This is a genomic window from Marinobacterium iners (assembly GCF_017310015.1).
Classification (GTDB): domain Bacteria; phylum Pseudomonadota; class Gammaproteobacteria; order Pseudomonadales; family Balneatricaceae; genus Marinobacterium; species Marinobacterium iners.
Genome location: NZ_CP022297.1, coordinates 3,902,600 through 3,958,453, shown reverse-complemented (window position 1 = coordinate 3,958,453; position 55,854 = coordinate 3,902,600). Strand labels below are relative to the sequence as shown.

Here is a 55,854-nt window from a genome sequence, read left to right as displayed (position 1 = left end):
GCCTGTTCACACACCGCTTCGGCAGCCTGTCGAGGACGTTCAACTTCCGCGGCCTGATCATCCACGGCAGCGAAGACGAGGTATTGCCACTGAGTTACTCCCAACGGGTACAGGAATGGCTAAAACAGCCATTTGAACTGATCAATGTGGAAGGGGAGGGGCATATGTTGCCCTGGGACAATCCGAATCGCCTGACGCAACTGATTACTGACTGGCTGCAGCACTGAGTGGCTGTCATTAAAGCTTCACCTTGATGTAACTGCACTTTCACCGCTCTGAACGAAAAATGATCACCTGAGTGCCAACAAGGGGTGGTCGCCATGAACCGTTTGCAGAAGCTTAACGCCTTCGATACCCGCGCCTTCTTCTGGTGCAACGGCTACGGTCAGCATGCACCGGTGATGGCGGGCAGCCGATGGGTCTCTCGGCTTGGGGATGGCGGCCTCTATCTCATACTGGGCCTGACGCTGGCTGTGTGGGAGCCTGAAGATGGCCAGGCCTTTCTGCTGGTCGGGCTTTTGGCCTACGGCATTGAGTTGCCGCTCTACCTGCTGCTGAAAAACACCATCCGGCGTGACCGGCCCTGCCATCGTCTGCAGGGGTTTCGAGCGGCCATCGAGCCATCGGACAAATTCAGCTTCCCGTCCGGACATACCGCAGCCGCCTTCGTATTTGCCATGCTGCTGGCGCAATTTTATCCTTCACTAATGCTGCCTGGTTTTATTCTGGCACTGTTGATCGGTAGCTCCCGAGTGCTGCTTGGTGTTCACTACCCGACTGATATTGCCGCAGGTGCTTTGCTTGGCATCATTTCGACCCTGCTGGCGCTGGGCGTCTGGGAGTGGATCTGATGCGTATTCTGTATGGCGTGCAGGCAACCGGGAATGGACATATCACCCGGGCTCGGGTGCTGCTGCCTGCGCTGCAGGCGGCAGGCGTTGAGGTTGATGTGCTGCTGAGTGGACGGGCGCCTGAACAACTGTTCAATATGGAGTGCTTTGGTCGGTTTGAAACCCGGCGTGGTTTTACCTTTGTCACCTCTGCAGGGCGGGTGGGCTGGCTGAAAACTTTTAGGCAAAGTCGGCCAGTGCAGTTCTGGCGCGATTACCGCCAGCTGGATCTGAGCCGCTACGATCTGGTGCTGAGTGACTTTGAACCTGTCACGGCCTGGGCAGCATGGCATCAGGGCGTACCCTCACTCGGTATTGCTCACCAGTATGCTTTCCATCACCCCATTCCTGGGACCGGATTCAAACCCTGGTTGAAACCGTCACTCAAACTGTTCGCACCTGTAGATGATGCGGTGGGTGTGCACTGGTACCACTTCGATGCTCCCATTTTGCCACCCTTGGTAGCCCCTCCGCCCTATCCGTTGACTGAGGAACCGGACAAAATTCTGGTGTATCTGCCGTTTGAGTCCATGGATGAGGTTATCTACTGGCTGAGTGCCTTTCCGAAGTATCGCTTTCGCGTTTATTGCAATATTGCAACACCTGAGCAACGCGGGCCTTTGGAACTGCAACCCTTCTCGCGTGACGGTTTTCAGCGTGACTTGTGCAGCTGTGCCGGCGTGATCAGCAATGCCGGTTTTGGTTTGTGCAGCGAGGCGATTCAGGCGGGAAAAAAACTGCTGGTCAAACCGCTGCACAGTCAGGTGGAACAGCGCTCCAACGCCGCTGTATTGAAACAGATGGGGCTGGCCAATACCATGTCGGAGCTGGCGCTGGAGTCGGTAGAGGCATGGTTGGCACAGTCGTCTCCAAGTCCGTCGCCCTGGCCGGATGTGGCAACTGCACTGGCGCAGTGGATTGCCTCGGGTCGTCAACAGTCGCTGGATGCACTGGGGTGCGAGCTTTGGCAGCAGGAATATGTCCGTCAGTTTTCACCCTCTCATGCTAGGTTGCGCCAACCCCTGCTATAGTTATCTGCACTCGTCTGAAATGCCCGTTTAGTGACGTTATGAAGGAGAGAGCAGATGCGCGTATTGATTACCGGTGCCGGCAGTGGCATAGGCAAGGGGCTTGCGCTGGCGCTGGCGACCGAGGGCCATACCATTCTGGTGACGAATCTCAGGCAACAGGCTGCAGACGACGTGGCCAGAGAAATTCAGGCGTCAGGCGGAGAAGCCCGGGCGCTGGCACTGGATGTGTCGGATCACGGCAGTATTGAGGCTCTGAATGGCGAGCCTGTTGATGTGTTGATCAACAATGCAGGGCTGCAGCATGTAGCTCCGCTGGAAGACTTTCCGCCGGAAAAGTTCGATCAGCTGATACAGGTGATGCTCACCGGGGCCGCCATGTTGACTCGTGCGCTGCTGTCCGGCATGCGCCAGCAGGGATTTGGGCGCATCATCAATGTCGGTTCCATACACGCACTGGTCGCATCACCGTATAAAAGCGCCTATGTGGCGGCCAAGCATGGCCTGCTGGGCTTTTCAAAGGTTGTAGCGCTGGAAACGGCCGATACCGACATTACCATCAATACGGTCTGCCCATCCTATGTGCTGACACCGTTGGTTGAGCAGCAGATCGCGGCACAAGCCAGGGCCAACGGAATTTCGGAGCAGGATGTGATCGACGAGATTATGCTCAAGCCGATGCCCAAGGGCGCGTTCATCAGTATAGAGGAGTTGGCGGGCGTGTGTCAGTTTCTGATCAGCCCGGCGGCGCGCAACATGACCGGTCAGACCATCACGCTTGATGGGGGGTGGACGGCACGCTGAACAGCTGTCCATAGAGGCTTTTGCAAATCCCATAAAAAGCGAAAGGAGCCGATGATCCATCATCAGGCTCCTCTCTCTGGCATCCGTATCCCTGCAGTTGTAAAAAGCGGCTTCTCGCCTGTGCACTCCGTGCGTCCTGAACTGCTGCGTGGCCGTCCTTGTATTCGTTCCCTGAACAGGAGATCCACAAGACCCATTATGCCGGGTCCAAAAATTATGGATATAAGAATTTTTCCTAATTTTGCGGGTCAAACCATTTTGATCACTTCATCCACAAGGCGATTGATTCCAGAAGCGGCTTCGTTGATTGAGCCTGCCAGCATATAGGCTGGGGTAGTCACGACCCGGTTGTCGGTATCGACCACGATTTGATCCACCGGGCAGTTTTCATGGATGCCACCCATGCTGTTGATCGCCCCGGCAGCGCCCTCGTCACTGCCAATAGTGCAGCGGATACCGGTACCGAGCAGCTTCGGCGTCATGGCTGGCGCAATGCAGATCAAGCCTACGGGCTTGCCGGCGTCATGGATGGCACGGGCAAATGTGACCAGCTGTGGGTTGACCGTGCAGTCGGCGCCCTTGACGGCAAAATCACTCAGGTTCTTGGCGGCCCCAAAGCCACCGGGGATGATCAGCGCATCAAACTCGTTCGGATTGGCCTCGGCCAGATCCTTGATTTCACTGCGCGCCAGACGCGCCGCTTCAACCAGTACGTTGCGGCTTTCACCTTCGGCCACTTCACCGGTCAGGTGGTTGATCACGTGCATCTGCTCCACATTGGGGGCAAAACACTGATACGCCACGCCGTTATGCTCAAGGCGCAGGAAGGTAAGGACCGATTCGTAGATTTCGGAGCCATCAAATACACCACTTCCGGACAGGATCACCGCGATCTTTTTCATGGGCTGAACTCCTTTTGGCTGTAACCATCGATGCAATTGAGTGTTTTCCGTACTCGCCCCACAGGGGTCGTGTCGCACTGGTCACAGATTACGTTAAGATGAGACCAATACCAAACAGGTGATGTGCCGTGAAACGGGCCGTTGTCACCTGTATGTCATCTTTTTGTCGTCCAATGCACCTGAAAAAGGAATCGAGCCGTGGCTTTTACCAACAGTCAGCGTTTCTACCCTGAAACCCGCATGCGCCGAATGCGCGCCGACGAATTTTCGCGTCGTCTGATGCGTGAAAATGTCCTCACCACCGATGATCTGATCTATCCAGTCTTCGTGCTGGAAGGCGAGAACCAGGTGGAAGCGGTGTCGTCGATGCCGGGTGTGGAGCGCTACAGCATCGATCTGCTGGTGGAAAAGGCAAAATACTGGCATCAGCTGGGTATTCCAATGCTTGCGCTGTTTCCGGTTACGCCGGCCGAAGCCAAGAGCGAGTTTGCCGAGGAAGCCTACAACCCAGATGGGCTGGTACAGCGTGCGGTGCGTGCCCTGAAAGCCGCTGTACCGGAATTGGGTGTTATGACCGATGTGGCGTTGGATCCATATACCACCCACGGCCAGGACGGCATCATCGACGAGGCTGGCTATGTACTCAACGACCGTACCGTGGACACACTGGTGCAGCAGGCTCGGTCCCACGCCGAAGCAGGTGCCGATGTGGTGGCCCCCAGTGACATGATGGATGGCCGTATCGGCGTAATCCGTGATGAGCTGGAAAGTAACGGCTTCGTTAATACTCGCATTATGGCCTATTCTGCCAAGTATGCGAGTGCCTACTATGGCCCCTTCCGCGATGCGGTGGGCTCGGCAGGCAATCTGGGCAAGGGAAACAAATTCAGTTACCAGATGGATCCAGCCAACAGCGATGAGGCACTGCACGAGGTTGCGATGGATCTGGCCGAAGGGGCCGATATGGTGATGGTTAAGCCGGGGATGCCCTACCTGGATATCGTGCACCGTGTGAAAACCGAACTGAAAGTGCCGACCTTTGTCTATCAGGTCAGTGGCGAGTATGCCATGCACATGGCGGCGTTCCAAAATGGCTGGCTCGACGAGGAGTCGGTGATTCTGGAGAGCCTGACATGCATCAAACGCGCAGGTGCCGATGGTATTCTGACCTATTTTGCGGTCAGGGCTGCCGAGTTGCTGCAGCGCTAAACCAACGAGTGGAACGAATGGACGACAGTATCAACCCGGGAGAAAGTGCAATGAATGATATCAGTCAGGATGTGACTGTGACGCTGGAGCAGAGCGAAGCCACCGCAGCCCTGCTGGAGAGCCGGGAGATACTGCCGACCATTGATCCGATCGAAAAACTGCCGGTGGATCTGAAAGCGCCCGAGCTGTACATCAACCGGGAACTGAGCCATCTGCAGTTCAACGTGCGAGTGCTGGAACAGGCGCTGGATGAAAGCTACCCCTTGTTGGAACGGCTGATGTTTCTGCTGATCTTTTCAAGCAACCTGGATGAGTTTTTCGAAATTCGGGTGGCGGAGCAGTTGCGACAGCTCAAGTATGGCCGTGAGGCGGTGGGGCCGGATGCAATGCACCCGCAGAGGGTGCTCGACAAGATTGCCGAGATCTGTGCCATCAATATTGAGCGGCAATACAAGATTCTGAACGACATAATGTTTCCGGCTCTGGAAGCAGAAAATATCCACTTCCGCCGCCGTAGTGACTGGACGGCGGAACAGTTGTCCTGGGTGCGGGACTACTTTGAAGAGAAAATCGTGCCGGTGATCAGCCCGATTGGGCTGGACCCCTCCCACCCCTTCCCGCGCTTGGTAAACAAGAGCCTAAACTTCATCGTTGAGCTGGATGGCAAGGACGCGTTCGGCCGTGAGACCGGCATGGCGATCATTCCTGCTCCGCGCTCGTTGCCGCGCCTGATCCGTCTGCCGGACGAGCTCTGTGATGGCGGTGACAATCTGATCTTCCTGTCATCGATTATCCATGAGTTTGCCGAAGAGCTGTTCCCGGGGATGAAGGTGGATGGCTGCTACCAGTTCCGTATCACCCGTAACGCCGACCTCAGCTTCGACTTCGAGGAGATCGAAGACCTGGCCCGTGCGTTGCGCGGCGAATTGCACTCGCGCAAGTTCGGTGATGCGGTGCGGCTGGAAGTGGACAGCCGTACGCCCGAGAGCCTGATCAGCTTTCTGCAGGCAGAGTTCAATCTTCCGGACAGCCACGTCTATCGAGTTAACGGGCCGGTCAACCTGACACGCTTGATGGCGGTACGGGATCTGGTGGAGCGCCCAGAGCTGCGCTGGAAAAGCTTCACTCCAAACCTGCCCAACAAGCTGAAGAACAACGAAGACATCTTCAGCGCACTGCGCAAGAACGACCAGCTGCTGCTGCATCCGTTCCAGTCCTTTACTCCGGTGGTGGACCTGCTGCGTCAGGCGGCGAAAGACAACGACGTGATTGCGATCAAGCAGACCCTGTACCGTACCGGGGTCAAGTCCGACATCGTCAACGCGCTGGTGGAAGCGGCACGCAATGGCAAGGAAGTGACGGTGGTGATCGAACTGCGGGCGCGGTTCGATGAGGAGAGCAACCTGCAGCTGGCCAGCCGTCTGCAGGAAGCGGGCTGTCTGGTGGTGTACGGTGTGGTGGGCTACAAGACTCACGCCAAGATGATGCTGATCGTGCGCCGCGAAGGCAGCGAACTGGTGCGCTACTGCCACCTCGGCACAGGCAACTACCACTCTGGAACCGCGCGGCTCTACACCGACTACAGCTACATGACCGCCGACAACGAAGTGGGCGAGGACGTTCACAAGATTTTCCAGCAGCTCACCGGCATGGGCAAGATCCAGAAGCTGCAGAAGCTGTACAACGCGCCGTTCACGCTGCACGCCAAGATGCTGGAACTGATTCAGAACGAGATTCGCAACGTCAAGGCGGGCAAGCAGGGGCACATCATCATCAAGGTGAACGGCCTGACGGAGCCCAAACTGATCCGTGCGCTGTACGAGGCGTCACAGGCCGGTGTGCAGATCGATCTGATCATCCGTGGCATGTGCCGCCTGCGCCCGGGGCTGGAAGGGATCTCCGAGAACATCCGGGTACGTTCCATCATCGGTCGCTTTCTGGAGCACACCCGCATCTACTGGTTTGCCAATGATGGCGGCAAGCCGGTGGTGATCGGTTCAAGCGCCGACTGGATGGAGCGCAACATGCTCAACCGAGTGGAAACCGGCTTCGAGCTGTTCGGCAAGAACGCTGAGCGCATTCGCAAGGAGCTGGACTACTACCTGCAGGACAACGCCCAGGCCTGGGAGCTGCACTCGGATGGCAGTTACACCCTGGTGCAGCCGAAAGAGGGGGAAGAGCGCTTCAGTGCGCAGCAGAAGCTGCTGGACGAGCTGGCGGTCTGATCACACTTTTCGCAGCAGCTCCACGTAGCCACTACGAAAATCCGGATAGCGAAAGCGGTAGCCGCTGGCTCTGAGTCGGCGGTTGCTGCAACGCTTACTGCCGCCTCGACGCACCGCCTGCCGCTCACGAACTTCGACCTCCAGCTCAGCGGCAAGCCACTCCATCACCTCATGTATCGGCGTGGGTGCGTCATCACTGGCCAGATACAGCGGTTTTAATGTCTGTCCCTGCAATGCCAGCTGCAGCAAGTGCTCAAGTACACCGGCACAGTCCGCGCTGTGAATGCGGTTACTGTAATGCAGTGGCTCACGGGGGGCGGCAATGCCGGATTCGACCAGTCGCTGCAGATGATTTCGTCCAGGGCCGTAAATGCCGCTGAACCGTACCACCGTGGCGGGTATGCCGCTGCTCAGGGCCAGCTGTTCGCTGGCCAGCAGAATGCGGCCGCTCTCGCTGTCCGGCTCGGTGACGGACTGCTCGTCCACCCACTCATGCTCGGTCTGGGCATACACACCGCTGCTGCTGGTCAGGAACAGGTGGCGTGGGGGCGTCGGCAAGGCGTCCAGCACATGTTTCAATCCATCGACATAGGTACGGCGATATATGTCGGGGTCTCGACTCTTGGCGGCAGCAGTGTAAAACAGCCAGTCGCAGGCCGGCAAAGTCCCCAGCGTATCCGGATCGGTCATATCGGCGGCAATGCCATGGATGCCGGCGGGAAGCTGGTTTATAGTACGGCGAAGCCCGAACACCTGTGCTCCCTGCGTACTCAGCCTTACCCCCAGCTGGGTTCCGACATCGCCACAGCCCGCGATCAGCACTCGTTGTTCCTGCATGACTACCCCACTCATTGATTTACGTTCATCCTAACAGAGGTACGCGCCGATGACGCTGACGGAGCTTCGATATATTGTCACTCTGGCCCAGGAGCAGCACTTTGGCCATGCCGCCGAGCGCTGTTTTGTCAGCCAGCCGACACTGTCGATTGCAGTCAAGAAGCTTGAGGAAGAACTGGGGGTTGCGCTGTTCGAACGCAGCAAGAATGCCGTGCGGGTGACCCCGGTGGGCGAGAAGGTGGTCCGTCAGGCCCAGACTGTTCTGGAGCAGGCCGAAGCGGTGCGAGAGCTGGCGCGTGAAGGCAAGGACCAGTTGGCCAGTCCTCTTCGCATTGGTGCCATCTACACCATCGGCCCTTACCTGTTTCCGCAGCTGATCCCGCAGATTCAACGGTTGGCACCCAACATGCCGCTGTATATCGAAGAGAATTTTACCGAGAACTTGCGTACCAAAATTCGCAACGGTGAACTGGATGCGATCATCGTTGCACTGCCGTTCCACGAGTCTGATGTGCTGACGCGTCCGCTCTATGATGAGCCGTTTATGATGGTAATGCCCAAGGGGCATGAGTTGGCCGGACAGCAGGAGATCGACTCTCGACAGATGAATGAAATTCGCATGCTGTTGCTGGGTGAAGGGCATTGCTTCCGTGATCAGGTATTGGAAGCCTGTCCGACGCTGAACCAGTCCTTTCATGATCAGCATACAGTCACCGAAGGCAGCTCGCTGGAAACCATCCGCATGATGGTGGCGTCTGGGCTGGGAACCAGCGTGTTGCCGCTGTCAGCCATCGAAAATCACCCCACTACTGAACTGATTGAAGTCAGGCCCTTCAAGCAGCCCCAGCCGATGCGTACGGTGGCAGTGGCCTGGCGAGCCAGCTTCCCCAGACCTCAGGCGATCGATGTGCTGGTGGAAGCAATTAATCATTGCAGCGTCAAGGTCAGCAAGGACAAGGGTAAAGCGTGAGTGTGGCAGGCGGTGTGCCGGTTACTGAGCTGAAAGGCGTCGGTACTGCGCTGGAGCTGAAGCTGGAGCGGCTGGGCATCCGTACGGTGCAGGACCTGATTCTACACCTGCCCAATCGCTATCAGGACCGTACCCGCGTTCTGCCGATCGGCTCATTGCGACCTGGCGATGAAGGCGTTGTTGAAGGCACGATTCGTGCGGCAGATATTGTACAGGGGCGTCGACGCAGCCTGCTGTGCCGGCTGCAGGATGGTACCGGCACATTGACGCTGCGGTTTTTTCATTTCAATGCGGCGCAGAAAAACAGCCTGTCGACAGGTAAACGACTGATCTGCTTTGGTGAGGCTCGTCCCGGCCCCGCCGGGCTGGAAATGGTACACCCTGAATACAAACTGCTGAAAACTGAAGGCGCTGCGCGGATGGCTGAAAGCCTGACGCCTGTGTATCCGCTGACGGAAGGGATGACGCAGAACCGTGTCCGTTCGTTAATTGCATTGGCACTGGAATGGATGGAACGGGAGGGGCTGGATGACCTGCTGCCTGAAGCCTTGCGATCGCGCTGGCAACTGCCCGATCTACAGCACTCAATCCGCTATCTGCATCATCCTCCGGTGGATGCGGATCAAGCATTGTTGCTGGAAGGTAAGCACCCCGCGCAGCGTCGGTTGGCGCTGGAGGAGTTGTTGGCGCACCATCTGTCACTGCAAAAAATACGTCGCCAGGTGCAGCAGCAGGGGGCGCCTCAGTTGCGTGCTACGGGTGAGTTGAGTCGCCCCTTTCTTGATCAGCTGCCGTTTTCACTCACGGCGGCACAGCTGCGAGTGGCCAGAGAAGTTGCCCGCGATCTGCAAAAACCGCTTCCCATGCTGCGTCTGGTACAGGGCGATGTGGGCTCCGGCAAGACCGTCGTTGCTGTGCTGGCGGCACTGCAGGCGGTGGAAAACGGCTTGCAGGCGGCGGTAATGGCGCCCACCGAAATCCTGGCTGAACAGCATCATCTGAATTTCAGCAATTGGCTGGAGCCACTGGGGATTCGAGTAGCCTGGCTGGCGGGCAAGGTGAAAGGCAAGGCACGTGAGGCTCAGCTGGCGGCCATTCGCACCGGCGAAGCACAGATCACCGTTGGCACCCATGCCCTGTTTCAGGAGGAGGTGGTGTTTGCCGATCTGGGTGTGGTGGTGATTGACGAGCAGCACCGTTTCGGCGTACATCAGCGCCTCAGTCTGCGTGAAAAGGGGCGTAACGGAGAACGCAGTCCGCATCAATTGATCATGACGGCAACGCCCATTCCCCGCACGCTGACCATGAGCGCCTATGCCGATCTGGACTGCTCCATCATTGATGAGCTGCCACCGGGACGCACACCGGTTCAGACTGTGGTGATTGCCGACTCGCGCCGGGATCAAGTGGTCGAGCGGGTGCGTCAGGCCTGCGAAGAGGGGCGACAGGCCTACTGGGTCTGCACGCTGATTGAAGAGTCGGAGGCACTGCAGTGTCAGGCGGCGGAAGTGGCGGCCGAGAGCCTTAAGGAAGCGTTGCCACAGTTGCGCATCGGGCTGGTACATGGTCGCATGAAGCCGGCCGAGAAGGCCGAGATCATGGCCCGCTTCAAGGCTGCCGAACTGGATCTGTTGGTGGCGACCACTGTGATCGAGGTGGGTGTGGATGTCCCCAACGCCAGTCTGATGATCATTGAAAACCCTGAACGGCTGGGGCTGGCGCAACTGCATCAGTTGCGTGGGCGGGTAGGGCGTGGCAGTGTCGAAAGCTTCTGTGTCCTGATGTACCATGCGCCGCTGTCGAAACAGGGGCGCGAGCGGCTGGCCGTGATGCGAGAGACCACCGATGGGTTTCGCATTGCCGAAAAGGATCTGGAACTGCGCGGGCCCGGCGAAGTGCTGGGTACACGTCAGACCGGCATGATGCAGTTTCGTATTGCTGACCTGCAGCGTGATGCCGACCTGTTGCCCAAAATACACCAGCTGGCAGCTGATCTTGAACAGCTGCCAGCACTGAATGAAAGCCTGATCCGGCGCTGGCTGGGCAGCGGAGAAGACTATGCACAGGTTTGATACCACCCGAACGCAACCGACCCCGGAACAGCTGCTGCTGATTGAGCGCCAGATCGGACGCACGCCTCGAGGGATTGAAGCGATCGCCTGCCAGACAGAAACGGGTATTCCGCTGGTATTGCAGATGCGCAGCCTGCTGGGGGATACCCCTTTCCCGACGCTCTACTGGCTCAGCTCGAAGGACCTGGATGTGGCGATCAGTCGCATTGAGGCGAATGGTTGGGTCAAACAGATCGAGGAAGAGCTGCAGCAGAATGAAACACTGCGCGAGGCCTTTTACGCCCAGCAGCAGCGCTATGTGGAGCGTCGGCAGGCGTTGATGCGACCGGAAGATCGGGCGCGCATAGAGGAAAAGGGGCTTGCCGAGCTGTATACCCGCTATGGCATTGGCGGTATTGCACAGTGGGACAAGGTACGCTGCCTGCACATGCAGTATGCACACTGGCTGGCGGAAGGGGACAACGTAATCGGTGAAAGGCTGGAGCAGGAATTTGAACTCAGCCGGACCGAAATCCGGCTGTAAACAATGCTGCTGGCGTGTATGAACTCACGCCCTGCACCTGACCTCAGTTGCCGGTCAGTTTGTGGTACTTGTCCATCAGCATGTCTTCGGTTTCGACGTGGTCCGGATCTTTCGGAATACAGTCAACCGGGCATACTTCAACGCACTGCGGCGTGTCATAGTGACCGACACACTCTGTGCACTTGCCCGGGTCGATTTCGTAAATTTCATCACCCGGAGAGATTGCCTCGTTGGGGCATTCCGGCTCGCATACATCACAGTTGATGCATTCGTCAGTAATCATCAATGCCATGACTGGCTACCTCACTCGCTCTGACAGGTTCGTTATTTCTGGCTCTGGTGCTGCTTCAGTGCACTGGCAACCGCCGGGTGTACAAACTGATCCACATCGCCACCCAGTGCCGCAATCTCGCGGATCAAGGTGGAAGAGATATAGGATAGATGCTCCGCCGGTGTCAGGAACAGGCTTTCAGCCTGAGGGGCCAGCTTGCGGTTCATGTTGGCCAGCTGAAACTCGTATTCGAAGTCGGATACGGCTCGCAGTCCGCGCAGGATAATGTTGGCCTGTTGATCGCGGACCAGATTTGCCAGCAGACAATCGAAGCCGATCACCTCCACATTGGGCAGGTGGGACAGCGCGGTTTTGGCCAGTTCAACCCGCTCATCCAAAGACAGCAACGGTTTTTTCTTGGGGCTGGCGGCTACAGCCACCACAACCCGGTCAAACAGACGCGAAGCGCGCCCAACCAGATCGGAGTGGCCATTGGTGATCGGGTCGAAGGTGCCTGGATAGATCGCCGTATTCATATCGGTTGCTGACCTTTGCATCATGTGGCAACACTGTTCGAGCGGATGTTAGCCCAATTGCGGGGGGCACACAAATAGATTAGAGGAATGATAGATAACAAAAAGGTTATTAAAATTCACCTTTTTATTTTTAAGGGTTATATACGTCCATGTCAATTATGACGCTTTTGTTAAACCCTTCGTAACCGGCTTGCGTGCCAGTACGACTACACTTAGGTTAGCTTGTTATCCATACCCCCTCAAATGTAAAAGTGTTAGGGAGCGGTACAACGACCATGGCCAGGCGTACACGGGAAGAAGCGGAACAGACGCGGCAGCAGCTGCTGGCAACGGGGCTGAAGCTGTTCAGTGAACAGGGGGTTGAAGCCACAACCTTGAAGCAGATTGCACAGGTAGCGGGCGTGACCCACGGAGCCTTGTATTGGCATTTTCGCAATCGAGCTGATCTGCTGCAGCAGATCCACCATGCCTGGATGCTGCCGTTCGAGCCGGTCTGGCTGGAGCAGTGTCAGGCGCTGCAACAGGATGCGCTGGCGGCCCTGAAGCTGTATCTGCTTGGCGTGTTGGACGGATTTGAGCAGGATGCCGAGGCATGTGCCCTGTATCGAGTGTTCTATCAGCCGGTGGTGCTGTGTAATGACCTGAAGCCTTTGTCTGACTCTCTGGAACAGAATCGTGAACTGTGGCTTGACCAGCTGCGCCGATTTCTGAAACAGGCACGCAAGCAGAAGCAGCTCAGAAAAAAGCCAGACCCTGTCGAGCTTGCCTTCACCTTGCAACAGGCCATGAACGGCTTGCTGCATGAATGGTTAAGAACCAGTCGCAGCTTTGGCCTTAAGGCGCGAGGGGAGCAGCTGGTAGAGCTGCTATTCGCTGGGCTGCCTTACAAATAGACGATAGGCGACTTGGCCGGCAGCTTTTTCCCGGTGTATAACCCAATTGGCCGGCAATGTATCCAGTGTCAGCGATTTTTCCGTCTCAATATAAATCATCGCTTCTTCACGCAGCAGGCTGCGACGTTCCAGCATTTCACAGATTGGTGCCACCAGCCCCTTGTGAAAGGGCGGGTCCATGAATACCAGGTCGTAGCGGGGTTCCTGATCCGGCTGGCGCCTGTCGAGCCAGTCGAGAGCCGATGCGGCGATGATCTCGGCGTTTTGCGCCTTGAGCAGATTGATATTGCTTCTAAGTTGACTCACCACTTCCGTGGCCTGATCCACAAAGGTTACCGAGGCGGCACCCCGAGACAGAGCCTCGATGCCCAGCGCGCCGCTGCCGCTGAAAAGGTCCAGGCAGCGTGCCCCCGGCAGGTAGCCCTGCAGCCAGTTGAACAGGGTTTCTCTGACTCGATCCGGTGTTGGCCTCAGTCCTTCTATTTCGGGAAAATTCAGTTTGCGTCCGCGCCATTCACCGCCAATGATACGCACCGTGGATGTATCGGTAACTCTGGTTTTTTGTGGGCGGTGGTTGTTGCGGCGCGGCATGGGCAGAGTCCTTGAAATTTAGTGCGGCAGAGAAAGGGTGTGATAGTAATCAGACAGCAGCTGTGACTGCAACCACTGCTGCATGGCGGACAATTCCAGTACTTCCAGCTGTGTGGGCAAGCGCTGCAGGCTGTCCGGAGGCAGTTGATACAGGGCCAGCAGGTCCATCCATTGCTGCTGCCCAGTATTGCCCTCCAGCTGTTTCAGCAGGGTCTGGCGTGCTGTTTCCACATTTTCTGGCTGTAGCTGCTGTGGCAGCCAGGCAGGGATCTCGGGCCACTGTTCGCCTTGCAGCAGTAATGTCACGAGCCCACCGCTTTGAGTCGCTTCCCAGCGCAGGCTGTACCCGGCCTGATGAGCGGGTGCGTCTGCCAGTTGCTGTTTCAACCATCGTGAAAGCGGCTGGACAACCAGCTCCCGCCCCAACAGCAGTTGTGCGAAGTCCTGTATCGATTTCACCTGAGGCAAAGTCCAGCGGTGCAGCTGTAGCTGGGCGTCTGCGGCTGGCGTAACCGGCAGCGGCTTCGGGCTCAGCATCAAATCCTCAAAGGGTGCCGATGATGGTGCCGGGTCAAATATGACGGACGACAATGACTGGTATTTAGGCCCGGTCAGGGTTATTCGCCAGTCTGACGGCTGCAGCTGCCGTGCATAATCAGCCAGCGGATCCAGCGAAAGGTGCTCATTGCTTGAAGGTGGACTGGCCAGCCAGACCTCTGCATTCTGCCTCATCATGTACTGTTCGGCCTGGGTACGCTGCAACAGCGCCGACCAGTCAACTGTGGGAGGTGTTTGCAGTTGCTGCAGCAGTTGTCGCACGTCACTATCGGCAAAGGGTCTGCCGCTTTTCAGCTGCAGCAACCGGTAGCCGGCATTCGACTGCACCTGTACCTCCCAGCCCTGAGCTGACAGCCAGTCACCCAGCTCATCCGGTTTTTGCAGGCGCATGATGCAGGCCTGTGTGATCAGACGCTGTCGCAGCTGGGTACTGGCGTCGAGTGCGGGTGGGTGCGGAGCGATCAGGTGCAGGCGGAACAGTGTCTGCTGTGGGATTACCTGCTGATAGATACGCCGATCCGAGTCGGCACTGATGACAGCTTCTGGCTGTGATTCTGGTCCCAACAGGGACAGCAACAGGATAACAACCGGCAGGACCCAGATCAGCAGTCGCAGCTGGCCCCGGCTTAACAGGGCTGAACGGCGGGATTTGCTTTCCATCATGCATCTCCGGGTTTGTCGGCGTTGGCTCTGTGCTAAGATAGCCAGCCTTGTTGATTCGTTTCATTCATGCCCGTCAGACGGGCTGTTACGGTGGATATTACAGACTATGGAAGCGCTCTACACCTGGATGGCCGATCGCGGTCTTGACCCTGCCACTTTGCCCTGGATTGCAGGGGTTTTTCTGGTCGTTTTGGTACTGGTGATTGCTCAGGTTTCAAAACGCCGCACGCAACGGCTGGAGCAGCAGGCTCAGGCGGATGCTCAGCGCAGGATTGAAGAGACCCGTGCCGCCGAAGTGGCAGAAGCCGAGAAGGTTGCGAAGCGTGAGGCCGAAGCGGCTGAAAAGGCCGAGCGTCAAAAGGCTGAACAGCAGGTAGCAAAAGAACAGGCTGCTGCCGAGGCGGCTGCAGAGGCTGAGCGCCGTGCGGCCGAGAAGGCCGAAGCGGAGGCCAAACAGCAGGCAGAGCAGGCTGCTGCAGAGGTGGCGCTCAAGGCAGAAGAGGAGGCGGCTCGACAGGCACGTGAAGTTGCGCGTCAGCAGGAAGCTGAAGCAGTGGCTCGTCAGGCGGAAGAAGCTGCTCGGAAGGCTGCAGAAGTCGCCGCCGAGGCCGAGCGCCAGGCGGCAGCTGAGCGGGCTGCGCAAGCGCAAGCGGAAATGCAGGCCGAAGAAGAGCGTCAGGCCGCTGAGGCTGCCGAAGCAGCAAAGCTGGCGGCAGAAGCACCCGAACAGCAGAAAAAGCGCCTGTTTGATCGCATCAAGTCTGGCCTTAGCCGTACCAAAGCGAACTTGACCGAGCAGCTGGGTGATCTGTTTCTCGGTGCCAAGGAAATTGATGACGACCTGCTCGAAGAGATCGAAACCACCCTTCTGATGGCGGATATTGGCGTTGAAGCCACCACCGAAATCATCGAGCGTCTGACGGATCGCGTCGAGCGCAAGCAGCTGAAGGATGCCGAAGCCCTGAAAGAGGCGCTCAAGCAGGAACTGGGAGAGCTGCTCGGTGGTGTTGAGCATCCGTTGCGTCTGCCAGAGAAGAAACCGGCTGTCATCCTGATGGTTGGTGTCAATGGCGTAGGCAAGACCACCACCATCGGCAAGCTGGCGAAAAAGTATCAGACTGAAGGCAAGTCGGTGATGCTGGCTGCGGGCGATACCTTCCGCGCTGCTGCCGTGGAGCAGCTGCAGGTATGGGGTGAACGCAACAGTGTTCCAGTGGTTGCTCAGCACACCGGTGCCGATTCCGCGTCAGTGATCTTTGATGCGTTGCAGTCCGCTCAGTCCAAGGGAGTCGATGTGCTGATCGCGGATACGGCGGGTCGACTGCAAAACAAGGATAACCTGATGCAAGAGTTGCAGAAGGTGGTACGCGTGATGCAGAAGCTCGACCCTGATGCTCCGCATGAAGTGATGCTGGTGCTGGATGCCGGTACTGGTCAGAACGCCATCAGCCAAGCCAAGCAGTTCAAGGAGTCGGTGGGCGTGACCGGTATCACGTTGACCAAGCTTGATGGTACCGCCAAGGGTGGCATCATCTTCGCCATCGCCAAGCAGTTTGGCCTGCCGATCCGATTTATCGGCGTGGGTGAGCAAGTCGATGATCTGCGCCCATTTGAAGCGGACGAGTTCGTACACGCTTTGTTCGATTGAGATTTCGCGATGGCAGCTATCCGGTTCAGTAACGTTTCCAAACGCTATGCCAGTGGTCAGGACGCCCTGCTCAACCTGGACTTCGAACTGGAGTCCGGCGAGATGGCGTTTCTCACCGGGCATTCAGGGGCGGGCAAAAGCACCCTGCTGAGGTTGATCATGCTGATGGAGCGGCCCAGTCGAGGTCAGATCTGGGTGGGACAACAGGACCTGTCCCGGCTGCACCGCTCGCAGATCCCCTATCTGCTGCGCCAGATCGGTGTGGTGTTCCAGAATCACCACCTGCTGTTTGACCGTTCGATCTTTGACAACGTGGCACTGCCGCTCCAGATCAGCGGCTATGACCCCGCCGATGCGGCCCGTCGTGTCAGGGCGGCACTGGACAAGGTTGGGTTACTGGCACGAGAAAAACACAATCCGATCACGCTATCGACCGGTGAACAGCAGCGAGTGGGCATTGCCCGTGCAATTGTGCACAAGCCCCGGCTGCTGCTGGCGGATGAGCCCACCGGTAACCTGGACCCACAACTGTCGGAAGATATCATGCGCCTGTTTGGCCAGTTCAATCAGGTGGGAACCACTGTTCTGATTGCCAGCCATGATCTGTCGCTGATCAACCGGATGAAACATCGCATGCTCACACTCAGAAACGGCAGGCTGGTGGCAGATGGCTAGAAAAGAAACACAGGCCCAGCCCCCTCGACGCGGTGCGCAGCAGCACCGTATTCAGTTTGCCGACCGCAGCCGCAGTTGGCGGCGCCATCATGCACTTGTAGCGCGTCAGGCACTGGTGCGTTTGCGGCAGACACCGGTGGCTTCGTTGATGACACTGGCGGTACTGGCGATTGCACTGGCACTGCCGGGGTTTTTGTTTACGGCACTGAGCAACCTGCAGACGCTGACCTCAGGCTGGGACCCGGAGCCACGAATTGCCCTGTACATGCAGACCGAGTTGAGTGATCAGTCGATCGACAGTTTCAGTCGTGAGCTGTTGCTGCGGGATGATTTGAGCTCGGTTGAGCTGATCAGCCGGGACAAGGGGCTTGAGGATTTCCGCAGTTATACTGCCTTTGCCGACCTGCTGGACTATTTTGATCACAACCCTCTGCCGGCGGTAATCATGGTGACGCCCCTGTCCAGTGACCCGGTCCAGCTGCCGCTGCTGCAGGCCGAACTGCAGGCGTTGCCGGGCGTGAATGAAGCTCAGCTGGATATGGAGTGGGTGCAGCGCCTCAATGCGATCATCGCCCTGGCCAAGCGCGGCAGCTATGTCCTTGGCGGCCTGCTTGCAATGGCGGTTCTGCTGGTGGTGGGCAATACCGTGCGCATGACCATCGAGAGCCGCCGTGACGAGATCATCGTCAGTAAGCTGGTTGGGGCGACCGATGCTTGGGTACGTCGGCCTTTCCTGTACAGTGGTTTTTGGTACGGACTGATCGGAGGCCTGCTGGCCTGGCTGCTGGTACAGCTGGCGCTGCTGATGCTGACCGCACCGGCGCAGGCCCTGGCCGATCTGTATCTGAACCGGTTTGAAGTCAGAGGGCTGGGATTGGTCGGGACGCTGAGCCTGTTGGCAACGGCTGCACTGCTGGGGCTTACCGGGTCATGGCTTGCGGTCACGCGTCACCTGAACGAGATCGAACCGGGAGATAACTGATCGCGTCTGGAGCAGGTCTGCAGGGCTTGCTCTGCGGACCATTTCACGTTAAGTTTTTCGGCCGCTTGTTTATGGCAGTGGCGCAGTGGAACTTTCGCGGCTATAAAAGGTCACTGTAACGAGCAATCAATCCTTGGGATTAACGTATTTTGCGAGGTCATTCCTAGATGGGCACAAGCTTGCAAGTTATTGAACATCTGTCACCGGGCCGTAATATCGATGCCTATGTTCAGACTGTGAGTGCGATTCCGATCCTCACTGCAGATGAGGAACGGGAGCTGGCGGAGCGTCTCCATTACCAGAGCGATCTTGAAGCGGCACGTCAGCTGGTCATGTCGCATCTGAGGTTTGTCGTACACATTGCACGCAGCTATTCCGGCTACGGTCTGCCGCTGGGTGACTTGGTTCAGGAAGGCAATGTGGGCCTGATGAAGGCCGTGAAGCGTTTCGACCCCACCATGGGTGTTCGTCTGGTGTCCTTTGCGGTGCACTGGATCAAGGCCGAGATGCATGAGTTCATCCTGCGCAACTGGCGCATCGTTAAAGTGGCGACCACCAAAGCGCAGCGCAAACTGTTCTTCAATCTGCGCTCACAGAAGAAGTCACTGAGCTGGATGAATAACGAAGAAGTGGATGCCATCGCAGCTGATCTGGGTGTTGATGCCAAGGTAGTACGCCAGATGGAAGGCCGCATGGCCTCCAATGACACCGCCTTTGACGCGTTGGCAAGCGAGGATGAAGACAGCCGTTACTTGGCCCCGTCTGCTTACCTGGAAGACCACTCGGCGGATCCTGCCATGCAGCTGGAAGAGTCCAACTGGGAGCAGGAGTCCCAGCGCAGGCTGATGAGCGCCATGGAGGGGTTGGACGAGCGCAGTCGCAATATTCTGGCTCGACGTTGGCTGGCTGACGAAAAGGCCACCCTGCATGAGCTGGCAGCTGAATATGGTGTGTCGGCCGAGCGCATCCGCCAGCTGGAAAAAAATGCCATGAAGAAAATTCGAGGTGCGATGCTGGAGGCATGAGCCCCGGTTTCGTGTCCATCTTAAAGCCGCCGCTGTGCGGCTTTTTTCATTTCAGGCAGGTGGCGCCAAACCGTTATAATGTCTGCTCAGGAGAGTCCGATGTCCGCGCGTTTTACACTGACAATCGCTGCAGTGCTGGGAGCCGTGGCTGTAGCACTGGGAGCCTTTGCCGCACATGGCCTGCGCAGTCAGCTGAGTGAGCGCTTACTGGAGGTGTTTCAGATCGGTGTGCAGTACCAGTTCTACCATGTGTTCGCACTCTTGCTGGTAGGGCTGTTGTTGCAGCGAGATGATAGCCGAGGTCTGCGTTGGGCTGCTGTGCTGTTCCTGCTGGGTATTCTGATCTTCAGTGGCAGCCTGTATGTGCTGGCATTGAGCGGCGTACATTGGCTGGGAGCCATCACACCGCTTGGCGGCAGCGCCTTCATTGCCGGTTGGCTGGTACTGGCCTTTTCGATCTATCAACAGGGTAAGAACAATGCAGATTCAGGTGAACGGTGAACCGCTTGAGGTGGCAGAACAGTCAAATCTGAGTGATCTGGTCGCTCAACTGGAGCTAAGTGGCAAGCGTATCGCGATCGAGCTGAATCTGGAGATCATTCCACGCAGCTCACATGCGGATACGCCACTTAAGGCGGGTGATCGGATCGAGATCGTGCATGCGATCGGCGGCGGCTGATGAAATAACCTTGCAACGGCACAGTACATAACCATTTTCATATCAGGGTACAGATGATGTCAGAACTGGAACACAACGATCCGCTGATCATTGCAGGACAATCCTTCAACTCCCGTTTGCTGGTTGGTACCGGCAAATACAAGGATATGGCTGAAACCGGTGCGGCGATTGCCGCCAGTGGTGCCGAGATCGTCACCATGGCCGTACGCCGCACCAATCTGGGCCAGAACCCGGACGAGCCCAACCTGCTCGACGTGATCAGCCCCGAACGCTACACCCTGCTGCCCAATACGGCAGGCTGCTATACCGCTGACGATGCCGTTCGCACCTGTCGTTTGGCCCGTGAACTGCTGGACGGCCATGATCTGGTCAAGCTGGAGGTGTTGGGTGATCAGAAAACCCTCTACCCCAACATCATCGAAACGGTGAAGGCGGCCGAAACCCTGGTCAATGATGGCTTCAAGGTGATGGTCTACACCAACGACGACCCGATTGTGGCAAAGCGCCTGGAAGAGATCGGCTGTGTGGCGGTAATGCCGCTGGGCTCGCTGATCGGCTCTGGACTGGGGATCCAGAACCCGCACAACATTCGCCTGATCATGGAGGAGGCGCGGGTGCCGATCCTGGTCGATGCCGGCATCGGTACGCCTTCGGAAGCGGCCATGGCGATGGAAATGGGCTGTGCCGGTGTGCTGGTTAACTCCGCCATTGCCGGTGCACAAAACCCGATACTGATGGCAAAAGCGATGCAGAAAGCGGTGCAGGCCGGTCGTGAAGCTCACTTGGCCGTGCGTATGCCGCGTCGAGCCTACGCCAGTGCTTCATCACCGCTGGATGGCGTGATCAGCAACTGATACCGAATCCGGGTGCCTGCAGGGGCGCCCGCAACAGACAGATACAAAATGACTGAAGAGCAGAAACCGCTGCGCCGTGTGCGCAGCTTTGTCGTGCGTGCCGGGCGCATGACCGAAGGTCAGCAGCGTTCACTGGATCAAAACTGGCCCCGTTATGGACTTGAGCTGGCGGATGGTCGCCTGGATTATGCCGAAGTGTTTGGTCGCGAGGCACCGGTGGTGTTGGAGATCGGCTTTGGCATGGGAGATTCCCTGATCGAAATGGCACGCCAGGCTCCGGAGAAGGACTTTATCGGCATTGAGGTGCATCCACCAGGTGTGGGACGCCTGCTGGCCCGTGCGGCCGAAGAGGAGCTGAGCAATATTCGCGTGTACTGCGATGATGCGATTGAGGTGTTGGAGCGCTGTATCCCCGATGCCAGCCTGGATACACTGCAACTGTTCTTCCCTGACCCATGGCCGAAAAAACGTCACCACAAACGCCGCATTGTACAGCCTGAATTTGCGCAGAAAATCCGGCAGAAGCTGACAATCGGTGGTTGTTTTCACATGGCCACTGACTGGGAAAACTACGCCGAGCACATGATGGAGGTGATGTCTGCAGCCGATGGATATCGCAATGCCGCCGGTACAGGGCAGTATTCACCTCAGCCGCAGTGGCGCCCGGTAACCAAGTTTCAAAGCCGCGGTGAGCGTCTGGGACATGGTGTCTGGGATCTGATCTTTGAGCGCGTCGATTGAGCGCAGTACGGGAGAGCAATGATGAGCGAAAATCTGACCGTCAACCGAGCAACACTGGACTATCGTGCGGCATTGAAGGCGGTTGCGGCCGCTGCCGAGCAGGCCGAAGCGCTGGGCGTGAATGTGAGCATTGCTCTGGTAGGGCGTTCCGGCCAGCCGCTGGCGCAGTTGAGCCTGAACGATGCACCGCCGCAGACGTCGTTGCTGGCGCTGCGCAAGGCGAGAACATCCGCCGGCTTCAAGGTGCCAAGCAACTTTTTCCGTGACAACAACTCGGATGATGTACATCTGCTGGCGGCACTGGATACCCACCCTGATCTGCTGATGTTGGGTGGCGGTCTGCCGATCATCCTCAATGGCGAATGTGTCGGTGCCGTGGGTGTATCGGGAGCCTCTCAGGCAGAGGACATCGCCTGCGCAGAAGCGGCGCTGGGGACGCTCGGAGCGAACGCCGACTGAAGTCGGCTTCGCCCGGATCAGGGAGGCTTATTCAACTCCCCGACCGTGATATCCCTTGCCATTGTGCCGATCACTCCGATCACGCATCTGCTCCAGTTTCTGCTCCTGTTCCGGGGTCAGAATGTCATACAGTGCTGCCTTGTGATCAGCGCGAGCCTGCATGTGCTTCGCCATCTGCTGCTGTGCCTGCTCAATATGCTGCTGCACCTGGCGACCATAGTCTTCCGCATTCGGATCCAGCCCTTGCAGCCCATTGCGTGCCATCGCTGAACGTTCTGGTCTGGTCTGCTGCTGCCACAGTGTCTTGATGGCGGCCTGCTGATCAGGTGTAAGTGCGAGCTTTTCGGTCATTCGCTCAAGCCGTTTTTCCGCCCGCTGCTCTTGTCGGCTGTCACGGTCACAGTTGCCCTTCTGGCCTGCAAACACCGCGACACTGCTGCCCAGCACCAGAGAGCCGGCGATCAGGCTGGTAATCAAGGAACGTGCTTTCATGTTTGTTCTCCACTTGTTGCATTCAGATGGCTGCAGTATGGCGCTGTGACAGGCAAAGTTGTGTGCCTGAAGCGTAAAGTTGGGTAAAGCTTTTCCGGTTGGCAGGGCGGGGGCATTATGATGTCAGCAGGAGGACAGGATGATGCAGTCGAAACAGATATTGCTGGTTGATGATGATGTCGAGCTGTGCGAGCTGCTGGCGGACTACCTGCGCCATGAAGGCTTTGAGTTGGAGTCGGTGCATGATGCCGAGGCGGCACTGGCCAGGCTGGCACAGGGCGTGCCTGACCTGATGGTGCTCGATATCATGATGCCCGGCCAGAGTGGGCTGGAGCTGCTGCAGCAGATGCGACCGCGATTCAAGCTGCCGGTTATCATGCTGACCGGGCGCGGCGATGATATCGACCGTATTGTCGGTTTGGAGATGGGTGCCGATGACTATCTGGCCAAACCCTGCAATCCGCGTGAACTGCTGGCTCGCATACGGGCTGTTCTGCGGCGCAGCCAAGGTAGCACAGCGACCGGCAGTATGCCGCAACACGTATTGTCGATGCAGGGGATCTGTCTGGACCCGGGCCTGCGTGAAGTAAAAGTCAATGATGAGGCGTTGGAGTTGACCAGCACGGAATTCAACCTGCTGGCACTGCTGATGCAAAACGCCGGACAGGTACTGGGCAAGGAACTGCTGACAGAACGGGTACTGCACCGCAAGTTGACGGCCTATGACCGGGCGATGGATGTTCACGTCAGTCGGGTTCGGCAGAAACTGGCGACGGCCTTTGGTGAGGAGTGCGATCTGATCAAGACAGTACGCGGTCAGGGCTACCAGTTTGTGCGGGAGGAGCTGTGACAACCCTCTTTCAGCGTCTGCAGTCTGGCCTGTCGCGGGTCTTGGCCAAAGGCTGGTTTCGGCAGCTGTTCTGGAAAATGTTTCTGGTGATCTGGCTGGTGAGTGCAATCGGCATGACCAGCGTATTTCTTTACCTCAGCAGTCGGGTGGACTCGGTGCATCGGCTGGAGGTGCTGGAAGCGCGTGCCCGGGGTCAGGCGCAGCTGATGCTGGAGCGGTATGAAGAGAATGACCCACGCTGGCTGCGAGAGGGACGGGACCACCATCGTGTGCGGTTGTGGATCTATCCGCAGGGCAGTGATCAACCGATCACAACCTGGCGGCGTGAGCCACCGGCTGATGCTTATGTGTTCAACCTGACATCGGACGCCGGGAGGGAGTACCGCGTGCATGTGCCACGTCCTCCCGATGGGGTATTCGCTGACCGCCTGCTGGGACGCCTGTTTTCGTTGCAGATGGGGTTGATACTGGTAGTTTCTTCACTCTCCGGGCTGTTGTTGAGTGCACTGGTGGTTCGACCGATCCGACGGTTGAGTCGACATGTGCATAACCTGCACCGGCAACAGGACTTGAGTCTCAGGGCCGATGACCGGCTCAGTCGGCGCCGAGATGAACTCGGTGAACTGAGTCGCGAGTTTGATCAGATGGCGGAATATGTTGAAACGACGCTACTGAACCAGCAACGACTGTTGCAGGACGTGTCACATGAATTACGGGCACCCCTGGCCCGGCTGCAGGCTGCGGCAGGGCTGGCTGAACAGCGCCTTGGCGATGACAACCCTCTGTCACGTCGAATCAACCGTGAGTGTGAGCGCTTGAATGGACTGATTGCGGAAATTGTCGGCTACACCCGACTGCAGCAGGCAGACAGCAACTTTGACACAGAGGTGTTCAGTGTAGAGACGTTGTTTGCCGAACTGGCTGCGGATGTGCATTTTCGGCAGCCTGACCGTCCCGTGCAGATCGCAGTACAGCCCCCGCAACTGAAATTGCACCTGCAACGCTCGCTGCTGCAAAGGGCCCTGCACAACGGGATTGATAATGCACTCAGGCATACACCGGAAACGGCGGCACTGAGGATCAGCGCCAGCCTTAACAATGATACGGTCGAAATTCGGCTGCGAGACCGGGGGCCAGGTGTCAGCCCCGACTTGCTGCCGAAACTGTTTGAGCCCTTTGTGCGGGGCAGTGGGGGGCATGGCGAGGGCTATGGGCTGGGGATGAGCATTGCTCAGCGAGCCATCGTGCAACTGGGCGGAGAGCTGCAGGCGCACAATCACCCGGACGAAGGTCTGGAGCTGATTATCCGCCTGCCCCTGAGTGTGCTGGCAAACTGACCAGCCTGACGGTTTCGCCAGCCTCTACCTCCAGGCAGGCCGCCAACTCGGGGCTGACACGGACCCGGTTAAGGCTGGGATTAAGGCGTGCCTGAGTACAGCGAAAGCCTTGGCAACGGGTATTGCTGATCAGAAAATCGCGAGCATCAGGCGGTACCGGAGCCGTATCAATGACTACTTCGGCTCGGCGGCTGCGACGGATGGCCCGTACTTCGTTCGGCCGGGCCGCCAGTGTCGGGCCAGCATCAAAAATATCTACGTAGTTTTCATAACGGAAGCCTTCAGATTGCAGCAGGCGGCAGGCCGGTTCGGTATTGGGGTGTACCCGGCCGATTACCGCCTGAGCCTCTTCAGGCAGCAGGTGGATATAGATCGGGTGCTTTGGCATCAACTCGGCGATCACCACCTTATTGCCAGAACCGGTCAGGAAATCTGCCTGCTGGTACTGCATGGAGAAAAAGTGCTGCCCCAGCCCCTCCCAAAAAGGGTTTCTGTCATGCTGATCGGTAAAACCGCGCATCTCGGCAATGATCCGATCTGCAAAGCGCTGCGAGTGTTCGGCCATGAACAGAAAGCGGGACCGCGACAACAGCCCGCCGCCACCACGGCCTCGGTAATCCGGTCGAAGGAACAGCGAACACAGCTCGCTGCTGCCAGTGTAGTCATTACACAGATAGAGGGTCTGAAATTCGTTGTGGATATTGAACTGGTGTGACGCATGCACAATGGTACCAATGTGATAGTGATACCAGGGTGCGTCCAGACCAACAGCGGCGGTGACGCCACAGGTACCGAGTACCTCGCCGGTGCCGGTTTCCTCCATTACGAACAGGTAGGTGACCGGCAGCGGCTTTTTCTCCGTGCTGCGCAGAGCCTCGACCGAGCGTTCGATTTTTTGTGCCAGCAGTTCAGCATCATTGGGCAACGAGGTGAACCCCGTGCCTGACTCGGTTGCCACGGTTTGCAGCAGTGCATGGTCATCCATGTCGATGGGTCTTATTCTGAGCATCGAGCCTCCAGCATGGTACCGTTCAGCCTGAGTATAGTCAGCCTGGACACAATGGTCAGGTCCCTGCATGGTGCAGGGGGCTTGGGGGCGCTATGATAAACAAGACTGCAGCAAGAGGATTCACTATGCGCAAAACAATACTTGGCATGCTGTTCGGTGCTTTATTGGTACTCACCGGTGCCAGCGCACTGACCGCTTGCAGCACCATTGAAGGTGCAGGCAAGGATATTGAAAAAGCCGGTTCGGCAATCAAGGAAGCAGCACGCAAGTCTCAGTGATGCTTGGTCAGGTCCCGTGTGACCAACGTTGTTGTAGCTGGCTAAAGGGCACGGGGCGACTGAAATAGAAGCCCTGTCCCGTGCGGCATCCCTGCTGCAGCAGGAACTGTTGCTGCTGTTCGGTCTCGATACCTTCAGCGATCACGTCCAGCCCCAGCTGGCGGGCCATCAGGATGATGGTGGAGGTGATCGCCACGTCATCACGGTCCCCCGGAATATCCTGCACAAACGAGCGGTCGATCTTGAGCTGGTTGACCTCAAGCTTCTTCAAATAGTTTAGTGATGAGTAGCCGGTGCCAAAATCGTCCACCGCGATGGTAATACCACGACGGCGCAGTTGGCGCAGAATATCGTTGATATGACCGAAATTGTTGACCAACAGGCTCTCGGTAATCTCCAGCTCAAGATAATTCCCGGGCAGGCCCGTATCAGCGAGGATCTGGTCGACCTGCAAGATCAGTTCAGAGTCTTCAAATTGCCGTGCCGAAAGGTTTACTGCCATACGAAAGGGGCGCGTGTACAGACGGCGGATGCGCGCGGCGGTCTGGCAAGCTTGCTCCAGCACCCAGCGCCCGATGGGCAAAATCATGCCGGTTTCTTCGGCGATGGGGATGAACTCGTCAGGGGGGATGTTGCCATCAATTGGGTGCTGCCAGCGCAGCAGTGCTTCCATACCGATTATCTGTCCACTGCTCAGGTCAACCTGAGGCTGATAGTGCAGGTGTAACTCGCCCTGTTCCAGTGCGTGGCGCAGGTCATGTTCCAGTGTCAGCGTACGTCGTGCTTCCGTGTTCATGCTGTGATTGAAAAAGGCAAAGGTGTTGCGACCCGCACGTTTGGCCCGGTACATGGCCAGATCAGCGTTGCGCAGCAGTCCGCTGTTATCGCAGGCGTCGATACCGATCAGGGTGATGCCGATACTGGCACTGGTCTGCAGCTCATGGGTACCGATATCCATCGGCTGCGACAGCAGCGCGATCATTTCACTGACCCGCTCGCGGAGGGTATCGAGGCTGTCCAGATTATCAATCAGAATTGAAAACTCGTCGCCGCCAAGGCGGAATACCCGGTCCTGCTCGGGAATGCAGAAGCGCAACCGGTTGGCCACGGTTTTCAGCATCAAGTCGCCCGCCTCATGTCCCATTGTATCGTTTACCTTCTTGAAGTGATCAAGATCGATCAGCAGCAGAGCACGATACTGCTCTGAGGGCTGTTCCAGTAGTTGATCAAGATGCTGGCGGAAGGCGCGGCGATTGCCCAATTCTGTGAGTGGGTCAAAATAGGCCAGCTGCTCCAGCTGACTCTGGTACTCCTTCAGCTGGGTGATGTCATCCCCTACGGAAACCAGGTGTGTAATGGAACCCTTTTCATTGCTGATCGGGGCAATCGACTGCATCGACCAGTACAGCGAGCCATCCTTGCGTCGGTTACGCAGGGTGCCGCGCCATTTGCGATTGGCGCGAATGGTGCGCCACAGATCACGATAGGTGGTGGGGTCGGTTTCGCCCGAGCGCAGGAGTGCCGGTGTCTGGCCCAGTACTTCCTGCAGACTGTAGCCGGTGATGTCACAGAAACGGGAATTGACGTACTCGATGCGGCCGCTGATATCCGTAATGACCACGGCACTGCCGCTGTTCTCGACCGCGCTGGACAGCTGGCGCAGCTCCAGCTCACGCTGATGATACTGCTGTTCGTCAATCGCCAGTACCAGGCAGCCGCACACTTTGCGCTGCTCGTCGTACAGCACGGAAGCATTTAGTTGAAGAGAAAAGCTATGGTGCTGATGCCGACCGCGAAACAGCGACAGGGAAAAGGCGTGCTGGCGACCGCTGGCCAAATGGGCCAGGTTCTTTTTCAGCAACGATCCCAACGGTGCCTGCAGGAAAAGATCCTGTGGCAGCTCGCCCTCTGTATGGTGCAACAGACGCCGCAGTGTGCGGTTGCTATAGTGGCAGCAGCCATCAAGGTCGAGCAGACAAATGCCGGCTGGTGAGTGCTCCAGAGCCGGCAGTAGCTGTGCGACAAGCGCCGAGTTACAAGGTAGCGTGTTGGCCATGACAGGGCGCCATTTGCTGCTGGTCCATCAGAATACCCCTAGTCTTTGTATAAAAAAGCATCATGGCAGGAGAAAGCGGGGTTGGCAACGGTTATGGTGATTCAGAATAGAGACGTTTATGAGGAGGGATGATCTTGGTAGTGTATTGAATGCCCGACAATAATGTCGGGCATTGGTTATCAGAGAGCGTCCGGGCCTGCTTCACCGGTACGGATACGGATCACCTGCTCCAGCGGCATGACAAAAATCTTGCCGTCGCCAATCTTGCCGGTATTGGCGGTTTTGCTGACCGCTTCAATCACTTGATCCAGCATGTCGTCATCAATGGCCACTTCAATCTTGACCTTGGGCAGGAAGTCGACAACATATTCGGCGCCTCGGTAAAGTTCGGTGTGGCCCTTCTGGCGGCCAAAACCCTTGACCTCGGTGACGGTCACACCCTGAATGCCGATATCGGACAGGGCTTCACGAACGTCATCCAGCTTGAACGGCTTGATGACCGCGGTGACGAGTTTCATCATTCAAGTCCTCATGATCTGTGGTAATCCCACGGAGCTCCGGCCGAAAGGTCGGCGGAGAAACCAGTGGCGTCAGTATACCCATAATCAAAAGGCCGCGCATATCGGCGCAGCCTGAAAAACACGCGGGAGGCATGCTTGCCTCCCGGAGTTTTGATCTTATTTCTTGCCACCGGAGAACTCGGGGTAGGCTTCCATGCCGCACTCGGCCAGGTCAACCCCTTCGTACTCTTCCTCTTCGCTGACACGGATGCCCATGATCGCCTTGAGGATGAACCATACCACCAGACTGGCGATGAAGACCCAGCCGAAGATGGACACGATACCCAGCAGCTGTGCACCGTAGCTGGCATCAGCGTTGCTCAGCGGTACCGCCAGCAGACCCCAGATACCCACTACACCGTGAACGGAGATGGCACCGACTGGATCGTCGATACGCAGCTTGTCCAGGGTTACGATGGAGAACACCACCAGTGCACCACCGACCGCACCGATCAGGCTGGATGCCAGAGCGGACGGGCTCAGCGGATCAGCAGTGATCGCTACCAGGCCAGCCAGTGCACCGTTCAGCGCCATGGTCAGGTCAGCCTTGCGGAACCACAGGCGGGCCAGGATCAGGGCTGCAATTACACCGCCGGCAGCAGCTGCGTTGGTGTTCACGAAGACCTGAGCGACTGCGTTGGCTTCACCCACATCAGACAGTTTCAGTTCGGAACCGCCGTTGAAGCCGAACCAGCCCAGCCACAGGATGAAGGTACCCAGCGTGGCCAGCGGCAGGTTGGCACCCGGGATCGCATTGATCTCGCCGTTCTTGCCGTATTTGCCTTTACGAGCTCCCAGTACCAATACACCAGCAAGTGCAGCGGAGGCGCCTGCCATGTGTACGATGCCGGAGCCAGCGAAGTCGAAGAAGCCCGCTTCACTCAGGAAACCGCCACCCCAAGTCCAGTAGCCGGACGTCGGGTAGATGAAACCGGTCATGACCACAGCGAAGGCCAGGAATGCCCAGAGTTTCATGCGTTCTGCAACAGCACCGGAGACGATGGACATGGCTGTAGCCACGAACACTACCTGGAAGAAGAAGTCGGAGCGGGCTGAGTAGTAGGGCGCATCATCGCCACCGGCCAACACCGCATCAACACCGTTCTCGTCGCCGATCAGGGCGCCAAGGCTTGGAATGATGCCGCCTTCGTCAGAGCTGTACATCAGGTAGTAGCCACACAGCAGGTACATGGTACAGGCGATGGCATAGAGCGCGATGTTTTTGGTCAGAATCTCGGTGGTGTTCTTGGCACGCACCAGGCCCGCTTCCAGCATCGCAAAACCGGCCGCCATCCACATCACCAGTGCACCGCACATGAGGAAGTAGAAGGTATCGACCGCATATTTCAGCTGGGTCAAATCCCCGGCTGTCGCATTGAGTAGTTCTTCCATTGTTTTATCCTCCAGAGAGATAAAAAACGTCGATTGTCAGGCAGGTTCAGAGCGCGTCGTGACCGGACTCGCCGGTGCGGATGCGGATCACCTGCTCCAGACTGGTGACGAAGATTTTGCCGTCGCCGATCTTGCCGGTCTGAGCTGCCTTGGATATCGCCTCAAGTACCTGATCGACAATGTCATCTGCTACGGCTGCATCAATGCGAACCTTGGGCAGGAAGTCGACCACATACTCTGCGCCGCGGTAGAGTTCGGTATGACCTTTCTGACGGCCAAATCCTTTCACTTCGGTGACGGTGATGCCCTGCACACCGATTTCCGAAAGTGCTTCACGAACATCATCGAGCTTGAACGGTTTGATGATGGCTGAGATCAGTTTCATGTTTTGGGTCCTCTTCTCAGTACTCATAAGGCCTGCGTCCTCGGGAGCGGGTTGTCAGGCCGTGTGTACTGACTAAGCGAAGCTTGTGCCAATTTGTTTTTATCTTTTTAAAACAGAAGGTTGCGATTTGTATTGAGGACTGAAAGGGCATTTTCGAATGATATGCGGGTGATACAGGTCTGTTTTTATGCACTGGTTTGGTGCAAGTGCTCTTTTGGTGCACGTTCTGGAATCTGACGCCGAGGCCGATCTGGTTTATAGTAGCGGCATTGAGATGCAACCTTGTGCAGGAGCCCCGGATGATCCACCAGAAATTGATCGATAGCCTCTCCGGCCAGTTTAGCCAGCTGCTGGCCGGACGCCCGGACCTTCCCGGTCAGCAAGAGCTGCAAAGCCAGGTGCGCAGCATGCTGCAGGGAACCTTTGCCAAACTGGATCTGGTAACCCGGGATGAGTTTGAAGCACAGCAGGCGGTGCTGATGCGCACTCGCGATAAGCTTGAACAGCTTGAGCAGCGCCTGGCGGCACTTGAACCGTCGGTGGAGAACCCTGCTCCGGCAGCGACGGATAACGATACTCAACTCTGAACCCTTTCCAGCGACACAAGGATCGTGTCATGTCACTTGCTGTTATTCATACCCGAGCCCAGCTCGGAATCGAGGCGCCAGCGGTCACCGTTGAGGTGCATCTGTCGGGTGGCCTGCCCTCAATGTCGATCGTTGGTCTGCCGGAAACGGCGGTCAAGGAAAGCCGTGAAAGGGTACGCAGTGCCCTTATTACGGCCGGATTCGACTTTCCTCAGCGCCGTATCACCATCAACCTGGCACCGGCTGATCTGCCCAAGGAAGGTGGCCGTTATGATCTGGCGATTGCCGTGGGTATCCTGCTGGCATCCGGCCAGTTGAAGCGCTGGAAGGGCAGCGAAGCAACCGAAATGATCGGTGAGCTGGCGCTGTCCGGTGCGGTACGACCGGTAAGGGGAGTTCTGCCGGCTGCCGTGGCGGCAGGTCGCAGCGGCCGCAGCCTGATAGTGGCACTTGATAATGCGGCTGAAGCAGTGATGGCACAGCGCACGGAAGTGTTTGCGGTGGGCCATTTGCTGGAGTTGGTGGCGCATCTGACCGGCAAGCAGCGGCTGGAGCCGGTGCTGGGCTCGCTCTCTGTTACACCTGTTGAGGAAGGGCCTGATCTGGCCGATGTGAAAGGCCAGCTGCAGGCGCGTCGGGCGCTGGAGGTGGCGGCTGCAGGGGGACACAACCTGTTGTTTTCCGGGCCGCCCGGCAGCGGTAAAAGTATGTTGGCGGCACGGTTGCCGGGATTATTGCCGCCACTTGAGACTGAACAGCAGCTTGAAGTGGCCGCAATCTGCTCCGTTGCCGGGCATGATGTTCGACCAGCCTGTCATGGCGTGCGCAGTTTCAGGGCACCACACCATACGGCCTCGGCGATTGCGCTGGTGGGTGGTGGCAGTCACCCCCGTCCCGGTGAAATATCGCTGGCGCATCAGGGGGTTCTGTTCCTGGATGAATTGCCCGAGTATCCGCGCCGTGTACTTGAGGTCTTGCGTGAGCCACTGGAAACAGGCGAGATACTGATCTCCCGTGCAGCGCGGCAGACCCGCTACCCGGCCCGATTTCAGCTGGTGGCGGCGATGAACCCCTGCCCCTGTGGCTATCATGACGATGGGACGGACCGTTGTATCTGCACCCCCGACCAGATTCGGCGCTACCAGCAAAAGATCTCCGGCCCTTTGCTGGATCGGGTCGACCTGCAGCTGCAGGTGCCGGCACTGCCACCCGAAGCACTGCTGCAGCCGGATCAGCCGGGGGAGTCCAGTGCTCGTGTGCGTCAGCGGGTGGTAGCAGCCCACGTACGGCAGCTGGAGCGGCAGGGCTGCATGAACCGAGAACTTGGAGGCCGTGATCTCGAAGCATATTGTGCGCTTGATGATGCGACTCGCGCCTTGCTGGTCAGGGTGATGCAGCAGACCCAGCTTTCGGCCAGGGCCTGTCATCGTTTGTTGCGGGTGGCCAGGACGTTGGCAGATCTGGCGGGAGAAGAACGAGTGGGTCAGGAACAACTGCTGGAGGCACTGGCTTTCAGGGGGCTTGCTGGCGCTGACTGCGACTAAGCAGGGCCAGAAACTGCTCTTCGCAGATGGGGCGGCTGAAGAAGTAGCCCTGAACCTGATCACACTCATGCCGAATCAGAAACTCCAGCTGCTCGCGGTTTTCGACCCCTTCTGCAATCACCTGTTTGTTCAGGTTGTGAGCCAGGCTGATCATGGCACGCACGATCTCCTCATCGTCCGTGTTACCGGGTATGCCGGCAACGAAGGACTTGTCGATCTTGAGCGTGGCCACCGGCAGCTTCTGCAGCAGGCTGAATGAAGAGTATCCGGTACCGAAGTCATCCAGTGAAAATTCCACACCCAGCGCGCTGAGTTGGGTGATCGATTCACGTACATGTTCTTCGTCACTGCACAGTGCCGTTTCGGTCAACTCGAACTCCAGGGTTCGGGTATCGATCAAGTGCTGTTTGATCAGGCGTTCAATGGTGGTCGCGAGAAAGCGATCCTGAAACTGTCGGAACGACAGGTTGACACCAATACGACCCTTCAACCCAGAGGCCAGCATGTTCGGCAGTGACTTGCCCACCTGTTGAATGACCCAGTAGCCGAGTGGCACCACCAGCCCTGAAGCCTCGCAGTCGGGAATAAAATGATCCGGAGTGAGCAGACCGCGCTTGGGGTGCTGCCAACGGATCAATACCTCGGCGCCGCAGATACTGCCTTCGTGCAGGTCGATGCGTGGCTGATAGAAGAGCACAAACTCTTCCCGCTGCAGAGCGCGCCAGAGTTCGGGGTTATAGCTGGATGTGGGTTCAGGGTTCTGCAGCTGTTCCAGCTTGCGCAATCGATCATGGCACTGCAGCAGGTTGCTGCAGTAGCGCAGCACGCGGTGCAATGTGGTTTCACAGGCTCCGGAGGACAGAATGTGATCGTTACAGGGGTCCGTCAGCAACGCCTGCCAGCGCTGGTCAGGCGGCTCTTTCAGCAATAATACAGAAGGGGCAATGGGGCAGTGCTTGCGAAGGTGGTTCAGTGTGCGGCTGGCGTGCTCTGGGCAATCGGTTTCCAACAGGATGATCAAAGAAGAAAACTGTTGCAGGATGGGGACGGCGGCTTCTGGGGAGCGGCAGCGATACAGGTGCCCTTGCCACCAGGGTTCCAGCCAGCTTCGCCAGCTTGTTTCCAGTACATCAGACTCGCTGATCAGTACCAGAGCTGGGTGTCCGGGTTCTGTCGGGTTTAGCGGCTCATCATCTGCCAGCATGGTACTGTTTCCCCTTTACACCTGAATAATACCTCCGCAGAGGGTCTGAATTTCATCAGGGGGCCATGTCATAATAGGCGATTGCCATGATCGACGTTCGAGGTTATCACGCTTTGGTGATGGCCAGAAGTACGCGATCCAGCCTTCTGTTTGCAGTATTACAGCAAACAGCTGTATCAAAACTGTATCGGCCGGTATCGATCCGGGTTTAATTTTTTCGAGGTGACATGAGCAGACTCAATCCACGCCAGCGCGAGGCGGTGCACTACATCGGCGGCCCTCTGCTTGTTCTGGCCGGTGCCGGATCTGGCAAAACCAGTGTGATCACGCGGAAAATTGCCTGGATGGTGCAGGACGCGGGCATCGAAGCGCGTCGCATCGCCGCCGTCACATTTACCAACAAGGCCGCGCGTGAAATGAAGGAGCGCGTTAGCCAGTTGCTTGGCAAACAGGAAGGGCGAGGCCTCACCGTGTCTACCTTTCATACCCTGGGGCTGTCGATCATTCGCCGTGAACGCAAGCATCTGGGACTGAAAAGCGGATTTTCGCTGTTTGATGATCAGGACAGCAAGGCACTGCTGCGTGATCTGATGCTGCAGAATGACGAAGATACCGACCAGCTCAATGAGGTGCAGCACCGGATCTCCAACTGGAAAAATGACATGCTGACGCCGGATCAGGCGCTGGCAGAGGCTCAGCTGCCACAGGATATTCTGGCAGCACGCGCCTACGAGGCCTACGACCGCCATCTGCGAGCCTACAACGCGGTGGACTTTGACGACCTGATCCTGCTGCCGGTGCAACTGTTCAGCAACCATTCCGATGTGCTGGAACGCTGGCAGCGCCGTATTCAGTACCTGCTGGTGGATGAATATCAGGACACCAACCTGTCCCAGTACCGTTTGGTACGCCTGCTGGTGGGGCACCGCAGCGGTCTCACCGTAGTGGGGGATGATGACCAGTCGATCTACGCCTGGCGCGGTGCTCGGCCGGAGAACCTGGCCCAGCTGCAGACCGACTTTCCCAGCCTCAAGGTGGTCAAGCTGGAACAGAACTACCGCTCCACCAGCCGCATTCTGAAAGCGGCCAACACCCTGATCGCCAACAACCCGCATGTGTTCGAGAAAACTCTGTGGAGCGAGATGGGCTACGGCGACCCGATCCGGGTGATTCATACCCGCAACGATGATGCCGAGGCGGAGCGAATCGCCACCGAAATTCTCGATCGTCATCTGCGTGAACGGATCGGCTTCCGTGATTTTGCCGTGCTGTATCGTGGTAACCATCAGGCTCGTCTGATTGAGATGAAGCTGCAGCACTATCAGGTGCCCTACAAACTTAGCGGTGGGACCTCCTTCTTCGCCCGGGCCGAAATCAAAGACCTGATGAGTTACTTTAAAGTGTTGATCAACCGCGATGATGACAACGCTTTCCTGCGCATCATCAACCTGCCGCGGCGCGAGATCGGCCCCAGTACCCTGCAACGTCTGGGCGAATACGCGTCCGGGCGTGAAGTCAGTCTGTTCGACGCGTGTGGCGAGCTGGGGCTGGAGCAGGTCTTGCCGGCACAGGCGGTGGAACGGCTGCGCCGCTTCTGTGATTTGATCGACCGTTTGTATCAGCGCTGCCGTGACGGTGACCCCATCGCTGCCATCCATGAACTGATGGACGAGATCGATTACCCTGGCTGGATCCGTCAGAACGCCTCCAGCGATGTGGTGGCCGAGAAGCGGATGCAGAATGTCTACTTTCTGATCGAGTCGCTGCAGTCCACGCTGGAGCGGCTGCAGGAAGAAGACGAAGGCGCAGGTATTGAGGATGCGATTGCTCGGCTGGTGCTGCTGGACATGCTCAACCGGCAGGAGGAAGAAGACGATTCTGATCGGGTACAGCTGATGACCCTGCATGCCTCCAAGGGGCTGGAGTTTCCCCATGTATTTCTGCTGGGTATGGAAGAGGAGCTGCTGCCGCACCGTAACAGCATCGAAATGGATACCATCGAGGAGGAGCGCCGGCTGGCCTACGTGGGCATTACCCGGGCGCAGAAAACACTCACCATGACGCTGGCTAAACAGCGGCGGCAGTTTGGCGAATGGATGGACTGCACACCCAGTCGATTCATTGATGAATTGCCGCAGGAAGATCTGGAGCGTGAGGGGTTGGGTGAAGCGAGCCCGGAACAGAACCGGGCCCGCGGTCGTGCGACACTGAGCGGGCTCAAGGGGTTGCTGGATGACCTCTGAGCAGCCCCTCCGCCTCAGCCGTAAACGGCGTGAGGCAGCCAGGTGGCCAGCCCGCTCTGCCAAGCAATCAGCGCCAGTACCAGCAACTGAATCATGATGAATGGCACCACACCCTTGTAGATCTGTCCGGTGGACACGCTGTCGGGCGCCACCCCGCGCAGATAGAACAGGGCAAAGCCGAACGGCGGTGTCAGGAAAGAGGTCTGCAGGTTGATCGCCAGCATGACACCCAGCCAGATCGGGTCCAGCCCCATGCTCAGCAGAATCGGCGCCACAATCGGCACCACCACAAAAGTGATCTCGATGAAGTCGAGGAAGAAGCCGAGCAGGAACACGATCAACATCACTACCGCCATGGCGCCGACAACGCCACCGGGCAGGTCTGTGAGGAAGTCGCTCACCATCTCGTCACCGCCGTAGCCACGGAACACCAGCGAAAAGATTGATGCGCCAATCAGGATCATGAACACCATGGAACTGACCTGAGTGGTGGAGCGCATTACTGCGTGAAGGGTCTTGAGGCTGAATGCCCGACGCATCATCGCCAACAGAATGGAACCCACAGCACCCACCGAGGCGGCCTCGGTGGGCGTCGCAAAACCGCCCAGAATGGACCCGAGTACCAGCCCGATCAGCAGCACAGGCGGCAGCAGAGCCTTCAGTGCACGCATCCAGAGGTTGGTGATCTGGCTTAACTCTTCAGCGGGAATGGCCGGTACCGCCTTTGGGCGGGTGATCGCTACAAACACCATGTAGCCGATATAGGCGATCACCAGCAGCAGGCCCGGAATCAGCGCGCCAAGGAACAGATCTCCCACGGTGACAGTATCCGGCGAGAAAATGCCCCGATCGATCTGCGACTGTTGGTAGGCAGACGAGATCACATCCCCCAACAGCACCAGTACGATTGAGGGTGGAATGATCTGGCCCAACGTGCCCGAGGCGCAGATGGTACCGGTGGCAACGGCCGGGTCATAGCCCCGGCGCAGCATGGTTGGCAGCGACAGCAGCCCCATGGTCACAACCGTAGCGCCCACGATGCCGGTACTGGCGGCCAGCAGCATTCCCACCAATGTCACGGAGATGCCGAGACCGCCGCGCATGGAACCGAACAGCGCCGCCATGGTATCCAGCAGCTCTTCGGCGATCTTCGATTTCTCCAGCATTACTCCCATGAATACGAACAGAGGCACCGCAATCAGGACTTCGTTGTACATCACACCGAAGATGCGGTTGGGCACAGCCTGCAGAAACACGCTGTCAAAGTGACCGGTCAAAATGCCGACGCCGGCAAACAACAGGCCTGTGCCGGCCAACGCGAAGGCAACGGAATAGCCCATCAGCAGAATGAAAATGGCGCCGACAAACAGCAGCAGAGGCAAATACTCGATCACAGTGCGTGCTCCTCTTCAGCAGCGGGCAGATGGGCGTTGCCGCTGATCACCAGAAGGCTGCGCAGCAGTTCTGCCAGTCCCTGCAGGATCATCATGGCAGGCATGACGAGTAGTGCGGTTTTAAGCAGATAGCGATAGGCCAGACCGCCTGATTCTTGCGAGGCTTCCTTGATGGACCAGGATGATGCTACATAGTCCCAGGACATCCAGAAAATGAAAATGCACACCGGCATAAGCAGAAACAGGGTGCCGAACAGGTTTATCCAGGCCTTGCCCTTCTCGCCCAGCGGACGATAAATGATGTCCACGCGCACGTGGCCGTCGTGCTTCAGGGTGTAGGCAGCTCCCAGCAGAAACACTAGGCTGTGCATGTAAATGATGGATTCCTGCAGTGCCGTATTGCCCTGATTGAACACGTAGCGCTGTACGACGACAACGAAGGTACCCAATACCATCAGCAGGGTCATCCAGGCGACCGTGCGCCCGGTCCATTCACTGAAGCAGTCCAGGCAGCGCACCAGCACTGCAGCGGGATGAGATTGGCTCATTGTATTTCTCGATTCTGTGAGTGTGACAACGGTGCGAAAGTATATCAGTAAAGTCTGGTATGGCATTAATGCAGATGACTACAGCTTGAGCCGGCTGTGCCGTACAATAGACCTCAACACATCCCAAGCGGAGACACTGATGAGCGAAATGCTGAACCTGGAGCGCGAGCTGGAGACATTTGAACCCTGGCAGTTGACCGCCTTTTCCGCGGCACTGACGGAGCGCATGTTCCCCAACTTTGCCCTCTTTGCCCGGCTGGTCAACTTTGGTGACCCGGCTCGAATGCGTCTGCTGCTGGATGGCGTTTGGGATAGCCTGGCTGGCACCGGTGCCAGGGTAAACTTTGAGGTCCAGCTGGATCAGGTGGAAGCCAACATGCCGGACCTGGATGAGTACGACATGTATGGTGCCCTGCCGGCACTGGACGCAATCGTAGCACTGAATGCCACTATCAACTGCCTGCTGGAAAAAGACCGCTCAGAGGCTGCTAACGTGGGCCAGCTGTCCCGCGAAAGTGTGGCGACCTTTATCGAAGTCACCGAAAGTGATGACGAGCTGTCTGACGAGGATCTGGTCAGGCTAATCAATACCCATGAGCTGATGCAGGCCGAAGATGGCTTTCGTGACGAAGTGATCGAACGGCTGCAGAATCAAAAACAGCCGAGTGCAGCATTTGTGCGCGAGTTGCGTGAGTTGGCGCGCAATGAGGGTGTCAGCAACATCGGCATCAGCGACGAAGACGACTGATCATGCTCAAGCTCGGTCTGTTATTGCTGGTGTTGCCGGGTATGCTGCTGATGGGTGCTTACCTGTATGACCTGTCGCTGGTCGAGGCCTGTCTCGACAGTGGCGGCTCTTGGGACTATATCGAAGCGCGCTGTGACACCGAACGGCAGCACCCTTTTGTACCCTATATGGCGCGGCACCCACTGCTGGTTAACGGTGGCATGCTGCTTTCAGTGCTGGGGCTGCTTTTGTGTATCGCAGGCCTGTACCGGCGTCGTTAATCCTCAGGAGTTTCTGCATGTGGAAAAAAATTCTGCTGATACTGGTCGTGCTGCCCCTGCTGTTCGTTCTGTTTTTGTGGCAGGTCAACCCGAGCTGGTGGCAGTCGATGAAGGCCGAGTGGCTGGCCGAATTCAATGCCGAACGTGCCGAGGCGGCTACCAACTGGCGCAATGATGGGCTGGCGTTCGGTCGATTGAATAATCAGCAAACCTGTCTGGAGCAAAGCCTGAGCAACTTTGACGGCTGCACTGGGTTTGACTGCACTGTCAACTATGGCCGCTTTCTCCGGGCCTGCCTGGAAACCGCACAGACCAGCGAGGGTTTCTGCGAAGCGGTACCGGGTTTTCGTGAAGAGCCGACCGAAGATGACAAGGCCTGGGCCAAGGATGAGTGTTGGGGCCGCAACATCCGCGGCGAAGGCTGCCGCCTGCTGATGCGTCAGCAGCAGCTGTTCTGTGGCCCGGCAGAAGATGAAACGGCGGCATCCCTGCCTAAACCCGAATCAGATGGTTAACACCAGTTTGCCGCGCACATGCCCGGTGGCGCTCAGGCGGTGTGCCTCGGCTGCCTGATCCAGCGGCAAGTTGTCGGTCAGGTTCAACATCACCTTGCCGCTGGACGCCAGCATTGCCAGCTCATGTAACTGGCCGGCATCCGGTCGGGCACGAATGCCGCTCACTTTAAGCCCTTTGGCCTCACCGGCTGCGATCACCTCGGCAGCCGTGACGGAAGGCAGGGTGATCATTTTGCCATGGGGCTGCAGACAGCTCAGGGCACGGATGGCCGTTTCACCGCCAACACCATCGATAATCAGGTCAGCGTCATGAATCAGGTTGTCTACCTGCTGACGCTGGTAATCGATGATGTCGTCACAGCCCAGGCTTTGCAGGAATGCCTTGTTGCCATGTGAAGCTGTGCCGATCACATAGGCGCCTTTCCACTTCGCCAGTTGTACTGCCAGATGGCCGACGCCGCCCGCAGCTGCGAGTACCAGAACCGACTGACCTCCTTTTAGCTCACCGACTTCAAACAGGGCTTGCCAGGCGGTCAGGCCCGCCAGTCCGAGTCCTGCTGCGGTTACCGAATCCAGTGCACTGGGGCGCTGACAGATCTGGTCAGCCGGGGCGATCAGATACTCGGCATAGCAGCCGGCCGGCTGCGGAAAGCGGATAAACCCCATGACTTCATCACCCTGACGCACGTTGTTGACGCCGTCACCCAGAGCTTCAACACGGCCGGCGAACTCCCAACCGGGGCAAAAGGGCAGGGCTTCAATGAAACTGCTGGCGCCACCACCGGAGCAGGTTTTCCAGTCGATCGGGTTCACTCCGGCCGCGTGGTTGCGGATCAGTACCTCACCCGGCCCCGGTTGTGGCTGTTCCAGCTCGTTGAGCTGCAGGTTTTCGGGCCCGCCAAAGACGTGGATACGGATCGCTTTCATGTGTACTCTCCCCGGATTGTTCGGCTGGTGTGAGCCGCCGTCATCAAACGTTAACTGATACCAAGAGTAAAGTGATCCTGCCATGTCGGCAAATGCTATGTGATCACCTTCAGGAGGCAAGATGAAGGGAAACCCCATACGTGGCGGCAGTTATCTGCTGCGTGGAGCGGCCATGCTGCCGCAACCGGGTATTCGGCGTTTTGTGCTGGTACCGCTGCTGATCAACCTGTTGCTGTTCATTGCCGCCATTTGGCTGCTGATTCAGCAATTCACCCACTGGGTCGAGTATGGGCTGGGATATCTGCCTGACTGGGCCGGTTTTCTCTATTGGCTTTTCTGGCCCCTGTTCGCCCTGGTGGTGATGGTGGGGGTGTATTACGGCTTTTCCATCGTGGCCAATCTGATAGCAGCGCCCTTTAACGGCTTTCTGGCCGAAAAGGTGGAGCATAGGCTGCGCGGTGCCCCGCTGGTGGATGAGGGCTGGGGCGCGGTGCTGGCGATGATTCCACGGGCGCTGCAGCGGGAGCTGCAGAAGCTGGGCTACTATCTGCCACGCTTTCTGCTGTTGCTGTTGATTACGTTTATACCGGGCCTGAATCTGCTCTCGCCACTGCTTTGGTTTCTGTTCGGGGCCTGGATGATGTCGATTCAATACTGCGATTACCCGATGGACAACAACAAGGTCAGCTTTCCACAGATGAAGCAGTTGATGAAGGCGCGTCGAGTAACATCGATCGGGTTTGGCGGGCTGGTTCAGCTGGGTATGCTGGTGCCGGTGCTGAATCTGTTTTTGATGCCGGCGGCGGTTGTGGGCGCGACTATTTTCTGGGTGGAGGAGTATGCCGCCGAAGCCAGGGATATCAATCCCGGGGCGGCACTACCAGCTCAGCGGGGAAATGGCAGCTGAAGCAGCTGCCCCTGCCAGGCTTGCTGTCGATCTCCAGCCGGGCGCCAAGGCGCATCAATACATGCTTGACGATGGCCAGCCCAAGCCCGGTACCGCCACTGGCGGACGAGCGGCTGTCGTCCACGCGATAGAAACGCTCGGTGAGGTGAGGAATGTGGCGTGCCTCTATCCCGATACCGCTGTCGGTCACACTGAAATAGCCGCCTTTGGCATCAGCCCACCAGCGGATCAGGATATGGCCCTCATCGGGCGTATAACGCACGGCATTAAACACCAGATTGGACAGCGCACTCTGTAGCTCTGCCGGAACACCCAGCAGGTCATGTTGTGGATCTATCTGCAGCTCGAATTGATGCTGGCGCTCTCCTGAAAGGGTAACGGCATCTTCATGAATATGGCTGATCAGGCTTTGGATCAGCACTGGCTTGAGCGTGGCGGCCTGACGTGAGGTGGCCTCCAGTCGCGACAGCAGCAACAGATCCTGGACCAGGTTTTCCATTCGTCGCGCTTGCTGTTGCATTTGACTGAGCCCCCGCATCAGCGGTTTGGGCAGGTCCTGATCGAGGAAGGTTTCAAGGTAACCCCGAATGACCGTCAGTGGGGTGCGCAGTTCATGCGATGCGTTGGCCACGAAGTTCTGCCGAGTCTGCTCCAGCTGGGTCAGTCGGGTGATGTCACGGGCCACCAGCAGGCGATCATCCGCGCCAAAAAGGCTGATCTGATACTGCAGTCGGGTATCACCGCCCAGCGGTGATGGCAGCTCCAGCGGCTCCTGATAGCGGCCCTTGCGGTAGTAATCCACAAATACGGGATCACGTACCAGATTCAGCAGCGGCTTGCCTCGGTCGGATGCATGACGCAGCCCAAGCAGCCGCTCGGCGGCCAGATTCCACCATTCCAGGTTATTGTTGCGATCGATGATGATGACTGCATCGGGCAGGGCCGCTGAAGACTGCTGAAAGCGTGAGATGACGTTGCGCAAAGAAGCTTCGCGTGCCTGAGTGCGCTTTTGCATGCGTGCCAACGCGTCCAGAATTTCGCCCCAGGCACCGGGCAGCTCGGGTGGCTCTTCAGATGTATCGCCGACCAGCCACTCACGCAGGACATTGAAGCGACGGATCTGAATCACGGCCCACACGATCATGCCAAGGGTGATGCCGGCAATCGGGAAGCCCAGCACCGCACCCAGAATCAGGCCCAGACCGGCACTGAGCAGCAGGCTCATCAGCAGCGAGTGCCGCGCTATGTGCATGAAGTCATTCCATTCCGATCCTGTGAATGTGGTGACCGAAGCCGATCAGGCCACCTGTGCCGAGAAACGATATCCGGTGCCACGTACCGTCTGTACCAGATAGTCGTGACGCTCGCCCAACGCCTTGCGCAGGCGGCGAATGTGGACATCGACGGTACGCTCTTCCACATATACATTGCCGCCCCACACCATATCCAGCAGCTGGCTGCGGGTATAGGCACGATCCGGATGTGTCATGAAAAACTGCAGCAGGCGAAATTCGGTTGGCCCAAGCTCCAGCGGTCGGCTCTCTGCAGTAACGCGATGCGAAACAGGGTCCAGAGTCAGACTGTCCACCGTGACCGGCTCTTCCACCCCCTTGGGTGTGGCGCGGCGCAGCACGGCCTTGAGTCGTGCGACCAGCTCACGTGGCGAGAACGGCTTGGTGATGTAGTCATCCACACCGGCTTCCAGCCCCTGAATCTTGTTGTCCTCATCGGCCTTTGCAGTCAGCATGATGATCGGGATGTCAGCCGTCACTTCATCCTTGCGCAGGCGGCGGGCGAACTCGATACCGCTGGTACCGGGCATCATCCAGTCCAGCAACAGCATATCGGGTTTGTTATCGACGATGCGGGCATGAGCGGACTGGGCACTGTCTGCCTCATCACATTCGTAACCTGCCATCTCCAATGCTACCGCAATCATTTCGCGGATCGGTGCTTCGTCATCAACGATCAGTACGCGTTTGGACGCAGACATGTTTCTGCCTCTTTTACAGACATTTAATCAGAGTCTGGTATTACAAGACGTTTTGGTTACACAAATATGACATTGGCAGATTTTCTTTCACTTGTCAGTGTCGGCTCAGGTGCGCAGCGCGTATTCCAGTATCAGGCCGAGCAGCACCAACAGCTCGGCATAGTGGTTGTTGAGGAAGGCGCGGAAGCAGGGCATCCGTTCGCGGGCGCGGATCAGCCAGTGCTGGTAGACAAACAGGGTGGCGGCACCGGCCAGCCCCAGCCAATACCAGAGCCCCAGTTGCTCAATCTGACCTACCCAGAGCATCACTACCAGAGTGGCCAGTTGCAGCAGGGCGATGATGAGACGGTCGTGGCGGCCAAACAGCACTGCAGTGGATTTGACGCCAATTTTCAGGTCATCGTCACGATCCACCATGGCATACTGGGTGTCATAGGCCACGGTCCAGAGCAGCTTGGCCAGGTAGAGCAGCCAGGCGGTCAGCGGCAGTGTTTCCTGAGTGGCGGTAAACGCCATTGGAATGGCCCAGCCAAAAGCCGCTCCCAGCACCAGCTGTGGCAGGTGAGTATAGCGTTTCATGAACGGGTAGATAAACGCCAATGCAAGGCCGCCGAAGGACATCAGGATGGTCATGCCGTTTGTCATCAGCACCAGCAGAAACGAGACCAGCATCAGACCGCAGAAAAGATAGATCGCTTCACGCTCACGGACTCGGCCTGATGGCAGTGGACGATTGAGGGTGCGTTTGACGTGGCCATCAATATGTCGGTCGGCAAAGTCGTTGATGACACAGCCGGCAGAGCGGGTCAGGAACACACCCAGACAAAAGATCAGCAGCAGATCCAGCGCCGGCAGGCCTTCCGATGCGATCCAGAGTGCCCACAGGGTCGGCCAGAGCAGCAGGTAGGTGCCGATCGGTCGGTCGGCACGCATCAGGTGCACATAGGCCTGCAGCTTCTGCTTTAATGGGTGCTGTGACGGGGTCGTTGCCTGCATGATCACTCCTGAGCGGTCAGAGCGGGTATTGTACGTGCTCCATGGCCGGGAGAAAAACTTCGCATACCAGCAAGGGCTTGTGGTGCAGACGGAACACGGAGCGTCGTGCCCAATAGTGCTGCCCGCCGCTGTCTTGCAGCCGGCAGGCGCGCAGCGGGGCACGTTCAAGGCTGGGGTCACGGAACAGGTAGGAACCGAGGGAACGCGAGCCCAGTCGCAGCAGGCGTCGCTCCACCCCGGTCAGCGTGGTGGCGGGAATGACCGTTCGAGCGAACACCCAGGGTTCGGCATTACGGCCCAGCAGCTCAACCTCCCGAATCAGAGCGCGACGTCGTGGGCTGATCCCGAGTGCCCGTGCCTCGTCGGCGCTCGGATACTGCCAGCATTCGCTCAGCACGCGAACGCTGAACTCGCCCCCGGCCGCACGCTGCAGGCGCTGGCTCAGCGAGCCCGAGTCATAAAGCCAGGGACGCCAGTGTGCCGGCACCTGGAAACTGCTGCTGCCCGCAAGCAGCCAGTGCCGGTGGGGAGAATGGATGAGCAGAGATTCGCGTGCTGACACCTGAAGGGCTTCCGTTAGTGAGACGGCCCCAAGTCTAGCATTTTCACCCACTCAAGTGCTGTAGTGCGGGTTACTCTTCTGTGCTGCTTTCATCGCTCAGCAGTGTGTCGGCTTCGTCCTCAACGGTCTGGCGGATCTGCTTCAGGCTGCGGTGGCGCACGTCGGTACCGCTGACCTGATAGATCAGATGCTCGGCCAGGTTACGGGCATGGTCACCGATGCGTTCAAGGCTGCGAAGAGCCCAGATGACACTCAGTACGGAAGAGATCGCACGCGGGTCTTCCATCATATAGGTCACGAGTGAGCGCATGGCCGTGCGGTATTCACGGTCCACTTCCTTGTCCTGTTTGGCGACCAGGTAGGCCATCTCGATATCATTGCGAGCGAAGGCGGTCAGGACGTTGCGTACCATGTCGCGCACCAGATTGCCGATGTGGCGCACTTCCTGATGACCGCGTTGCGAAGTGCCGCTCTGTGCCAGTTCGATTGCTTGTCTGCAGATGCGGGACGCTTCATCACCAATGCGTTCGAGATCGGATACGGCACGGCTGATCGACACGATCAGACGCAGGTCGCTGGCTGCCGGCTGACGTCGGGCGATGGTAGTGGTGCAAAGATCATCGATCATCAGCTCCATGGCATTGGTCTGCTGGTCGACCTTGCGTGACGCCTCGGCACGATCCACATCCGCTGTCAGCAGCGCTTCGATGGCGTCATTGACCTGATGTTCCACCATGCCGCCCATGGTCAGCATCTGGGTACGGATGGTTTCCAGCTCTTCGTTGAACTGCTGGGAGATGTGGGTTGAGTAGTTGTCTTTTTCCAGTTCCACAGTGTTTGTCTCCGTTACGGACAGCTGGCCTAGCCATAGCGTCCGGTGATGTAATCTTCAGTCTGTCGTCTGGACGGCCGGGTAAACAGCTTCTCGGTCTCGCCAAATTCGATCAGACGCCCCTGATGCAGAAAGGCGGTGTAATCGGATACGCGGGCAGCCTGCTGCATGTTGTGTGTGACAATCAGGATGGTGAAGTCACGTTTCAGTTCATGAATCAGTTCCTCGATCTTAAGTGTCGAGATTGGGTCCAGTGCCGAGGCCGGTTCGTCCAGCAGTAGGACCTCGGGGCGAATGGCGATGGTGCGGGCGATCACCAGGCGCTGTTGCTGCCCCCCGGACAGTCCCAACGCACTCTCGTGCAGTCGGTCCTTGACCTCGTCCCAGAGTGCTGCCGAACGCAGCGCCCATTCAACGGTTTCATCCACCACTCGCTTTTTGCGGATGCCCTGAATCTTGAGGCCGAAGCTGACATTTTCATACACCGAAGCCGGAAACGGATTGGGCTTCTGGAACACCATGCCGACCCGACGTCGCAGCTCTGCCACATTGACTGATCGAGCGTAAATATCTTCATTATCCAGCAGAATTGTTCCAGAAATATTACAGTCTGCTGCCAGCTCACTCATGCGGTTGAAACAGCGCAACAGAGTCGACTTGCCGCAGCCGGACGGGCCTATAAAGGCGGTTACTCGGTTGCCGGGAAGATCCAGATTGATATTGCTCAGCGCACGGCTATCGCCATAGCGCAGGCTGAGGTCCCGCACTTGCAGCCGGGTGTCCGGGAGGTCAGATTCAGGGCTGGTGGTAGCCGGATCGGCCGATATCTGTGTGTCCAGGCGTATCAAGGCATAGCTCCGTTGATGAAGGTTGCACGCTAGAGTTCCGGTTCCAGTGTTCTGAATCGGGCCCGCAGATGGTTGCGCATCAGGATTGCTGACAGGTTCAGCAGCAGGATCACCAGCAACAACAGCAAAGCGGTAGCATAGACCAGTGGCTGAGCGGCTTCAGTGTTGGCGCTGTGGAAACCGACATCATAAATGTGAAAACCAAGGTGCATGAATTTCTGGTCCAGGTGCAGATAGGGGAAATGTCCGTCTACAGGCAGCTGGGGGACCAGCTTGACCACTCCTACCAACATCAGTGGCGCGACCTCACCAGCAGCCCTGGCGATCGCCAGAATAACTCCCGTCATCATGGCCGGGCTGGCCATGGGCAACACGACTCTCCACAGGGTTTCCGCCCGGGTTGCACCCAGTGCCAGGGCGCCTTCGCGCAGGCTGGACGGAATGGTGCGCAACCCCTCTTCGGTGGCCACGATCACCACCGGCAGTGTCAACAGGGCCAGGGTGGCCGATGCCCATAGCAGGCCGCCAGTGCCGAAGGTCGGTGCTGGCAGGGCTTCCGGGAAAAACAGCGCATCGATACTGCCCCCCAGAAAATAGACGAAAAAGCCGAGCCCGAAAATGCCGTATACAATGGAAGGTACCCCGGCAAGGTTGTTGACGGCGATGCGAATGATTCGGGTGAGCCGTCCCTGATAAGCGTATTCATGCAGGTATACGGCGGCCAGCACGCCGAATGGCGTGACCAGCAGTGACATCAGCAACACCATCAGCACGGTGCCGAACAGAGCGGGAAAGACGCCGCCCTCGGTATTGCCCTCGCGGGGTGAGTCAGACAGGAACTCCCACAGCTTGATGCCAACGTGTTCCAGCCTGTCGACAAGGCTCATGCCGTTCGGGCGGTAAGCGCGAATAACGTCCACCATGGCGAATTCCAGCACCCGTCCATCAGCCACTTCAACGTGGAAGTGGTCACGGGTGACCTGCTGCTGCAGGCGGGTCAGCCGTTTCTGCAGCAGATGATAGTCCTGCTCCAGGTCGGCCCGTTCCCGGGCCAGAACCTCCAGTTGAGGCACCTTCAGTGGGCCGAGCAGCTCAAGCCGGCGCTGCTCCAGACGCAACTGTTCCAGCGTGCGGTTGATCTGCCCAAGCATGTTGCTTTCGATGCGATCAATTTCCTGCTGCAGTGCCTCGGTACGCTGCCGGCGCTGCTCGAATTCACGCCACAGCATGTCCTGATCGATGTCCGGGCCCTGCTGCAGCAGGGTGCCGTTTTCGCTCAATCCACGCAGATAGCCATACAGCTGTCCCCAACGAGTGCGCTCGAATACAGCCAGATGATCGGGGTAGTGCCGCTCTGACAGGGCATTGTCCAGTACCCAAAAATAGTCGCTGTCGCTGAATTCCCGATTGCCGCTGTGGATCAGGGTGCGCTGTACTTCAGCCTGTTCCGAGTCGAGTGACAGGCCGGCCTCCTGCAGCTGGCGTACGCTCACATGCTCATGCCGGATGACTGCACCAATGACGCGCCGACTCTGACTGTCGGCCGTCACCTCTGCCTGCAACAGGCCTTTGGGCCAGAAGTGGGCCAGCCCCTGAATACTGATCAGCAGCAGAATACCCAGCAGGGTGAGCAGACATAGTGCAACGGCACCGGCATTGAGCCAAACCCAAGGGGTATCGGTATGAAACCATCGCATCAGTCGGTTATCAGAGCGCACGGTATTTCCTCCGCAGCTGCTGACGGATCAATTCGGCGATGGTGTTAACGACCAGTGTGAACAGGAACAGCAGCAGTGCGGTCAGGAACAGCACGCGGTAATGGCTGCTGCCGACGCTGGATTCAGGCATTTCGATGGCGATATTGGCGGCGAGGGTTCGCATTCCCTCGAAGATGTTCATCTCCATGATCGGGGTGTTGCCGGTGACCATCAGAACGATCATGGTTTCACCGATGGCACGCCCGAAGCCGATCATCAGGGCCGAAAAAATACCGGCGCTGGCAGCAGGCAGGATCATCCAGGTCAGCGCCTGCCAGGGGGTAGCCCCCAGTGCGAGAGCACCGTTACTGAGGTGGCGCGGTACGGCATGAATGGCATCTTCGGTGAGGGAAAACAGGGTGGGAATAATGGCAAACCCCATTGCAATACCGACGATCAGTGCGTTGCGTTGGTCATAACTGATACCCACCTGATTGCCGAGCCAGAGTACCAGCTGACCATCAAAAAGCCATGCCTCAATAGGCACTGCCAGTAGGAAGGCCAGCCAGGCCACCAGCGGAATCACCCCCAGCAGCAGGATCACGTCCCAGCCTTCAGGCAACAGGAAACGGATGCGTTGCGGCATTTTTTCCCACCCGAAGGCGAACAGCAGAATGCTGATCGGCAGCAGAAGGACCAGTAACAGGATGGCGGCCAGATGAACCTGCATGAACGGCGCCAGCCAGAGACCGGCGAGAAAACCCAAAACCACAGAAGGAACGGCGGCCATCATTTCGATCATCGGTTTGATTTTGCGGCGCAGGGACGGCGCCATGAAATAGGCGGTATAGATGGCGCCGCAGATCGCCATGGGGGTCGCCATCAGCATGGCATAGAGTGCAGCCTTGAGCGTACCGAATACCAGCGGCACCAAGCTGTATTTGGCGGCTGAGTCCGTGCCATTGGTGGATGACTGCCAGATGTAGCCCGGCTCGTCGTAGTCTTCGTGCCAGATCTCGCTCCACAGGCTGCTCAGCGTGATTTCGGCGTGGGGGGCCTGCAGCTGCCAGCTGCTGACCCGGTTGTTGCGCTCCATCAGCAGGAAGCTGTTGTACGCAGACAGCGCCAGCGCGTCAGGCTCGTCACCGAGCAGATTGGTGCGCAGCAAGGCGCGGCTGGATGTCAGGCTGTACACACTTAGTGTTCCGCTCTGTTCCAGCGTTATGAAGCTGTTGTCCTGCTCTCGCCCGGCCAGCCGCTTGGGTGCTGACTGCAGGGGGTCATATTGACGGATCTGCTGCAACTTCAGGCTGTTATATTCATCCGGAACGAAAAACCACTGTGACAAGGCACCCGATTGATCACCCAGCATCAGGCTGCGCCGCCCCGGCAGCAGCTCAAACAGCGTTATCTCCTCCCGAGCGGCGCGGATCACTTCGTAGGTTTGGCCCTCTCCCTGCAGGGGGATTACACCAATGCGACCCTCAGGGCCCAGTGCAAGCAATCGGGATTGTTGTGGCATCAACAGCAGTTTGCGTGGCTCGAAACCAGGTGTGGGCAGACTGACAGACTGTATAGGGGCAGGCCCGGGTTGGCTCAGATCAAAGCGGAACTGATGTAATTGGCCGTCATGGAAGCTGATCAGCAGCAGCTGTTTCTGGTTAACGGCCGCCGCCAGCGGGCCGGCGGGAGCCGGTTGCAGGCTCAGGGGTTCGATACCCAGTGGGTAGTGTAAAACCGGTTGAAGATTATTCGTGCCAGAGTACTGTCGCTGCACCGGCAACACGCGTCCGTCACTCAGTGCCAGTACCATCAGGCCGTCGCCGGCATCGGCCAGGTCGGTAATGTGGCTGTTGTCGGGCAGGGCAATTCTCTGTTGTTGCAGAAGCGCGCCGCTGGCTGGTTGAAAAAATTGCAGCTCACCTTGTTGCGTGAGCCGTACGCCGATCCGACCTTCGGCATCCAGGGCCATGTACAGACTCTGCCCCGTCAAAGGCTGCTCGATCTGCTGTTGAAGCGGCACGATTCGGGCCGATGTCAGCAGAGGAACCACCTGATACAACAAATAGAACAGGATCATCAACACCGACAGGATCACGCCCAGTCCACCGAGCATGATGAACAGCGTGGCCAGTCGATCCTTGTAGCGGCGCAGCTGTAGCCAGCGCTTGCGCAGTGGTGTCGTGAGACGCAACTCTGGAGGCGGTGGCAGCGGGCTAGTCGACATCCGATATCTTCCCCAGCTGACGAGCGATGGCACTGGCGGGCAATGGTGTGTAGCCCTCTTTCAAGACCACTTCCTGCCCTTCACGTGACAGCACCAGATGCAGAAACTCCCGCACCAAAGGGTGAAGTGGCTGCCCTGGTGGTCGGTTAATGTACATATACAGGGGACGAGCCAGCGGATAGCGGCCATCAATGAAGCTATCTGGCTCAGGTACGACATAATCATTGCCCAGTCGTGCCAGCGGTAACACGCGCACCGAGGCGTTGCGGTAGTTGATGCTGGAGTAACCGATCGCGTTCAACGCCGTTGCCACCGACTGAACCACCGAGGCCGACCCTGGCTGTTCGTTGACTCGACTATGAAAGTCGCCGCGGCACAATGCCTGTTCACGGAAAAAGCCATAGGTGCCGGACACGGCATTGCGGCCGTACAACAGCAGTGGCTGGGTTGCGAGTTGCCCCTCTACACCCAGCTGTTGCCAGCGATCAATCCGGAGCTTTCCCCCGCAGCGCCGAGTGGCTGAAAAGATCGCATCCAGCTGCTGCAGGTTCAGACCTGCTACCGGATTGTCCTGATGTACGAAGATTGCCAGAGCATCCATTGCGACGGTAATCGCTGTTGGGGGGTAGCCGTGTCGGCGTTCAAATGCCAACAGCTCTCGCTCCAGCATGGGGCGGCTCATGGGGGCAAGACTTGCGGTCCCTTCGATCAGGGCTACCGGAGCCGTTGATGAGCCCGGGGCCTGCAGCTGAATATTCACATTGGGATACAGACGATTGAATTCCTGTGACCAGAGCAGCATCAGGCTGGCCATGGTATCGGAGCCGACACTCGACAGGTTGCCGGAAATGCCGGCAACGCGCTGGTAAGGCTGCAGTTCGGTGGCCGTATTGCTCACGTCCGCGCGGGCTCCTGTCGCCAGCAACAGCAGGCCCAACAACAGTAAGAGTCCGGAGTGCTTCAATGTCTGAATCCTGGCTGGGTCAAGTCAGTGGCTGATTGTACAGCACTGGCCGCAGGCAGCCAGGCTGTACACTTAGCGGCACCGCCGGATCAGCCGAAACGACCGGTGATATAGGCTTCGGTCATATGGTGCTCCGGTGCGGTGAACACCTTCACAGTATCGTTGACCTCAACCAGATGGCCAAGATGGAAATAGGCTGTACGGTCTGATACACGAGATGCCTGTTGCATGGAGTGTGTCACGATGACGATGGTATAGCTCTCGGACAGCTCCGAGATCAGCTCTTCCACTTTCGCCGTGGCGATCGGGTCCAGTGCCGAACAGGGCTCGTCCATCAGTACCACTTCCGGGTTGACCGCAATGGTACGGGCAATGCACAGGCGCTGCTGCTGACCGCCGGACATGCCGGTGGCAGTGGAGTCCAGACGGTCCTTCACCTCATCCCACAGACCGGCCTTGCGCAGGCTGTTCTCGACGATTTCGTCCAGATCCGACTTGCGGTTGGCAAGACCATGAATACGCGGGCCATAGGCCACGTTGTCGTAGATCGATTTGGGGAAGGGGTTGGGCTTCTGAAACACCATGCCTACGCGGGCACGCAGCTCAACCACGTCCTGGCGCGGATCATAGATGTCCTGATCATCCAGCTGCAGGCTGCCCTTGACCTTGCAGATGTCGATACTGTCGTTCATTCGGTTCAGGCAGCGCAGGAAGGTGGACTTGCCACAACCGGATGGACCGATGAAGGCAATGACTTCATTCTTGCCGATATCCAGGCTGACATTTTTGATTGCCCGATCTGCGCCGTAAAATACTTCCACGTCACGCAGCTTGAACTTAGGCTCCTTGGCTGCATAGGGCTTGCCAACGGTTTTGCCCTCTTCAATACCGGCATCCGAGCTGCTCTCGATGGCAGTGGACTCAGTGGCCGTGGCTGTAGTCTTGGTCATGGCTGCGTTATCACTCAGAGTTGCGGTCATGTTCATATCTGTTCTCCTTACCAACGGCGCTCAAGACGCTTGCGCAGCCAGATGGCCAATGCATTCATTCCGATCAGAAAGCTCAGCAGCACCATGATGGCGGCTGAAGCACGTTCAATAAAGGCAAGTTCGGGGCTGCCTGCCCAGAGGAATACCTGTACCGGCAATACGGTGGCCGAGTCGAAGAAGCCACCGGGCACGTCAACAATAAAGGCCACCATGCCGATCAGCAGCAGCGGGGCGGTTTCACCCAGTGCCTGCGCCATGCCGATGATGGATCCGGTCAGCATGCCCGGCATCGCCAGCGGCAGGACGTGGTGCAATACCACCTGCATTTTCGAGGCGCCAATCCCTTCCGCCGCTTCGCGGATCGAGGGCGGTACGCTCTTGATTGCGGCCCGGCTGGAAATGATGATGGTGGGCAGTGTCATCAGAGTTAGCACCATGCCGCCCACCACCGGAACCGAGCGGGGCATGCCGAACAGATTGATGAATACGGCCAGACCCAGCAGACCAAAGATGATCGACGGCACCGCTGCCAGGTTATTGATGTTGACCTCAATAAAATCGGTCAGACGGTTCTTGGGAGCGAACTCTTCCAGGTAAATTGCCGCGGCCACGCCGATCGGGAACGACAGCACAAGCGTGACAAACATGGTCAGCAGCGAGCCGACTACTGCGCCCATGATGCCGGCCTTGGCGGGGTCACGAGAATCGCCTCCCTTGAAGAAGACATCGTTGAACGAGGTCTCGATCACGCCCTTTTCCTTCAGCATGTTCACCCATTCCTGCTGCTGTGGTGAGAGCTTGATCGAGTAGGCCTTGTCACCGGCGTGCTTGGAATAAACATCCACGTCGCTGTGAGCCAGGAAGCTCATCTTGCGAGTGGTGTTCAACCATTCCGGATTCTCTTTTAGCGCATCGCGCAGATCGGCAGACGCATAGGGGTTGATCAGCTTGCGTACCGCTTCACGGTTGGCGTCGGTTGCGTTCGGAATTTCACGCATCAGGGCCTGAACCAGCGGCTCGACGAAGTCGGCCATTTTTACCTGACGAGGATCTGTCGGGTCATCCAGGTACATTACCTCGCCATCCAGCACCACTTCCAGGTTCAGGCTGGTCTTCATGAAACCGCTGTACCCCTTGCCGATGATGTCGGTAAACAGAATCAGCAGGGCCGACAAGGCGATGGCGATCGCAAGAATGCCGTAGGCGCGAAAGCGCTTCTCCTTGCGGTAGCGTTTTTTCAATGACTTGCGGACGATTTCCGCCTGTGTAAGTTGCTTAGTCATACTGTTCCCGATACTTGCGTACGATATGCAGGGCGATAATGTTGAGGACCAGTGTTACCAGGAACAGCATGGCGCCCAGTGCGAAAGCCGCCAGCGTCTTGGCACTGTCGAACTCCTGGTCCCCGGTCAGCAGGGTAACGATCTGCACGGTTACCGTAGTCACGGTTTCCAGCGGGTTGGCGGTCAGGTTGGCTGCAAGGCCTGCTGCCATCACCACAATCATGGTTTCACCGATGGCACGGGATACCGCCAACAGAATGCCCCCCATGATGCCGGGAAGCGCCGCCGGGAAGACAACCTTCTTCATGGTTTCCGACTGGGTTGCACCCAGCGCCAGCGAGCCGTCGCGCAGTGACTGGGGTACGGCGTTGATGACGTCGTCCGACAGGGAAGATACGAACGGAATGATCATGATGCCCATGACCGCACCGGCAGCCAGAGCGCTCTGTGATGAGGCTTCAATGCCAAAGGATGCGGCCAGGTTACTGATGAACGGCGCCACTGTCAGCGCGGCAAAAAAGCCGTATACCACGGTTGGTATGCCGGCCAGCATCTCCAGCAACGGTTTGACCACACCGCGAACTTTCGGGTTGGCATATTCCGATAGATAGATGGCTGACATCAGCCCCACGGGAACGGCGACCAACATGGCGATGCCTGAGATCAGCAGAGTACCGGTAAACAGGGGGATCATCCCGAACGCACCCTGAGACGCGACCTGATCCGCACGCAAGGCGGTCTGGGGGCTCCAGTGAGAACCGAAAATAAAATCAATGAAGGATATCTGCTGGAAAAATCGCAGTGTCTCAAAAGCGACCGAGAAGATGATACCGACGGTGGTCAGAATGGCCAGGCCGGCACAGGCAAAGAACACCCACTTCAGAATGATCTCGACCTGAACCCGGGCGTTAAGCCGCGGATGGATACGCAGCCAGGCCAGAAAACCGGCCAGCACTGCGACGGCCACTACCAGCAGGTTCATGTACAGCCGGCTTTGTTCGCGTAGCTGTACCAGACGGTCCGCTGCTTCGACAATAGCGGGCTCAGCAAAGTTTCGCGGCAGGGCGCCACTGGCCACGTTACCGATCTGACTCAGCAACAGACTGGCCTGGCCCGCACTGTCGGGGATCATCTCCTGTGGCAGCGAACTGACGACCAGTGTCTGGATTACCTTGCCCTGAAAGCCGACCCAGAGCGCCAATATGATCAGTGCCGGAATACCGCACCAGAGTGCGGCGCGGGCACCATAGTAGAACGGAAGTGATTTGAGGTGTCGAATTCCGCCCAGTGGCATGGCCAGCGTGCGCGAACGGGTATATCCCAGCCAGTAGGCGATCGCAGCGAATGCCAGCGTGAAAAGAAGCAGATTTGCCGGTTGCATGAGTGTTCCTGTCTGCGATTTTTCGGTAAATGAATCGAATATTGTCCAGACGTGCAAAGGGGCGCGACCCCGTTTTCAGGACCGCACCCCGAGTTTTGCCTATGCGACCCGCTTACTTGAGCTCGTCAATGGTCAGGTTCGGCATGTTTTCGGCCTTGTCCATCAGCACGGCCAGCTGGTCACGCGGCGGAATGATCAGACCCACATCCTTGAGGTAGCCGTTCTGGCCCAGCGCAGAGTTGCTGGCAAACTCACCCACGTATTCAGCGATGCCCGGAACCACGCCAACGTGTGCCTTCTTGACGTAGAAGAACAGTGAGCGAGCTACAGGGTACTTGTCCGCTGCGATATCTTCAGCGGTCGGTACCATGCCATCGAGTGTAGCGGCCTGCAGGCGGTCAGCATTTTCTTCCAGGAAGCTGAAACCGAACACGCCATACATGCCGGTATCGCTGATCAGTTTCTGAACGATCAGGTTGTCATTCTCGCCTGCTTCAATGAAAACGCCGTCTTCACGAATGCTTTCGCAGATAGCCTTGTGCTCGTCCTTGCTCAGATCCTTGGCTTCCGGCAGTTTGTCACAGCCAGCGGCAAGTGCCAGTTCATTGAAGGAGTCACGGGTACCGGATGTCGGCGGCGGACCCATTACGCGGATCGGCTTGTTCGGCAGGCCAGCGTCGATGTCACTCCAGTTCTTGTTCGGGTTGGCAACCCATTTGCCATCGACCGGCACCTTTTCACCCAGCGCCAGGAACAGTTGCTCCAGGGTGAGATTCAGGTTCTCGGCATCCTTGGAGCTGGCGATAACGAT

The 55,854-nt window shown here is 57.8% G+C and carries 58 protein-coding genes (2 of these 58 only partly in view); 29 read left to right on the top strand and 29 right to left on the bottom strand.

Annotated features, from left to right (window positions below; all coding sequences use genetic code 11):
* The 4 genes from CFI10_RS18645 to CFI10_RS18630 all read left to right on the top strand — a co-directional run.
* Window positions 1-227, top strand: partial view of an alpha/beta hydrolase gene (locus CFI10_RS18645; RefSeq protein WP_091826181.1) — the 3' portion only. It extends 661 nt beyond the left edge of the window; only the last 227 of its 888 coding nucleotides appear in the window; the start codon falls outside the window, past its left edge; it ends in the stop codon at window positions 225-227.
* 93 nt (window positions 228-320) lie between these two features.
* Window positions 321-851 carry a phosphatase PAP2 family protein gene (locus CFI10_RS18640; protein ID WP_206837527.1) on the top strand — a complete coding sequence of 177 codons (531 nt, stop codon included), beginning with the start codon at window positions 321-323 and terminating at the stop codon, window positions 849-851.
* Window positions 851-1,921, top strand: a complete 1,071-nt coding sequence (locus CFI10_RS18635) for an MJ1255/VC2487 family glycosyltransferase (RefSeq protein ID WP_206837523.1) — start codon at window positions 851-853, stop codon at window positions 1,919-1,921. The genes CFI10_RS18640 and CFI10_RS18635 overlap by 1 nt, the downstream gene beginning before the upstream one ends.
* A gap of 54 nt (window positions 1,922-1,975) precedes the next feature.
* Window positions 1,976-2,722, top strand: coding sequence for a 3-hydroxybutyrate dehydrogenase (locus CFI10_RS18630; RefSeq protein ID WP_206837520.1), 747 nt, complete (start codon window positions 1,976-1,978; stop codon window positions 2,720-2,722).
* Window positions 2,723-2,970: 248 nt separating this feature from the next.
* Here the strand turns inward: CFI10_RS18630 and elbB are convergent, their stop codons facing one another.
* Window positions 2,971-3,624, bottom strand: a complete 654-nt coding sequence (gene elbB / locus CFI10_RS18625) for an isoprenoid biosynthesis glyoxalase ElbB (protein ID WP_206837517.1) — start codon at window positions 3,622-3,624, stop codon at window positions 2,971-2,973.
* Window positions 3,625-3,822: 198 nt separating this feature from the next.
* Between elbB and hemB the strand changes: the two genes are divergently transcribed.
* Together hemB and ppk1 are read left to right on the top strand one after the other, a co-directional pair.
* Window positions 3,823-4,833, top strand: coding sequence for a porphobilinogen synthase (gene hemB, locus CFI10_RS18620; RefSeq protein ID WP_206837514.1), 1,011 nt, complete (start codon window positions 3,823-3,825; stop codon window positions 4,831-4,833).
* Window positions 4,834-4,883: 50 nt separating this feature from the next.
* Entirely contained in the window at window positions 4,884-7,058 is a 2,175-nt protein-coding gene (gene ppk1 / locus CFI10_RS18615; protein WP_206837512.1) for a polyphosphate kinase 1, read from the top strand.
* Here ppk1 and CFI10_RS18610 read toward each other — a convergent pair whose 3' ends face one another.
* Complete coding sequence (locus tag CFI10_RS18610; protein ID WP_242530058.1) at window positions 7,059-7,910, bottom strand: SDR family oxidoreductase; 852 nt, start codon at window positions 7,908-7,910, stop codon at window positions 7,059-7,061. It abuts the gene before it with no gap.
* 34 nt (window positions 7,911-7,944) lie between these two features.
* Here CFI10_RS18610 and CFI10_RS18605 point away from each other — a divergent pair, with 34 nt between their 5' ends.
* From CFI10_RS18605 to CFI10_RS18595, 3 genes are read left to right on the top strand one after another with little or no spacing between them, the layout of a single operon-like run.
* Window positions 7,945-8,865, top strand: a complete 921-nt coding sequence (locus CFI10_RS18605; RefSeq protein ID WP_091826171.1) for a hydrogen peroxide-inducible genes activator — start codon at window positions 7,945-7,947, stop codon at window positions 8,863-8,865.
* Window positions 8,862-10,937, top strand: coding sequence for an ATP-dependent DNA helicase RecG (gene recG / locus CFI10_RS18600; protein WP_206837509.1), 2,076 nt, complete (start codon window positions 8,862-8,864; stop codon window positions 10,935-10,937). Before CFI10_RS18605 ends, recG begins: the two co-directional genes overlap by 4 nt.
* Window positions 10,924-11,460 (top strand): DUF501 domain-containing protein, encoded by a 537-nt coding sequence (locus CFI10_RS18595; protein ID WP_206837506.1) that lies wholly within the window; start codon window positions 10,924-10,926, stop codon window positions 11,458-11,460. The genes recG and CFI10_RS18595 overlap by 14 nt, the downstream gene beginning before the upstream one ends.
* Window positions 11,461-11,503: 43 nt before the next feature.
* On the opposite strand, the gene CFI10_RS18590 is transcribed toward CFI10_RS18595, so the two are convergent.
* Window positions 11,504-11,752, bottom strand: a complete 249-nt coding sequence (locus CFI10_RS18590) for a YfhL family 4Fe-4S dicluster ferredoxin (RefSeq protein ID WP_091826167.1) — start codon at window positions 11,750-11,752, stop codon at window positions 11,504-11,506.
* Between the two features lie 32 nt (window positions 11,753-11,784).
* A complete protein-coding gene (gene coaD, locus CFI10_RS18585) occupies window positions 11,785-12,267 on the bottom strand; it encodes a pantetheine-phosphate adenylyltransferase (protein WP_091826165.1) in 483 nt (160 codons plus the stop codon).
* Between the two features lie 275 nt (window positions 12,268-12,542).
* Here coaD and CFI10_RS18580 point away from each other — a divergent pair, with 275 nt between their 5' ends.
* Window positions 12,543-13,160 carry a TetR family transcriptional regulator gene (locus CFI10_RS18580; protein ID WP_206837503.1) on the top strand — a complete coding sequence of 206 codons (618 nt, stop codon included), beginning with the start codon at window positions 12,543-12,545 and terminating at the stop codon, window positions 13,158-13,160.
* Here the strand turns inward: CFI10_RS18580 and rsmD are convergent.
* Window positions 13,134-13,751, bottom strand: coding sequence for a 16S rRNA (guanine(966)-N(2))-methyltransferase RsmD (rsmD, locus tag CFI10_RS18575; protein WP_206837501.1), 618 nt, complete (start codon window positions 13,749-13,751; stop codon window positions 13,134-13,136). The genes CFI10_RS18580 and rsmD overlap by 27 nt on opposite strands.
* Before the next feature lie 18 nt (window positions 13,752-13,769).
* Window positions 13,770-14,972, bottom strand: coding sequence for a hypothetical protein (locus CFI10_RS18570; RefSeq protein WP_206837495.1), 1,203 nt, complete (start codon window positions 14,970-14,972; stop codon window positions 13,770-13,772).
* Window positions 14,973-15,078: 106 nt separating this feature from the next.
* On the opposite strand from CFI10_RS18570, the gene ftsY reads away from it, so the two are divergent.
* From ftsY to CFI10_RS18525, 9 genes are all read left to right on the top strand, one after another.
* The gene (gene ftsY, locus CFI10_RS18565) at window positions 15,079-16,620 is read left to right on the top strand and encodes a signal recognition particle-docking protein FtsY (protein ID WP_242530057.1); all 1,542 of its coding nucleotides are present in this window, start codon (window positions 15,079-15,081) and stop codon (window positions 16,618-16,620) included.
* A 9-nt stretch (window positions 16,621-16,629) separates the two neighbouring features.
* Entirely contained in the window at window positions 16,630-17,295 is a 666-nt protein-coding gene (gene ftsE, locus CFI10_RS18560; protein ID WP_206837493.1) for a cell division ATP-binding protein FtsE, read from the top strand.
* On the top strand, window positions 17,288-18,277 hold the full coding sequence (gene ftsX, locus CFI10_RS18555; RefSeq protein ID WP_091826156.1) for a permease-like cell division protein FtsX: 990 nt from the start codon (window positions 17,288-17,290) through the stop codon (window positions 18,275-18,277). The genes ftsE and ftsX overlap by 8 nt, the downstream gene beginning before the upstream one ends.
* A 167-nt stretch (window positions 18,278-18,444) precedes the next feature.
* Entirely contained in the window at window positions 18,445-19,302 is an 858-nt protein-coding gene (gene rpoH / locus CFI10_RS18550) for an RNA polymerase sigma factor RpoH (RefSeq protein ID WP_091826154.1), read from the top strand.
* Between the two features lie 99 nt (window positions 19,303-19,401).
* On the top strand, window positions 19,402-19,803 hold the full coding sequence (locus CFI10_RS18545; RefSeq protein ID WP_206837490.1) for a DUF423 domain-containing protein: 402 nt from the start codon (window positions 19,402-19,404) through the stop codon (window positions 19,801-19,803).
* The gene (thiS, locus tag CFI10_RS18540) at window positions 19,781-19,981 is read left to right on the top strand and encodes a sulfur carrier protein ThiS (RefSeq protein ID WP_091826150.1); all 201 of its coding nucleotides are present in this window, start codon (window positions 19,781-19,783) and stop codon (window positions 19,979-19,981) included. The genes CFI10_RS18545 and thiS overlap by 23 nt, the downstream gene beginning before the upstream one ends.
* A gap of 56 nt (window positions 19,982-20,037) precedes the next feature.
* A complete protein-coding gene (locus CFI10_RS18535; RefSeq protein WP_206842294.1) occupies window positions 20,038-20,835 on the top strand; it encodes a thiazole synthase in 798 nt (265 codons plus the stop codon).
* A gap of 48 nt (window positions 20,836-20,883) precedes the next feature.
* On the top strand, window positions 20,884-21,576 hold the full coding sequence (gene trmB / locus CFI10_RS18530; protein WP_091826147.1) for a tRNA (guanosine(46)-N7)-methyltransferase TrmB: 693 nt from the start codon (window positions 20,884-20,886) through the stop codon (window positions 21,574-21,576).
* Window positions 21,577-21,594: 18 nt separating this feature from the next.
* The gene (locus tag CFI10_RS18525; protein ID WP_091826145.1) at window positions 21,595-22,035 is read left to right on the top strand and encodes a GlcG/HbpS family heme-binding protein; all 441 of its coding nucleotides are present in this window, start codon (window positions 21,595-21,597) and stop codon (window positions 22,033-22,035) included.
* A gap of 27 nt (window positions 22,036-22,062) precedes the next feature.
* Here the strand turns inward: CFI10_RS18525 and CFI10_RS18520 are convergent, their stop codons facing one another.
* On the bottom strand, window positions 22,063-22,527 hold the full coding sequence (locus CFI10_RS18520; RefSeq protein ID WP_206837488.1) for a Spy/CpxP family protein refolding chaperone: 465 nt from the start codon (window positions 22,525-22,527) through the stop codon (window positions 22,063-22,065).
* A gap of 139 nt (window positions 22,528-22,666) precedes the next feature.
* Between CFI10_RS18520 and CFI10_RS18515 the strand changes: the two genes are divergently transcribed.
* Window positions 22,667-23,377, top strand: coding sequence for a response regulator transcription factor (locus CFI10_RS18515; protein WP_277987732.1), 711 nt, complete (start codon window positions 22,667-22,669; stop codon window positions 23,375-23,377).
* Entirely contained in the window at window positions 23,374-24,714 is a 1,341-nt protein-coding gene (locus tag CFI10_RS18510) for a HAMP domain-containing sensor histidine kinase (protein ID WP_206837485.1), read from the top strand. The genes CFI10_RS18515 and CFI10_RS18510 overlap by 4 nt, the downstream gene beginning before the upstream one ends.
* Here CFI10_RS18510 and astA read toward each other — a convergent pair.
* On the bottom strand, window positions 24,680-25,723 hold the full coding sequence (gene astA, locus CFI10_RS18505; RefSeq protein WP_206837482.1) for an arginine N-succinyltransferase: 1,044 nt from the start codon (window positions 25,721-25,723) through the stop codon (window positions 24,680-24,682). The genes CFI10_RS18510 and astA overlap by 35 nt on opposite strands.
* 125 nt (window positions 25,724-25,848) lie before the next feature.
* Between astA and CFI10_RS18500 the strand changes: the two genes are divergently transcribed.
* A complete protein-coding gene (locus CFI10_RS18500; protein ID WP_242530056.1) occupies window positions 25,849-26,001 on the top strand; it encodes an entericidin A/B family lipoprotein in 153 nt (50 codons plus the stop codon).
* Window positions 26,002-26,008: 7 nt separating this feature from the next.
* Here CFI10_RS18500 and CFI10_RS18495 read toward each other — a convergent pair whose 3' ends face one another.
* The 4 genes from CFI10_RS18495 to glnK (CFI10_RS18480) all read right to left on the bottom strand — a co-directional run bounded on the left by CFI10_RS18495 (window position 26,009) and on the right by glnK (CFI10_RS18480) (window position 30,394).
* Entirely contained in the window at window positions 26,009-28,057 is a 2,049-nt protein-coding gene (locus CFI10_RS18495; protein ID WP_206837479.1) for a putative bifunctional diguanylate cyclase/phosphodiesterase, read from the bottom strand.
* Window positions 28,058-28,236: 179 nt separating this feature from the next.
* Entirely contained in the window at window positions 28,237-28,575 is a 339-nt protein-coding gene (glnK, locus tag CFI10_RS18490; protein WP_091826224.1) for a P-II family nitrogen regulator, read from the bottom strand.
* 159 nt (window positions 28,576-28,734) lie between these two features.
* The gene (locus CFI10_RS18485; protein WP_091826130.1) at window positions 28,735-30,009 is read right to left on the bottom strand and encodes an ammonium transporter; all 1,275 of its coding nucleotides are present in this window, start codon (window positions 30,007-30,009) and stop codon (window positions 28,735-28,737) included.
* 46 nt (window positions 30,010-30,055) lie between these two features.
* Window positions 30,056-30,394 (bottom strand): P-II family nitrogen regulator, encoded by a 339-nt coding sequence (glnK, locus tag CFI10_RS18480; protein ID WP_091826128.1) that lies wholly within the window; start codon window positions 30,392-30,394, stop codon window positions 30,056-30,058.
* A 299-nt stretch (window positions 30,395-30,693) separates the two neighbouring features.
* On the opposite strand from glnK (CFI10_RS18480), the gene CFI10_RS18475 reads away from it, so the two are divergent.
* Together CFI10_RS18475 and CFI10_RS18470 are read left to right on the top strand one after the other, a co-directional pair.
* Window positions 30,694-30,981 (top strand): accessory factor UbiK family protein, encoded by a 288-nt coding sequence (locus tag CFI10_RS18475; RefSeq protein WP_091826125.1) that lies wholly within the window; start codon window positions 30,694-30,696, stop codon window positions 30,979-30,981.
* A 29-nt stretch (window positions 30,982-31,010) separates the two neighbouring features.
* A complete protein-coding gene (locus CFI10_RS18470) occupies window positions 31,011-32,525 on the top strand; it encodes a YifB family Mg chelatase-like AAA ATPase (RefSeq protein WP_206837476.1) in 1,515 nt (504 codons plus the stop codon).
* On the opposite strand, the gene CFI10_RS18465 is transcribed toward CFI10_RS18470, so the two are convergent.
* Window positions 32,494-33,729 (bottom strand): putative bifunctional diguanylate cyclase/phosphodiesterase, encoded by a 1,236-nt coding sequence (locus tag CFI10_RS18465; RefSeq protein WP_206837473.1) that lies wholly within the window; start codon window positions 33,727-33,729, stop codon window positions 32,494-32,496. The genes CFI10_RS18470 and CFI10_RS18465 overlap by 32 nt on opposite strands.
* 227 nt (window positions 33,730-33,956) lie before the next feature.
* On the opposite strand from CFI10_RS18465, the gene rep reads away from it, so the two are divergent.
* Complete coding sequence (rep, locus tag CFI10_RS18460; RefSeq protein WP_206837471.1) at window positions 33,957-35,972, top strand: DNA helicase Rep; 2,016 nt, start codon at window positions 33,957-33,959, stop codon at window positions 35,970-35,972.
* A 14-nt stretch (window positions 35,973-35,986) separates the two neighbouring features.
* On the opposite strand, the gene CFI10_RS18455 is transcribed toward rep, so the two are convergent.
* Together CFI10_RS18455 and CFI10_RS18450 are read right to left on the bottom strand one after the other, a co-directional pair.
* Entirely contained in the window at window positions 35,987-37,366 is a 1,380-nt protein-coding gene (locus CFI10_RS18455; protein WP_206837466.1) for a TRAP transporter large permease, read from the bottom strand.
* A complete protein-coding gene (locus CFI10_RS18450) occupies window positions 37,363-37,914 on the bottom strand; it encodes a TRAP transporter small permease subunit (RefSeq protein ID WP_091826104.1) in 552 nt (183 codons plus the stop codon). The genes CFI10_RS18455 and CFI10_RS18450 overlap by 4 nt, the downstream gene beginning before the upstream one ends.
* Window positions 37,915-38,053: 139 nt before the next feature.
* On the opposite strand from CFI10_RS18450, the gene CFI10_RS18445 reads away from it, so the two are divergent.
* The 3 genes from CFI10_RS18445 to CFI10_RS18435 are packed head-to-tail and all read left to right on the top strand — an operon-like array spanning window position 38,054 to window position 39,437.
* Window positions 38,054-38,662: a YjaG family protein gene (locus CFI10_RS18445; RefSeq protein ID WP_091826101.1), complete on the top strand. Its 609-nt coding sequence runs from the start codon at window positions 38,054-38,056 to the stop codon at window positions 38,660-38,662.
* Window positions 38,663-38,664: 2 nt separating this feature from the next.
* Window positions 38,665-38,922: a hypothetical protein gene (locus CFI10_RS18440; RefSeq protein WP_091826099.1), complete on the top strand. Its 258-nt coding sequence runs from the start codon at window positions 38,665-38,667 to the stop codon at window positions 38,920-38,922.
* Window positions 38,923-38,939: 17 nt separating this feature from the next.
* Complete coding sequence (locus CFI10_RS18435) at window positions 38,940-39,437, top strand: hypothetical protein (protein ID WP_206837463.1); 498 nt, start codon at window positions 38,940-38,942, stop codon at window positions 39,435-39,437.
* Here the strand turns inward: CFI10_RS18435 and CFI10_RS18430 are convergent.
* Window positions 39,426-40,364: an NADP-dependent oxidoreductase gene (locus tag CFI10_RS18430; RefSeq protein ID WP_206837460.1), complete on the bottom strand. Its 939-nt coding sequence runs from the start codon at window positions 40,362-40,364 to the stop codon at window positions 39,426-39,428. The two genes, CFI10_RS18435 and CFI10_RS18430, sit on opposite strands and share 12 nt — an antisense overlap.
* A 121-nt stretch (window positions 40,365-40,485) precedes the next feature.
* Here CFI10_RS18430 and cysZ point away from each other — a divergent pair, with 121 nt between their 5' ends.
* Complete coding sequence (cysZ, locus tag CFI10_RS18425) at window positions 40,486-41,271, top strand: sulfate transporter CysZ (protein ID WP_091826090.1); 786 nt, start codon at window positions 40,486-40,488, stop codon at window positions 41,269-41,271.
* Here cysZ and phoR read toward each other — a convergent pair.
* The 13 genes from phoR to CFI10_RS18360 all read right to left on the bottom strand — a co-directional run.
* Window positions 41,225-42,523 (bottom strand): phosphate regulon sensor histidine kinase PhoR, encoded by a 1,299-nt coding sequence (gene phoR / locus CFI10_RS18420; RefSeq protein ID WP_206837458.1) that lies wholly within the window; start codon window positions 42,521-42,523, stop codon window positions 41,225-41,227. The two genes, cysZ and phoR, sit on opposite strands and share 47 nt — an antisense overlap.
* A 45-nt stretch (window positions 42,524-42,568) precedes the next feature.
* The gene (gene phoB, locus CFI10_RS18415) at window positions 42,569-43,264 is read right to left on the bottom strand and encodes a phosphate regulon transcriptional regulator PhoB (protein WP_091826085.1); all 696 of its coding nucleotides are present in this window, start codon (window positions 43,262-43,264) and stop codon (window positions 42,569-42,571) included.
* 105 nt (window positions 43,265-43,369) lie between these two features.
* Complete coding sequence (gene ubiA / locus CFI10_RS18410; RefSeq protein WP_206837455.1) at window positions 43,370-44,260, bottom strand: 4-hydroxybenzoate octaprenyltransferase; 891 nt, start codon at window positions 44,258-44,260, stop codon at window positions 43,370-43,372.
* A gap of 16 nt (window positions 44,261-44,276) precedes the next feature.
* A complete protein-coding gene (locus tag CFI10_RS18405; protein ID WP_242530055.1) occupies window positions 44,277-44,822 on the bottom strand; it encodes a chorismate--pyruvate lyase family protein in 546 nt (181 codons plus the stop codon).
* 70 nt (window positions 44,823-44,892) lie between these two features.
* Window positions 44,893-45,654, bottom strand: coding sequence for a phosphate signaling complex protein PhoU (gene phoU, locus CFI10_RS18400; RefSeq protein ID WP_091826081.1), 762 nt, complete (start codon window positions 45,652-45,654; stop codon window positions 44,893-44,895).
* 29 nt (window positions 45,655-45,683) lie between these two features.
* The gene (gene pstB, locus CFI10_RS18395) at window positions 45,684-46,481 is read right to left on the bottom strand and encodes a phosphate ABC transporter ATP-binding protein PstB (RefSeq protein WP_242530207.1); all 798 of its coding nucleotides are present in this window, start codon (window positions 46,479-46,481) and stop codon (window positions 45,684-45,686) included.
* A 50-nt stretch (window positions 46,482-46,531) separates the two neighbouring features.
* Window positions 46,532-48,199 carry a phosphate ABC transporter permease PstA gene (gene pstA, locus CFI10_RS18390; RefSeq protein WP_206842288.1) on the bottom strand — a complete coding sequence of 556 codons (1,668 nt, stop codon included), beginning with the start codon at window positions 48,197-48,199 and terminating at the stop codon, window positions 46,532-46,534.
* A 10-nt stretch (window positions 48,200-48,209) separates the two neighbouring features.
* Window positions 48,210-50,426 carry an ABC transporter permease subunit gene (locus CFI10_RS18385; protein ID WP_206837451.1) on the bottom strand — a complete coding sequence of 739 codons (2,217 nt, stop codon included), beginning with the start codon at window positions 50,424-50,426 and terminating at the stop codon, window positions 48,210-48,212.
* Window positions 50,416-51,390, bottom strand: coding sequence for a PstS family phosphate ABC transporter substrate-binding protein (locus CFI10_RS18380; RefSeq protein WP_091826072.1), 975 nt, complete (start codon window positions 51,388-51,390; stop codon window positions 50,416-50,418). The genes CFI10_RS18385 and CFI10_RS18380 overlap by 11 nt, the downstream gene beginning before the upstream one ends.
* A gap of 89 nt (window positions 51,391-51,479) precedes the next feature.
* Complete coding sequence (pstB, locus tag CFI10_RS18375; protein WP_175527628.1) at window positions 51,480-52,376, bottom strand: phosphate ABC transporter ATP-binding protein PstB; 897 nt, start codon at window positions 52,374-52,376, stop codon at window positions 51,480-51,482.
* An 11-nt stretch (window positions 52,377-52,387) separates the two neighbouring features.
* Window positions 52,388-53,662 (bottom strand): phosphate ABC transporter permease PstA, encoded by a 1,275-nt coding sequence (gene pstA, locus CFI10_RS18370; RefSeq protein WP_206837448.1) that lies wholly within the window; start codon window positions 53,660-53,662, stop codon window positions 52,388-52,390.
* On the bottom strand, window positions 53,655-55,043 hold the full coding sequence (gene pstC / locus CFI10_RS18365) for a phosphate ABC transporter permease subunit PstC (RefSeq protein ID WP_206837445.1): 1,389 nt from the start codon (window positions 55,041-55,043) through the stop codon (window positions 53,655-53,657). Before pstC ends, pstA (CFI10_RS18370) begins: the two co-directional genes overlap by 8 nt.
* 112 nt (window positions 55,044-55,155) lie before the next feature.
* On the bottom strand, window positions 55,156-55,854 hold the 3' portion of the coding sequence (locus CFI10_RS18360; protein ID WP_091826065.1) for a substrate-binding domain-containing protein. The gene runs 345 nt beyond the window's last position; 699 of the gene's 1,044 nt are visible here — the last part of the coding sequence; its start codon lies off the right edge, out of view — the gene reads right to left on this strand; the stop codon is at window positions 55,156-55,158.

What these genes read in the sequence shown, in the direction of transcription:
- CFI10_RS18640 (WP_206837527.1), top strand. Translation starts at nt 321, where the DNA reads ATGAACCGTTTGCAGAAGCTTAACGCCTTCGATACCCGCGCCTTCTTC.
- CFI10_RS18635 (WP_206837523.1), top strand. Translation starts at nt 851, where the DNA reads ATGCGTATTCTGTATGGCGTGCAGGCAACCGGGAATGGACATATCACC.
- CFI10_RS18630 (WP_206837520.1), top strand. Translation starts at nt 1,976, where the DNA reads ATGCGCGTATTGATTACCGGTGCCGGCAGTGGCATAGGCAAGGGGCTT.
- elbB (WP_206837517.1), bottom strand. Translation starts at nt 3,624, where the DNA reads ATGAAAAAGATCGCGGTGATCCTGTCCGGAAGTGGTGTATTTGATGGC.
- ppk1 (WP_206837512.1), top strand. Translation starts at nt 4,884, where the DNA reads ATGAATGATATCAGTCAGGATGTGACTGTGACGCTGGAGCAGAGCGAA.
- CFI10_RS18610 (WP_242530058.1), bottom strand. Translation starts at nt 7,910, where the DNA reads ATGAGTGGGGTAGTCATGCAGGAACAACGAGTGCTGATCGCGGGCTGT.
- CFI10_RS18605 (WP_091826171.1), top strand. Translation starts at nt 7,945, where the DNA reads ATGACGCTGACGGAGCTTCGATATATTGTCACTCTGGCCCAGGAGCAG.
- CFI10_RS18595 (WP_206837506.1), top strand. Translation starts at nt 10,924, where the DNA reads ATGCACAGGTTTGATACCACCCGAACGCAACCGACCCCGGAACAGCTG.
- CFI10_RS18590 (WP_091826167.1), bottom strand. Translation starts at nt 11,752, where the DNA reads ATGGCATTGATGATTACTGACGAATGCATCAACTGTGATGTATGCGAG.
- coaD (WP_091826165.1), bottom strand. Translation starts at nt 12,267, where the DNA reads ATGAATACGGCGATCTATCCAGGCACCTTCGACCCGATCACCAATGGC.
- CFI10_RS18580 (WP_206837503.1), top strand. Translation starts at nt 12,543, where the DNA reads ATGGCCAGGCGTACACGGGAAGAAGCGGAACAGACGCGGCAGCAGCTG.
- rsmD (WP_206837501.1), bottom strand. Translation starts at nt 13,751, where the DNA reads ATGCCGCGCCGCAACAACCACCGCCCACAAAAAACCAGAGTTACCGAT.
- CFI10_RS18570 (WP_206837495.1), bottom strand. Translation starts at nt 14,972, where the DNA reads ATGATGGAAAGCAAATCCCGCCGTTCAGCCCTGTTAAGCCGGGGCCAG.
- ftsY (WP_242530057.1), top strand. Translation starts at nt 15,079, where the DNA reads ATGGAAGCGCTCTACACCTGGATGGCCGATCGCGGTCTTGACCCTGCC.
- ftsE (WP_206837493.1), top strand. Translation starts at nt 16,630, where the DNA reads ATGGCAGCTATCCGGTTCAGTAACGTTTCCAAACGCTATGCCAGTGGT.
- ftsX (WP_091826156.1), top strand. Translation starts at nt 17,288, where the DNA reads ATGGCTAGAAAAGAAACACAGGCCCAGCCCCCTCGACGCGGTGCGCAG.
- rpoH (WP_091826154.1), top strand. Translation starts at nt 18,445, where the DNA reads ATGGGCACAAGCTTGCAAGTTATTGAACATCTGTCACCGGGCCGTAAT.
- CFI10_RS18545 (WP_206837490.1), top strand. Translation starts at nt 19,402, where the DNA reads ATGTCCGCGCGTTTTACACTGACAATCGCTGCAGTGCTGGGAGCCGTG.
- thiS (WP_091826150.1), top strand. Translation starts at nt 19,781, where the DNA reads ATGCAGATTCAGGTGAACGGTGAACCGCTTGAGGTGGCAGAACAGTCA.
- CFI10_RS18535 (WP_206842294.1), top strand. Translation starts at nt 20,038, where the DNA reads ATGTCAGAACTGGAACACAACGATCCGCTGATCATTGCAGGACAATCC.
- trmB (WP_091826147.1), top strand. Translation starts at nt 20,884, where the DNA reads ATGACTGAAGAGCAGAAACCGCTGCGCCGTGTGCGCAGCTTTGTCGTG.
- CFI10_RS18525 (WP_091826145.1), top strand. Translation starts at nt 21,595, where the DNA reads ATGATGAGCGAAAATCTGACCGTCAACCGAGCAACACTGGACTATCGT.
- CFI10_RS18520 (WP_206837488.1), bottom strand. Translation starts at nt 22,527, where the DNA reads ATGAAAGCACGTTCCTTGATTACCAGCCTGATCGCCGGCTCTCTGGTG.
- CFI10_RS18515 (WP_277987732.1), top strand. Translation starts at nt 22,667, where the DNA reads ATGATGCAGTCGAAACAGATATTGCTGGTTGATGATGATGTCGAGCTG.
- astA (WP_206837482.1), bottom strand. Translation starts at nt 25,723, where the DNA reads ATGCTCAGAATAAGACCCATCGACATGGATGACCATGCACTGCTGCAA.
- CFI10_RS18500 (WP_242530056.1), top strand. Translation starts at nt 25,849, where the DNA reads ATGCGCAAAACAATACTTGGCATGCTGTTCGGTGCTTTATTGGTACTC.
- CFI10_RS18495 (WP_206837479.1), bottom strand. Translation starts at nt 28,057, where the DNA reads ATGGCCAACACGCTACCTTGTAACTCGGCGCTTGTCGCACAGCTACTG.
- glnK (WP_091826224.1), bottom strand. Translation starts at nt 28,575, where the DNA reads ATGAAACTCGTCACCGCGGTCATCAAGCCGTTCAAGCTGGATGACGTT.
- CFI10_RS18485 (WP_091826130.1), bottom strand. Translation starts at nt 30,009, where the DNA reads ATGGAAGAACTACTCAATGCGACAGCCGGGGATTTGACCCAGCTGAAA.
- glnK (WP_091826128.1), bottom strand. Translation starts at nt 30,394, where the DNA reads ATGAAACTGATCTCAGCCATCATCAAACCGTTCAAGCTCGATGATGTT.
- CFI10_RS18475 (WP_091826125.1), top strand. Translation starts at nt 30,694, where the DNA reads ATGATCCACCAGAAATTGATCGATAGCCTCTCCGGCCAGTTTAGCCAG.
- CFI10_RS18470 (WP_206837476.1), top strand. Translation starts at nt 31,011, where the DNA reads ATGTCACTTGCTGTTATTCATACCCGAGCCCAGCTCGGAATCGAGGCG.
- CFI10_RS18465 (WP_206837473.1), bottom strand. Translation starts at nt 33,729, where the DNA reads ATGCTGGCAGATGATGAGCCGCTAAACCCGACAGAACCCGGACACCCA.
- rep (WP_206837471.1), top strand. Translation starts at nt 33,957, where the DNA reads ATGAGCAGACTCAATCCACGCCAGCGCGAGGCGGTGCACTACATCGGC.
- CFI10_RS18450 (WP_091826104.1), bottom strand. Translation starts at nt 37,914, where the DNA reads ATGAGCCAATCTCATCCCGCTGCAGTGCTGGTGCGCTGCCTGGACTGC.
- CFI10_RS18445 (WP_091826101.1), top strand. Translation starts at nt 38,054, where the DNA reads ATGAGCGAAATGCTGAACCTGGAGCGCGAGCTGGAGACATTTGAACCC.
- CFI10_RS18440 (WP_091826099.1), top strand. Translation starts at nt 38,665, where the DNA reads ATGCTCAAGCTCGGTCTGTTATTGCTGGTGTTGCCGGGTATGCTGCTG.
- CFI10_RS18435 (WP_206837463.1), top strand. Translation starts at nt 38,940, where the DNA reads ATGTGGAAAAAAATTCTGCTGATACTGGTCGTGCTGCCCCTGCTGTTC.
- CFI10_RS18430 (WP_206837460.1), bottom strand. Translation starts at nt 40,364, where the DNA reads ATGAAAGCGATCCGTATCCACGTCTTTGGCGGGCCCGAAAACCTGCAG.
- cysZ (WP_091826090.1), top strand. Translation starts at nt 40,486, where the DNA reads ATGAAGGGAAACCCCATACGTGGCGGCAGTTATCTGCTGCGTGGAGCG.
- phoR (WP_206837458.1), bottom strand. Translation starts at nt 42,523, where the DNA reads ATGCACATAGCGCGGCACTCGCTGCTGATGAGCCTGCTGCTCAGTGCC.
- phoB (WP_091826085.1), bottom strand. Translation starts at nt 43,264, where the DNA reads ATGTCTGCGTCCAAACGCGTACTGATCGTTGATGACGAAGCACCGATC.
- ubiA (WP_206837455.1), bottom strand. Translation starts at nt 44,260, where the DNA reads ATGCAGGCAACGACCCCGTCACAGCACCCATTAAAGCAGAAGCTGCAG.
- pstA (WP_206842288.1), bottom strand. Translation starts at nt 48,199, where the DNA reads ATGCGATGGTTTCATACCGATACCCCTTGGGTTTGGCTCAATGCCGGT.
- CFI10_RS18385 (WP_206837451.1), bottom strand. Translation starts at nt 50,426, where the DNA reads ATGTCGACTAGCCCGCTGCCACCGCCTCCAGAGTTGCGTCTCACGACA.
- pstB (WP_175527628.1), bottom strand. Translation starts at nt 52,376, where the DNA reads ATGAACATGACCGCAACTCTGAGTGATAACGCAGCCATGACCAAGACT.
- pstA (WP_206837448.1), bottom strand. Translation starts at nt 53,662, where the DNA reads ATGACTAAGCAACTTACACAGGCGGAAATCGTCCGCAAGTCATTGAAA.
- pstC (WP_206837445.1), bottom strand. Translation starts at nt 55,043, where the DNA reads ATGCAACCGGCAAATCTGCTTCTTTTCACGCTGGCATTCGCTGCGATC.